The organism is Mesorhizobium sp. C416B, assembly GCF_030323165.1.
Classification (GTDB): Bacteria; Pseudomonadota; Alphaproteobacteria; order Rhizobiales; family Rhizobiaceae; genus Mesorhizobium.
Genome location: NZ_CP100471.1, coordinates 2,381,014 through 2,438,684, shown reverse-complemented (window position 1 = coordinate 2,438,684; position 57,671 = coordinate 2,381,014). Strand labels below are relative to the sequence as shown.

The 57,671-nt window shown below is 60.0% G+C and carries 45 protein-coding genes and 2 pseudogenes (2 of these 47 only partly in view); 32 read left to right on the top strand and 15 right to left on the bottom strand.

Annotated elements, in window-relative coordinates:
* The 5 genes and pseudogenes from NLY43_RS11980 to NLY43_RS32485 all read left to right on the top strand — a co-directional run.
* Positions 1-58: the 3' end of a helix-turn-helix transcriptional regulator gene (locus tag NLY43_RS11980; RefSeq protein ID WP_023672373.1), read on the top strand. The gene continues 212 nt to the left of window position 1, outside the view; only the last 58 of its 270 coding nucleotides appear in the window; its start codon lies off the left edge, out of view; the stop codon is at positions 56-58.
* Complete coding sequence (locus NLY43_RS11975; protein ID WP_023711845.1) at positions 55-603, top strand: S26 family signal peptidase; 549 nt, start codon at positions 55-57, stop codon at positions 601-603. The genes NLY43_RS11980 and NLY43_RS11975 overlap by 4 nt, the downstream gene beginning before the upstream one ends.
* Complete coding sequence (locus NLY43_RS11970; RefSeq protein ID WP_023704126.1) at positions 591-1,277, top strand: lytic transglycosylase domain-containing protein; 687 nt, start codon at positions 591-593, stop codon at positions 1,275-1,277. The genes NLY43_RS11975 and NLY43_RS11970 overlap by 13 nt, the downstream gene beginning before the upstream one ends.
* A 186-nt stretch (positions 1,278-1,463) precedes the next feature.
* On the top strand, positions 1,464-3,431 hold the full coding sequence (rlxS, locus tag NLY43_RS11965) for a relaxase/mobilization nuclease RlxS (RefSeq protein WP_023711844.1): 1,968 nt from the start codon (positions 1,464-1,466) through the stop codon (positions 3,429-3,431).
* 1,289 nt (positions 3,432-4,720) lie between these two features.
* A pseudogene (locus NLY43_RS32485) lies at positions 4,721-5,113 on the top strand (nodulation factor fucose acetyltransferase NolL); the annotation flags it as partial.
* 407 nt (positions 5,114-5,520) lie between these two features.
* Here NLY43_RS32485 and NLY43_RS11955 read toward each other — a convergent pair.
* Together NLY43_RS11955 and NLY43_RS11950 are read right to left on the bottom strand one after the other, a co-directional pair.
* The gene (locus NLY43_RS11955; RefSeq protein WP_023704122.1) at positions 5,521-7,167 is read right to left on the bottom strand and encodes an MFS transporter; all 1,647 of its coding nucleotides are present in this window, start codon (positions 7,165-7,167) and stop codon (positions 5,521-5,523) included.
* Between the two features lie 549 nt (positions 7,168-7,716).
* Positions 7,717-8,796 carry a trans-sulfuration enzyme family protein gene (locus NLY43_RS11950; protein WP_245261060.1) on the bottom strand — a complete coding sequence of 360 codons (1,080 nt, stop codon included), beginning with the start codon at positions 8,794-8,796 and terminating at the stop codon, positions 7,717-7,719.
* Between NLY43_RS11950 and NLY43_RS11945 the strand changes: the two genes are divergently transcribed.
* Both NLY43_RS11945 and NLY43_RS11940 read left to right on the top strand, forming a co-directional pair.
* Entirely contained in the window at positions 8,795-9,595 is an 801-nt protein-coding gene (locus NLY43_RS11945; protein ID WP_245263933.1) for a helix-turn-helix domain-containing protein, read from the top strand. The two genes, NLY43_RS11950 and NLY43_RS11945, sit on opposite strands and share 2 nt — an antisense overlap.
* A 49-nt stretch (positions 9,596-9,644) precedes the next feature.
* Entirely contained in the window at positions 9,645-10,283 is a 639-nt protein-coding gene (locus NLY43_RS11940) for an FMN-binding negative transcriptional regulator (RefSeq protein WP_023672382.1), read from the top strand.
* A 644-nt stretch (positions 10,284-10,927) separates the two neighbouring features.
* Here NLY43_RS11940 and NLY43_RS11935 read toward each other — a convergent pair.
* From NLY43_RS11935 to NLY43_RS11915, 5 genes are all read right to left on the bottom strand, one after another.
* Positions 10,928-12,991, bottom strand: coding sequence for a carbamoyltransferase family protein (locus NLY43_RS11935; RefSeq protein ID WP_023708043.1), 2,064 nt, complete (start codon positions 12,989-12,991; stop codon positions 10,928-10,930).
* 1,148 nt (positions 12,992-14,139) lie between these two features.
* Positions 14,140-16,347, bottom strand: coding sequence for a xanthine dehydrogenase family protein molybdopterin-binding subunit (locus NLY43_RS11930; protein WP_023711842.1), 2,208 nt, complete (start codon positions 16,345-16,347; stop codon positions 14,140-14,142).
* 3 nt (positions 16,348-16,350) lie between these two features.
* Entirely contained in the window at positions 16,351-16,809 is a 459-nt protein-coding gene (locus NLY43_RS11925; protein WP_023711841.1) for a (2Fe-2S)-binding protein, read from the bottom strand.
* 1,149 nt (positions 16,810-17,958) lie between these two features.
* Positions 17,959-18,861, bottom strand: a complete 903-nt coding sequence (locus tag NLY43_RS11920; protein WP_023711840.1) for a dihydrodipicolinate synthase family protein — start codon at positions 18,859-18,861, stop codon at positions 17,959-17,961.
* A gap of 52 nt (positions 18,862-18,913) precedes the next feature.
* On the bottom strand, positions 18,914-20,146 hold the full coding sequence (locus NLY43_RS11915) for a trans-sulfuration enzyme family protein (protein ID WP_023711839.1): 1,233 nt from the start codon (positions 20,144-20,146) through the stop codon (positions 18,914-18,916).
* A gap of 74 nt (positions 20,147-20,220) precedes the next feature.
* On the opposite strand from NLY43_RS11915, the gene pdxR reads away from it, so the two are divergent.
* The 4 genes from pdxR (at position 20,221) to NLY43_RS11895 (ending at position 25,779) form a co-directional block, all read left to right on the top strand.
* Positions 20,221-21,726, top strand: coding sequence for a MocR-like pyridoxine biosynthesis transcription factor PdxR (gene pdxR, locus NLY43_RS11910; protein ID WP_031198324.1), 1,506 nt, complete (start codon positions 20,221-20,223; stop codon positions 21,724-21,726).
* A gap of 156 nt (positions 21,727-21,882) precedes the next feature.
* A complete protein-coding gene (locus tag NLY43_RS11905; protein WP_023711837.1) occupies positions 21,883-22,374 on the top strand; it encodes an MOSC domain-containing protein in 492 nt (163 codons plus the stop codon).
* 6 nt (positions 22,375-22,380) lie between these two features.
* Complete coding sequence (locus tag NLY43_RS11900; RefSeq protein ID WP_023711836.1) at positions 22,381-23,331, top strand: PDR/VanB family oxidoreductase; 951 nt, start codon at positions 22,381-22,383, stop codon at positions 23,329-23,331.
* Positions 23,332-23,382: 51 nt separating this feature from the next.
* A complete protein-coding gene (locus tag NLY43_RS11895) occupies positions 23,383-25,779 on the top strand; it encodes a transketolase (protein ID WP_023711835.1) in 2,397 nt (798 codons plus the stop codon).
* A 186-nt stretch (positions 25,780-25,965) separates the two neighbouring features.
* Here the strand turns inward: NLY43_RS11895 and NLY43_RS11890 are convergent, their stop codons facing one another.
* The 3 genes from NLY43_RS11890 to gmd form a co-directional block, all read right to left on the bottom strand.
* Positions 25,966-27,387, bottom strand: coding sequence for a phosphomannomutase (locus NLY43_RS11890; protein WP_023711834.1), 1,422 nt, complete (start codon positions 27,385-27,387; stop codon positions 25,966-25,968).
* Between the two features lie 350 nt (positions 27,388-27,737).
* Positions 27,738-28,682, bottom strand: coding sequence for a GDP-L-fucose synthase (gene fcl, locus NLY43_RS11885; RefSeq protein WP_023711833.1), 945 nt, complete (start codon positions 28,680-28,682; stop codon positions 27,738-27,740).
* Complete coding sequence (gmd, locus tag NLY43_RS11880) at positions 28,682-29,752, bottom strand: GDP-mannose 4,6-dehydratase (RefSeq protein WP_023672397.1); 1,071 nt, start codon at positions 29,750-29,752, stop codon at positions 28,682-28,684. Before gmd ends, fcl begins: the two co-directional genes overlap by 1 nt.
* 994 nt (positions 29,753-30,746) lie before the next feature.
* Between gmd and NLY43_RS11875 the strand changes: the two genes are divergently transcribed.
* Together NLY43_RS11875 and NLY43_RS11870 are read left to right on the top strand one after the other, a co-directional pair.
* A complete protein-coding gene (locus tag NLY43_RS11875; protein WP_023711832.1) occupies positions 30,747-31,733 on the top strand; it encodes a nodulation protein NodZ in 987 nt (328 codons plus the stop codon).
* Between the two features lie 240 nt (positions 31,734-31,973).
* A complete protein-coding gene (locus tag NLY43_RS11870) occupies positions 31,974-33,389 on the top strand; it encodes a mannose-1-phosphate guanylyltransferase/mannose-6-phosphate isomerase (RefSeq protein WP_023711831.1) in 1,416 nt (471 codons plus the stop codon).
* A gap of 201 nt (positions 33,390-33,590) precedes the next feature.
* Here the strand turns inward: NLY43_RS11870 and NLY43_RS11865 are convergent, their stop codons facing one another.
* Positions 33,591-33,965, bottom strand: a complete 375-nt coding sequence (locus NLY43_RS11865; protein ID WP_245263882.1) for a hypothetical protein — start codon at positions 33,963-33,965, stop codon at positions 33,591-33,593.
* 413 nt (positions 33,966-34,378) lie between these two features.
* Here NLY43_RS11865 and NLY43_RS11860 point away from each other — a divergent pair, with 413 nt between their 5' ends.
* The 4 genes from NLY43_RS11860 (at position 34,379) to NLY43_RS11845 (ending at position 39,575) form a co-directional block, all read left to right on the top strand.
* A complete protein-coding gene (locus NLY43_RS11860) occupies positions 34,379-34,861 on the top strand; it encodes a hypothetical protein (RefSeq protein ID WP_023711829.1) in 483 nt (160 codons plus the stop codon).
* 313 nt (positions 34,862-35,174) lie between these two features.
* Complete coding sequence (locus NLY43_RS11855) at positions 35,175-35,687, top strand: hypothetical protein (RefSeq protein WP_245260670.1); 513 nt, start codon at positions 35,175-35,177, stop codon at positions 35,685-35,687.
* Positions 35,684-37,675 (top strand): hypothetical protein, encoded by a 1,992-nt coding sequence (locus NLY43_RS11850; RefSeq protein WP_023711827.1) that lies wholly within the window; start codon positions 35,684-35,686, stop codon positions 37,673-37,675. The genes NLY43_RS11855 and NLY43_RS11850 overlap by 4 nt, the downstream gene beginning before the upstream one ends.
* Positions 37,676-37,685: 10 nt before the next feature.
* Positions 37,686-39,575 carry a hypothetical protein gene (locus tag NLY43_RS11845; protein WP_023711826.1) on the top strand — a complete coding sequence of 630 codons (1,890 nt, stop codon included), beginning with the start codon at positions 37,686-37,688 and terminating at the stop codon, positions 39,573-39,575.
* A gap of 103 nt (positions 39,576-39,678) precedes the next feature.
* Here the strand turns inward: NLY43_RS11845 and NLY43_RS11840 are convergent, their stop codons facing one another.
* Genes NLY43_RS11840 through NLY43_RS11830 form a run of 3 tightly spaced genes read right to left on the bottom strand, consistent with a single transcriptional unit; the run spans position 39,679 to position 41,731 of the window.
* Positions 39,679-40,335, bottom strand: coding sequence for a hypothetical protein (locus tag NLY43_RS11840; protein WP_023711825.1), 657 nt, complete (start codon positions 40,333-40,335; stop codon positions 39,679-39,681).
* 4 nt (positions 40,336-40,339) lie between these two features.
* The gene (locus tag NLY43_RS11835) at positions 40,340-41,209 is read right to left on the bottom strand and encodes a hypothetical protein (protein WP_023711824.1); all 870 of its coding nucleotides are present in this window, start codon (positions 41,207-41,209) and stop codon (positions 40,340-40,342) included.
* Positions 41,210-41,731, bottom strand: coding sequence for a KwaA family protein (locus NLY43_RS11830; RefSeq protein ID WP_023711823.1), 522 nt, complete (start codon positions 41,729-41,731; stop codon positions 41,210-41,212).
* A 245-nt stretch (positions 41,732-41,976) separates the two neighbouring features.
* Between NLY43_RS11830 and NLY43_RS11825 the strand changes: the two genes are divergently transcribed.
* From NLY43_RS11825 to NLY43_RS11755, 15 genes and pseudogenes are all read left to right on the top strand, one after another.
* Positions 41,977-42,246: a site-specific integrase gene (locus NLY43_RS11825; protein WP_023806689.1), complete on the top strand. Its 270-nt coding sequence runs from the start codon at positions 41,977-41,979 to the stop codon at positions 42,244-42,246.
* Positions 42,247-42,503: 257 nt separating this feature from the next.
* The gene (locus NLY43_RS11820) at positions 42,504-43,505 is read left to right on the top strand and encodes a ParA family protein (RefSeq protein WP_023711822.1); all 1,002 of its coding nucleotides are present in this window, start codon (positions 42,504-42,506) and stop codon (positions 43,503-43,505) included.
* Positions 43,506-43,841: 336 nt separating this feature from the next.
* A pseudogene (locus NLY43_RS11815) lies at positions 43,842-44,860 on the top strand (IS110 family RNA-guided transposase).
* A 438-nt stretch (positions 44,861-45,298) separates the two neighbouring features.
* Complete coding sequence (locus NLY43_RS11810) at positions 45,299-47,329, top strand: conjugal transfer protein TraG (RefSeq protein ID WP_023711821.1); 2,031 nt, start codon at positions 45,299-45,301, stop codon at positions 47,327-47,329.
* A 119-nt stretch (positions 47,330-47,448) separates the two neighbouring features.
* On the top strand, positions 47,449-47,862 hold the full coding sequence (locus tag NLY43_RS11805; RefSeq protein WP_023711820.1) for a hypothetical protein: 414 nt from the start codon (positions 47,449-47,451) through the stop codon (positions 47,860-47,862).
* Positions 47,859-48,827, top strand: coding sequence for a P-type conjugative transfer ATPase TrbB (trbB, locus tag NLY43_RS11800; RefSeq protein ID WP_023711819.1), 969 nt, complete (start codon positions 47,859-47,861; stop codon positions 48,825-48,827). The genes NLY43_RS11805 and trbB overlap by 4 nt, the downstream gene beginning before the upstream one ends.
* A gap of 11 nt (positions 48,828-48,838) precedes the next feature.
* The gene (locus NLY43_RS11795) at positions 48,839-49,147 is read left to right on the top strand and encodes a TrbC/VirB2 family type IV secretion system protein (RefSeq protein ID WP_023711818.1); all 309 of its coding nucleotides are present in this window, start codon (positions 48,839-48,841) and stop codon (positions 49,145-49,147) included.
* Positions 49,147-49,419, top strand: a complete 273-nt coding sequence (locus NLY43_RS11790) for a VirB3 family type IV secretion system protein (protein ID WP_023689361.1) — start codon at positions 49,147-49,149, stop codon at positions 49,417-49,419. Before NLY43_RS11795 ends, NLY43_RS11790 begins: the two co-directional genes overlap by 1 nt.
* A complete protein-coding gene (gene trbE / locus NLY43_RS11785) occupies positions 49,413-51,863 on the top strand; it encodes a conjugal transfer protein TrbE (protein ID WP_023711817.1) in 2,451 nt (816 codons plus the stop codon). Before NLY43_RS11790 ends, trbE begins: the two co-directional genes overlap by 7 nt.
* Entirely contained in the window at positions 51,860-52,585 is a 726-nt protein-coding gene (gene trbJ, locus NLY43_RS11780) for a P-type conjugative transfer protein TrbJ (protein WP_023669263.1), read from the top strand. The genes trbE and trbJ overlap by 4 nt, the downstream gene beginning before the upstream one ends.
* Positions 52,586-52,621: 36 nt before the next feature.
* The gene (gene trbL, locus NLY43_RS11775; protein ID WP_023711816.1) at positions 52,622-53,944 is read left to right on the top strand and encodes a P-type conjugative transfer protein TrbL; all 1,323 of its coding nucleotides are present in this window, start codon (positions 52,622-52,624) and stop codon (positions 53,942-53,944) included.
* Positions 53,945-54,676, top strand: coding sequence for a conjugal transfer protein TrbF (trbF, locus tag NLY43_RS11770; protein ID WP_023711815.1), 732 nt, complete (start codon positions 53,945-53,947; stop codon positions 54,674-54,676). It abuts the gene before it with no gap.
* Positions 54,666-55,694, top strand: a complete 1,029-nt coding sequence (gene trbG, locus NLY43_RS11765; protein ID WP_031198335.1) for a P-type conjugative transfer protein TrbG — start codon at positions 54,666-54,668, stop codon at positions 55,692-55,694. Before trbF ends, trbG begins: the two co-directional genes overlap by 11 nt.
* Positions 55,695-55,704: 10 nt before the next feature.
* The gene (locus tag NLY43_RS11760; RefSeq protein ID WP_023711813.1) at positions 55,705-56,922 is read left to right on the top strand and encodes a TraB/TrbI/VirB10 family type IV secretion system protein; all 1,218 of its coding nucleotides are present in this window, start codon (positions 55,705-55,707) and stop codon (positions 56,920-56,922) included.
* Between the two features lie 13 nt (positions 56,923-56,935).
* Complete coding sequence (locus NLY43_RS11755) at positions 56,936-57,214, top strand: DUF2274 domain-containing protein (protein WP_023692449.1); 279 nt, start codon at positions 56,936-56,938, stop codon at positions 57,212-57,214.
* A gap of 318 nt (positions 57,215-57,532) precedes the next feature.
* Here the strand turns inward: NLY43_RS11755 and NLY43_RS11745 are convergent, their stop codons facing one another.
* A protein-coding gene (locus NLY43_RS11745) for a hypothetical protein (protein WP_155921672.1) crosses the window boundary here: on the bottom strand, positions 57,533-57,671 show its 3' portion. The gene runs 185 nt beyond the window's last position; the window shows 139 of its 324 coding nt (coding positions 186-324); its start codon lies off the right edge, out of view; its stop codon occupies positions 57,533-57,535.

Sequence of the window (57,671 nt, the reverse complement as noted above, 5' to 3'; positions counted from 1 at the left end):
CGGGCCCGAGGACGGCGGGCACGATTCCGGCTCGGCCGGCGAGGGAGGCCGCTCATGAGCCGGCGTCCCACCATCCATCTGATCGGCAGCCATCTGCGGCGCATTCGGGCGCGCAAGACGATCGCCATGGCCACGATGGGCCTTGCCCTGATCGGCTTCGCCGCGTTCGGCAAACCATCGCCCTGGCTGGTCTGGAACGCCTCGGCGAGTGCGCCGGTCGGCCTCTATCGCGTCGCGTCCGGATCGCCGGCTCTTGGTGATCTCGTACTCGTCCGCCCGCCAAAACCGGTCGTCGATCTGGCCGCCGAACGCTTCTATCTGCCCAGCAACGTGCCGCTGGTCAAGCACCTTGCCGCGCTGGCTGGCGAGCACGTCTGCGCCTTCGGCGACGCCATCATCATCGGCGGCGAGATTGTCGCGCGCCGGCTTGCAACCGACACGCAGCACCGTCCGCTGCCTTCGTGGAATGCCTGCCGAAAGCTCGCCGCTGCCGAGGTTTTCCTACTCGGCAGCGACAAAAATCGCTCGTTCGACAGCCGCTATTTCGGGCCGGTGCCGACCGAAAATATCATCGGGAGGCTCGTGCCGCTATGGACCGAGTGACCCTCCTGATGCTGGGCATGGTGTCTCTCGCACCATGCTCCTGTTCCGCGGCGACCAACACGAAGCCGGTCGTCATCTCCCATAGTCCGCAGCTTGCGAGATGGCAGCCCTTCGTAGCCGAAGCAAGCCGGCGTTTCAGCATTCCACAGACTTGGATTTATGCCGTCATGGATGCCGAAAGCCGGGGGCAGACAAGGCTCAATGGACGGCCGGTCACGTCGAGCGCCGGTGCCATTGGCCTGATGCAGGTGATGCCAGGCACCTACGAGGAGTTGCGCGCAGAGCTTGGCCTGGGAGCCGCCCCGCACGACCCTCGCGACAACATTCTGGCAGGCACTGCCTATCTGCGCGCCATGTATGACCGCTTCGGATTTCCAGGCCTGTTTGCAGCCTATAACGCCGGGCCGGAGCGCTACGAACAGCATTTGCAGCGTGGGCGGCCACTGCCCAGCGAGACGGTTTCGTATCTGGAAGAGGTCAAGGCGGCGGGCATTTCGGCCGCCGATATGGACGCGCTCACCGACAAATCCCGTTCCAAAAGCGCGCCGGGAATCCCTTCCGGGCAGTCGCTGTTTTTCCTCCGAAACGGTGTTTCCGTGACCGGCCCGAATGGCCACCTCCTGGTGCCGCTCGGATCGGAGCGAGCAAGGTCAGGCCGGCCGGATCGCAGGTGAGGGCAGCGGCTACCGCGGTTCGGGCGGGGGGCAGGGAGGCAGGTCCGCGGAAGGCAAGATAAAGGCATCGCCTCCTGAGGCGGCGAAGTGTTTGTCTGCACATCGTTTTCCCGGGAGGTTGCCTGCGGGTCCAGGAGGGTCTGGCGCGCAAGCCTCTGATTTTGCTGCTGGTTCATCGGAGGCCGCATGCAGGATGACGAATTCACGCCGAGGCTCGGCAAAATTGGCTCGCGCGGCTCGAAGGCGGGCAAACGCTACGCTGGCCAGGTCCAGGCCGCGGTCAACCGAGCAGGCGGCAGGAGCGGACGCGGCAGCCGCTTCATCGGAAGCCGGGTGGGGCGCGGCGGGGCTGCTGCCGCCGTTCTTAGAGCACGCGACCGCCACGCGGCGTTTCGGCAGCGGCGCGCAGTCGTCAAGGCACGCATCGTCAAGCTGGCCGGCAAGGGAGTCGACGGAGCTCGTGCGCACCTCCGCTACCTCCAGCGCGACGGCGTCACCCGGGAAGGCGAGCGTGGCGAGCTCTACGCTGCCGACAAAGACCACGCGGACGGCAGGGCCTTTCTCGATCGCGCGAACGGTGACCGTCATCAGTTCCGCTTCATCGTCGCCCCTGAAGACGGTATCGAGTATGATGACCTGAAGCTGCTCACCCGGCGCCTCATGGCGCAAATGGAAGAAGACCTCGGCACCAGGCTAGACTGGGTGGCCGTCGACCATTTCAACACCGGCCATCCTCACACCCACATCATCGTGCGCGGCAGGGACGATCACGGCGAAAACCTCGTCATCGCGCGGGACTACATCTCCTCTGGCCTGCGCGAGCGCGCAGCCGAACTGGTTAGCCTCGACCTTGGCCCGCGCACCGACCGCGAGATCGAGCAGCGCTTGCGCCAGGAGATGGAGCAGGAACGCTTCACCAGCATCGACCGGCAGCTGATGCGCATGCGCGACGAGGGGCATGTCTCACCAGCCAGCCGAGACACCTTTCGCCAGACGCTGCACCAGGGCCGCCTGCGCAAGCTCGAGCGGATGGGCCTCGCCGAGGAGATGCCTTCGGGTCGCTGGCGCCTGGAGGATGATCTCGAAGCCACGCTACGCCGCATCGGCGAGCGCGGCGACATTGTCAAGACCATCCATCGCGAGCTGACCGGCAAGGGGCTCGTCCGCAGTGCCGCCGACTATCTTATCCACGATCGATCCGACGGGTCGGCCCAAACCGTGGTCGGACGTGTCGTCGGGCGCGGGCTGGCCGACGAAATCACTGACCGCCATTACCTCGTCGTCGACGGCGTGGACGGCAAAAGCCACTATTTTGATATCGGCAAAGGCGAGGCCACCCAACCGACACCAGAAGGCTGCATAGTGCGGATCAGGCCGAGGGACACCGGGCCAAGAAAAGTCGACCGCACAATTGCCGGCATCGCCACGGTCAACGACGGGCGCTACAGCATCGATATCCATCTCAAGCATGACCCCTCGGCCACCGAACGCTTTGCCGAAACGCACGTGCGGCGACTGGAGGCGATCCGCCGTGCGACCGGTGGCGTCGAGCGCGAGCCGGACGGCACATGGACAGTCGCGCCCGACCATCTCAACCGCGTCGCGGATTACGAGCGTCAACGAGCGAGGGCCCAGCCTGTTGTCGTCGACAAGCTCTCATCAATGCCGCTGGAGAGCCAAGTAGGCTTTGACGGCGCCACCTGGATCGACCAGGAGCTGGTATCAGCCCACCCTGAGTCCTTGCGCGACTCTGGCTTCGGTCGAGAAGTACGTCAGGTCCAGGCCCGCCGACAGCAGTGGCTGATCGCGCAAGGTCTTGCCCATGATGCGCAGGATCGGGTCATCTATCGCGCCAACATGCTTTCAATGCTGCGCCAACGAGAGCTGAACCGTGTTGCCAGTCAGCTCTCGGACGAACTCGGGCTCTCGTATTCTGAAGCGCAGCATGGCAATCGAATAGACGGTACGCTGCGCCGCTGCGTCGAGCTCGCCGGCGGAAAATACGCTGTCATCGAGAAATCGCGCGAGTTCACGCTGGTGCCCTGGCGGCCGGTGCTTGAGCATCATATCGGCAAGGAGGTGTCTGGCGTGGTGCGCGCCGAGGGGATTTCCTGGACGATCGGACGGCAGAGGAGCGGGCCTGGCGTTTCGTGAACTGGCTACAATTTATTTGTTCACGTTGAAACAGGTACTCAGCCCAGACGGAGTTCCTCCGCCTGCTGCTTGCTCGCAGCATTCATTTGGCGGAGAGTCAGTGTTCTGCATTTTGTAGTTCGCTCTGTCAAAAAGCGCTGGGAATATGCATCATGTTCTGCGTTGACACGGAAGCCGGGCCGACAGGTGCCGCCCTGTGGTTGCGGATCGGCTCCCGATGGCTGCCAGCTAGAAAGGTGGGCTGACTCGTGATAGCGCAAGGGGCTATGGCGGCCGCGGTACGGCGAAGCGAGCTCTGGCATCGAGGATGAAGCCGCACTTCCCGATCTTATTCTACTCGCAGGACCGGCAGACGCGGCGGCCGCCCCTGCGGGTGCTGTTGGCCCTGGCGTGAACTGGCAGTCCGTCCCGCGGGGACTTTGTAACGGAGAAAAGTCGCTGCGATGGCCCGGGTGACGATGCGGTCAGCGACCATGCCAGACGAGATCGGCAGCTTTCTGCCGCGGCACGGCGCCGGAGCCATCAGGCCGCCGCGACATCGGGTCTGGCGCACCTTCGGATGTTGGCTGGCCGCGGTTTACTTCGAGCAGCGCCGGGTGGGTCATGCGGTGCCGCTACTGGGCACCGAGGCAGCTTTGGGCATGAGACCCGTTCAATCGCGCCGGCCACGTCGGTCATCGCGACATCTGGAGTCGAGGCCAGGTCAGACCGGGAAAAAAACCTGCTCGTCGCGCGGGAGCCCCGGGTTGCGCCGTCGATCCTTCCGCCCAACTCAGCGCCGCGCGACCAGCAATAGCCCCTTGCCCCGAAACTGACGCCAAGCCGACGGACCCGCTCTGCGCATACCGATGCCGTCCGCGCCGTCGTCGGCGGAAACCAGCGAGCCGTGGACCTCACACAATCTGAGCCGCTGGTGACGATGTGCATCGCCTACTTCCATCCGCACTCCTATCGACGAACTCGCCCGCTGCCCGCGGTGATGCGAACCCGTGGATGAATATTTCGCCGAAGCCGCAGTGGGGGCTCAGCCTCGACGATTTTTTTGCCTTGCCCCGGCGGGCGGCGCAACCGAGCATCGAGACAAAAAACGGGAAAGGGAGGGCACCAGCCCGTTAGAGCCGTGGCCATGATGATGTGGGGACGATCTCCTGGAAGAAATGTGGAGATCGACGCTCTCCTGACGCGCTCATCGAAGATTTTAGGCCGCGCCGACGTGGCTGCTTGAGCGATAACACTCACTCCGGAGGCCCCAGTGCGGCTCCTTGGCCAAGCTGCTCGGCACGCCGTGAGTGTGCTTTCTTGTTTGGGGAAGGGACTTACGTCTACAACAATCTCGTTTCGATCTACGATGGAGAGTCGGCGAGACAAGTGTTGCTGATGTTCATTGGCTCCGTAGCAACTTCTGCAGTCACAATGCAGCTTATGTTCCTATGCTGGAGAGTTGGCCATTCAACTCGCGTAGCTCGCTTTGTTGCGGTGGAGCTTGGTCAGAGCACACTGCTGCTTTACCTGCTTCAGGGCGCCGTGTTTCGCTTCATGGATCTAATAGGGTTCGGAGAGCTTTGGGATCTCCCGAGCAGAATCGGGTTCGCCACTTTGCTTGGTGCCGCGATCGTTGTCTCCGCTTGACAATTCGCAGGATTGCGCGTGACCACGGATGGTTGTCGCGCGGCTACGCTTAATATGTGACGACGCTTGCGCCTTGTAGGCAATTGTTGCGGCCGCCCACGGCCGACATGAACGTGCTTAGCCGCACGTTTTCTAAGTGAGGCGGAAAGAGGCGCGCGACCCCTCTCCCCAGCAACCCGCCTTGCGGATTCCTCCTCTGCCCGCTTCGCAGACGGGGATACCCTCCGCCCCCTTGCTATTCGTTGCCCGCCGCTATGCAAAGGACGGGCGACCTGAATCCGTGCTCAAGCCGATCTGGCGGCAGAGGGGGGCGGGCTGAACATGGGACCCGTGATTGACATAATTGCCGCGCGAATTCTCATGCTCGCCTAACCGGCCGGAACGATTTGCAATCCGGGCAGGCTCGACAAATCAAGGAGTAGCTCGTTCCGTGTCCAAGCCCAGACAAGTCTTGGTTATCTCACGGGCGCGATACAAAAGGCACAGGCTGGACTTGGCTGCCGGGGGCGGGGCTTGTCGACCGCTCGATTGAAAGTGAGATGCGAGGCGGAGAATCACCCATGTGCAGAGCGGCAAGGCGCTCGCCTACCTCCCTGTCATTCACCGTCAGCCGATGGTTTAGACGAAGATAGTCCGTCCATGTCGGCGTGCGGAATGTCTCGGTCCAAAGCGTCGACTTCTGAAGGTCGCGCTGGAGGGTCCAGTCCCGCGCACCGGCGCGGCTCTGAACGCGCCGCCTTTCGCGCATGCAGCTCAGAAATTCATCGATACTCTCCTCGGGTATCGAGTACTCCACCTTGATCACGATCGGACCGCTCCTGGGCTTCAAAGGGAGGGCCAGTTCTGGTGGCCTGAAGTCGACGGCCGCTTGATCCGATTCCTCCCATAGCCGCACTGGCAATAGCTTTCCCACAGCCGCGACCAGCAACAGTGCCGCTGCAGCACCTTCCAAAGCCCACGTCAGCGAATAGTACTGCGCGACAGCACCCCAGATCCAGCTGCCCGCTGCCATGCCGCCGTAGGTCAGGGCGTAATAGATGGACAGGGTCCGACCAACGACCCACCTTGGGCTTGCCAACTGCACACACACGTCGGTTCCGGTCCAGGTGACAACCCAGCCAGCGCCACCGATTGCAAGCGCGATCGCCGCCACAGCCACCGACGATGTGAGGGCCATCAAAAGGCAACACGTTGCGCAAGCAACGGATGCGAGCGTGATCAATCGGTTCTGGGACGTAATGCGTCTCAAGTAGCTGCTGCCAATGCCGGCTATGAAGGCGCCTGTGCCGAAGCCAGCCAATAGCACCCCGTAAACAATTGGCCCTCCCGCCAGCTGGTCGCGAACCAGGAGGGGGAGCAGAGCAAGGATCGAGATGCTTGACAGCCCGAATAGGGTTGCACGCACAATCGCCACTCTGATCTCTGAGGATATTGCCGTGAATCGCATGCCATCATGAATGGCCGTAGTCATCCGCTCGCGCGGAAGAGGCGAAAAGCGAACTTGCCACTTTGAGCGCAGAACAGCGCTCAACGGGACCAAGTCACTCAGCGCAGCGAGGGCGAAAGCCGTAAGGGGGCCTAGCAAAGCTAAGATTACACCGCCCAGCGCCGGTCCTATGCTCCGAACCACGTTGTAGCCCACCGACATCAGCGTCACTGCGGCGGGTATGTCGCGCTTTTCCAGGATATCGCCTACCGACGCGTGCCATGCTGGATCGTTCAAGGCAAAGCCGCATCCGGCCAAGAAACTCAGTCCCAGGATCAGCCATGGACTAACAAAGCCCAGTCCCACAGCGAGTGCCAGCGCCGTGGATGCCAGTGCGATAAGGCAGTGTCCGGCAAGCATCACGCCGCGGCGGCTGAAGCTGTCTGCAATGGCTCCAGCAAGGATCGACAAGAAGAACGCGGGCAGTGTCGATGCAGCCTGTACGAGCGCAACCATTAGATCGGAGGCTGAAATCGTCGCCATGAGCCAGCTTATAGCCACGCTCTGCACCAGCCAGCCAAGGCTGGATATCTGCGTGGCTGTCCAGATAGAACGAAAGACCGGGTTGTGAAGAGGGATCAGTGTGTTTGCCGCAAAGCGCGGAGGATCTTGACGCCGCATCACTTCTCTCCTCCACTGGGTGTCGTTCGTCCGCTCATTTGCTTACAGCGGTGCGCTCTGTGCACAGACTGCGTCACAACGAAGTTCCGAAATCGCGCTCGCAACAAGGACAATGTGACATCCATGGTGCCGATGCGCCTTGAGGTACCAACCTGGCTGTTAGCTGATGGGTCCCGCAGCCCGCTGGGTGCGGTCAGTTCTGCCCTGCGACTCTTGGCTTTGGACGGTGCTAGCGCCCCGATGGCCGGCTTGTCAAACTGCCGTAGTGCCAGCACATCCATCCCATCTGTTGACCGCGATCTCCGACGAGGTCGAGCAAGCAGTAGGTCAACGGCAAATCTGGGTATTTCCGCTATCCGGTCGAGCGCGTGGCCATCGTCCGGAAACCCGAAGACGTTCATCACCCAGGCGACCACCACGCCCGAGACAATGCGGCACGGCGGTAGCGGTTCACCAGAGGACGTGCGTTCTACTCAGCAGGAACATTGTTCTGCCGATCGTCGGCTGCGCCAGCCGTCACGTAAAGCGGCGCCAGAGTTCTTGCACCCGTCATTGGACTCCCGCTTTGCAGGTTTCGCCTAGGGCCTGCATCAGGTCATCTATAATGTCCTGAGGATGTTCAAGCCCTACAGAAATTCGCAGCAATCCGCCTGGCGCTTTGGACTTCGCACCTTCAACGGATGCGCGATGCTCTATGAGAGAATGCGTCCCGCCAAGGCTTGTCGCCCGGACAACAATCTTCAGGCGGCCGGCCACGGCCATTGCAGCATCGGCTCCGCCCTCGACGATAAAGGATAGCATCGCTCCGTAATGGCTCATTTGCCGCGTAGCAAGATCGTGTCCCGGATCAGTTTGCAAACCAGGAAAGAGCACTTTTTCGACGCGCGGATGAGACGCCAGGGCCTCGGCCACTTTCTGGGCGCCTTCGCAATGGGCGCGCATGCGGACCGGCAATGTCTGCAGGCCCCGCAACGCCAGCCAACAGTCGAAGGGCGCTGCGACGCTGCCCTTGTGTTTCTGGACCATCCGCAATGGGCGACCGAGGGGTGACGCGTTTGGGACAATGACGACACCGGCCATCAAATCCGAGTGGCCGCCAATGTACTTTGTCGCCGAGTGCATCACCGCGTCTGCCCCGATTTCGAGTGGCAGTTGAAGCACTGGGGTGGCCCACGTATTGTCCACCACCGCCAACGCGTCTGCCTCGTGCGCGATTGCGCAGATGGCCGCAATGTCGACAACGCGGATCATCGGGTTTGACGGCGTCTCGACCCAGACGAGGCCAGTCCGCTTCGATGTCACCGCGGCGCGCAAAGCGTCCAAATCGCGCATGTCGACGGGGGCAAAGTCGAAGCGAGACCCAATGTCGGTCTCTTCGATCAGCGAACGAATGCCGAAATACATGTCATCCGGCAGAACGATCCGACCCGCCGACGGATGGCTCTCGAAAACTGCAGCGATTGCGGCCATGCCCGAAGCGAAGGCGATGCCGTCTCCCCCTCCCTCAAGCGTCGCCATGGCCGCCTCGAACGCATTGCGTGTCGGATTTCCATCCCTTGTGTATTCGAAGCCGGACGGAAATGACCCGTTGGCGCCTCGTTCGAACGTCGTGCTGGTGTGCAGCGGCATGGATACGGCCCCCGTGGACGCGTCGACACCTCGGCCGCAGTGGATCGCCTTCGTCTCAAAACGCATCGGTTATTCCTTCCTAACGGGCAGTTGCAATTTCGTGCCGGTCATTATACTGACCGCAATACGTGAGCCGAGGACCCAAGTCAATATAATGACCAATGTTACGGAAGCGTTTGATGCCGAGCAAGCGCTTGGGCAAGCGATAGCAGCCCGGATCCGAGACTTGAGGCGTGACCAAAGCCTGACCCTGGATCGCCTGGCTAAACTAAGTGGCCTATCGAAGGGAACCGTGGTCGCGATGGAGCAGGGTAGGGCGAACCCCAGTATCGGCATACTGTGTCGGCTGGCGGCGGCGTTTTCGCTCTCGGTGGCCGATTTGTTGAACGAGCACCCTTCCACGGTGCGCCTTCCCATCGAGCGGACAGAGACCAGGAGGCTTTGGACGAGCGCCAAGGGAAGCTCTGCGCAACTGCATTCGTCGACCTCGGGACGCACGATGTTCGAACTGTGGAGCTGGGTCATGATGCCGGGCGATGTGTTTTCCGCGGACGCTCATAGTCCGGATACGCGCGAGCTGATCTCGGTCAGTCAGGGTGCCCTGAGCGTTGTGGTAGGTACCCACGTGGAAATTTTAAGCGAAGGCGAGAGTGCGCGGCTTGTCACTGACCAACCTCACTCATATGCGGCGGCATCTGATGTGCCCGCCCACTTCACGATGGCGGTGCTTGAGCGTGGTGGACACCGAAATCCGGGGCACTCGTCGACGGCAGCGAAGATTCAGGGGCACGTTCCGTAAGGCCCCGCCGATTACCAAAAACCCGACATTCGCGACAGGAGATAAACCGTTGTACGTTCCGCCTCATTTTGCCGTCCCTGATCAGAACGCCCTGTTTGACCTTATCGAGAGACACCCGCTGGGTATCCTCGTCACCCAAAGCAAAGGCACGCTGGACGCGAACCACCTCCCTTTCGAGCTTGACCGCTCGAAGGGAGACAAGGGCGTTCTCAATTGCCATGTCGCTCGCAAGAACCCAGTCTGGGAGGAAGTCGCCAATGGCGATGAGGTTCTCGTAATCTTCCGTGAGGCCGACGCTTACATCTCGCCGAACTGGTATCCGAGCAAGCATGAATTCCACAAGCAGGTGCCGACCTGGAACTATCTCGTCGTCCATGCCCACGGACGCATCACTGTCCGGGATGATGAGCGGTATGTGCGCCGCAACGTGGCGAAGCTCACTCACATGCAAGAAGCCTCGCAGCCGGTCCCATGGAAGATGGGCGACGCGCCGAAGGACTTCATCGACACGATGGTCAGGGCAATCGTCGCCTTGGAGATCGAGATCACCGGCCTGGTTGGAAAATCAAAACTCAGCCAGAACAAAGAGTTGCGCGACATTCAGAACCCTGGCGAAATGCTGCGTGCCCAAGGGGCCATTGCGATGGGAGAAGCGATGCTCGCGGCTGCGGCGGTCAAATCCCAATAGCATGTGTCTTGTCCCGACAAAGCCGCTGGTGCCGGCTTCCCGACGGGTCACCTAGTCCGCCTTGACGCACGGCAATAGCGTTTGACGGCCTGAAGCGACGCTGTGGTCACCCTTGTGATGCTTTTCCACGCGCCTGGTCAGGCGACAGGATTGCTCCGTCGTGAGGACAGGCGGGAGTTTGCAGGTTGCGGTGGGCGGGTTCGTTTCCGGCGCCTGCGCCCCGTCGTATGTCGCGAGTTGAGGAATGCGATCGAGGGCGATGTGCAGGATGCGCTGCGGGAACGTCGTCGGCTGGCACAGACGGACTTCCGATTTCACCTCGACCACCCGCGCAGCGGTTTTGAATGAGGCGCAAACGCACGCGTGTCGAATTGGGCGATTTCCCTTGGGCGCCGAGCTCGACCATGCGCGATGATGCGCTCGACGCAGCTCCAGCTGGCGGCGCCTTCAACGAACTCCTTGAACCTGCAGACCTTGCCCGAAAGCACTTGCTCTTACGGGAGATGATTGGCTTTGTCGCCGAAGCGACTGATGGAGATGTTGGTGGGCGCCGCCGCGTAGGCGACGACCCCGTAATCACAGCGGGAGCTCGCAGGCGGGGTCGACAAACACCCTTGATTGGCCGAGCTTGAGGTGCATCTCTATCAGGCTGATTGCTTATTGGGCTGGTCCAGCGTTTGATCGGACCCATGATCCATCCGACCAGCTTGTGAGGGATGCAACCGAACCAGGCGCTGCTCCCACAGTCTTCGCAGGCCCTCCATTAGAGCTGCATGCCTGGCCTGATCCGGCTCAATCATATTGAGGTGATCTCGCAACACGGCTTCGCCCTCGATCCGCATCAGTAGATTAAACAAGTCGTTTGAAATTCGCACACTGTCAATGCTGGAGTGGTTCGGAATAATCTCGCAGACAGTCTCCTGATGATCTCGCGCTGTGTAAGCACGGGTTTGATGGAGGGAGACTGAGGGAGGCAATGAAATCGCAAGCGCAGTCCAATCCTGCAGCGTTGCAGCCCGTTTTTTTACCAGGAAGGGCCCGACCACAAGTCCATCCAGCTCTGTCGTCAAAAATGTGGCAATCGCGTCTGCAACCGTATCCACGATCGGTTCAGCATTGTTGTTAAAGGACGTATTGAGCAGAATTGGAGTGCCTGTCCGCTTCTTGAAGGCATTGATGACCTCCCAGTAAGCTGGGTTGGCATCGCGCGATACTGTTTGCAGCCGAGCCGTACCGTCGACGTGCGTAATGGCACCCAACAAGGCGCGCTTTGAGTCACGCACGCGAACGACGAAATTCATGAATGGAAATTCGTGCTTACCGTCCGGGAGGTCGAAAAATTCGCTCGCATCCTCTTCCAGCACAGATGGTGCGAAAGGCCTATAGCCTTCGCGCTTCTTGACCATGGCATTGATCCGGTCCTTGTTTGCAGCGGGCCGAGGGTCGGCAAGAATGCTGCGGTTGCCCAGCGCACGTGGCCCAAACTCCGAACGACCCTGCACCCAGCCGATCACGGCGCCGTTGGTGATCCAGTGGGCTGCACTGCTCGCTACGTCATAAGAGCGTTCAACCTCGAGATGTCCGGACCATGCATTCAGTTCCTGTTCCACGGCGCGGTCGCTCCCGAGATCAGGACCCCAATAGACCTCCTGCAGTCGCTCACGCGGCGCGGGGCGGCCCATCTCGTTAGAGACTATCAGCGCAGCTCCCAATGCGCAGCCAGCGTCGTGAGACGCGGGTTGCACGAAGATGTCTTCGAAAAGCCCTGAATACAGCAGCTTGCCGTTCATCGTGCAGTTGTGGGCTACCCCTCCCGCCAGACACAACCGCTTCATGCCGGTGGCCTCACGGTGGTGCCGGAGAATGTGGAACACGATCCGCTCAAGCGCTTCCTGCAGTGACGCACTCACATCTCGATGCTGCTGGGTGAAAGGCATTCCCTTTCGCCTGATCTCGATGTTGCGGAGCAACGCCGGACCGATGCGGTCGAGGTGAACACGGTAGCCACCGTTGGCGGAGAGCTCGTACAACTGCTCGAAGAGCTCGCGATAGGGAGCGGGGTCGCCATAGGGCGCGAGTCCCATTACCTTATACTCGTCGAACATGCCGTAGCCGAGACAGCGGATCGTCTCGAGATAAAACAGCCCAAGAGAATTGTCCTCCGGGAAAGCCTCGATTTGCGTAATTTCTGTGCCAGACCCTACCGCCACAAGGCCCGACAGGAAATCACCACAGCCATCAATCGCTAGAATGAGACTTTGTTCGAAGCCCGACATTGCAAAGGCGCTCACGGCGTGCGCCTGATGATGACCTACGAATGAAATACGCGAACTGTCCAACTTAGTGCCGAACTCACGCGCTAACAGGTTCTGCACCAACATTTTAGCATCCAACGGAGTGGAGAGAATGTCCGGTTGGGAAGCGGACATACCTTCAAGCATGGCGTTGGCATAGGGCTCGCTGGCGTAGACCGCGACACGATCAATGTCGCTGAGCTGAACCCCGGCCGTCGAGAGACAGTATTGAATCGAACCACTTGGCAGCTTGTTCGAGTGCTTGATTCGATTGAGGCGTTCCTCTTCTACGGCGGCTATCACCTTTCCGTCTCGGACGAGCACCGCGGCGCCATCGTGCATAAAGGCGTTCGGACGCTCGAATCGGTTTTCATGGACTTGGTCAAGTCCGCCGCTGATTCCTAGGCACAGCATTTCTTTCTCCAAATAGTAACGGGAAGCCAAATTGGCTTACCTCGACTGTTTCCAATTAAATAGGCGTGTTGTCGCCTGCAGCTGCGACCGCCCGTCAGGCATCAGCGGCATCGAAGAAAGCCTCATAAACGATCAATGAGATGCTTCGACTGTGACGCCTACAGTGCCATCACGCCGAGAGCTTGGCTGGATCATCCAATCCTGAGCGGCTGCTGACATGTATCCGGCGATGTCGTTTTCATCGGCAGAACCAACTTGCGATGCCGCCTGTTCTTGGGAAGGGCGGCCGTCGACGAATAACAGTACCGCCCCCGTGAACTGGCCCGATTTCATTCTCCGAAGCGACCATGGTCGCACCGCCCGACATTGTCGGCCAGTTGCAACTCACTTTCTCGGCACGACCTCCACTGCACGTCAGGGCGCATCGAAGATTTTCTCCTTTGGATTATACCTAAGGCAGCTTTCGTCACGCGTTAGAGCAGCGTGTGATTGGTGCGTGAGGCTCTTTTTTGTCCATGCACGATTCCGGAAGAGTGATGAAATCGATTGTTTTGATCAAAGTCATCCACGCTATGAATAACAGCCGCAGCACATGCGTTTTCAAAGCGCTTCAGGCTTCCCGGATGGCTCCTCCGATGTGAAGCGCATGGCATTCCAAGCGCTCTGTCAACCAAACGATGAGTATCGGCGTCGACCCTCATTGCCTTCGTCTTCGCGACTCCGTGACAGCGGCTGGCATTGTGTTTGTAGGGCATCGGGCGAAGATCATGTCGATCGGCCATCTCGCCTGCCTATTGACAAACCCTTGAACAATGATCCACGCACCAGCGCGATTGTGATCACGAGCGCCTCTGAGCTCGGGAGGTTCGGTTTTCAGAGGGCCTGGGTCTCCGAAGCGATGGAGAGCGATGGAGGTAGCTAGCCTTCCTGGTGCTATACGGTTGTGCTCTTCATGGAGTGGACGCATTTGCGTCTCGAAAGCGGTTCTTCAGTGGAACCGGCGCCAAGGCCCGTCTGTGGTCGTTCAGAACACGGGGTGCCGTCTCCAAACCGGATATTGGAGCGGGCAGCCGCCGGAATTTGGCCCATGGAGATGAGCGCCTGTCAGGAGGCGTTTCGAAAACGGCGCGATCTTCATCGCGGCTGTTTCATGGTGTCATTCCTGACATGTTCTTTATAATCGGCAGCTTGCGGATAGTCTTGCCCGTCGCCGCCCGTAGCGCGTTGGCGACGGCCGGGCCGATAGGCGGCACACCTGGCTCACCAACTCCCGTGGGCGGCTCCTCGGACGGCACAATGTGCACCTCGACTCGCGGCATCTGCTCGATCCTGAGCGGTGTATAGGTATCGTAGTTCTCTTGGTCTACGACACCGCCCTTCAGGGTCAGCTCCTCCTGGAGGATCGCACCTAGCCCGAATCCGATACCGCCCTCCATCTGAGCGCGAATCTGGTCAGGATTTATCGCGGTGCCGCAATCTACCGCGCAGACGACGCGGTCGACCTTGAAACCATTTTCATCGTTGAGGGTGATCTCCACCACATCGGCGACAAAGGTCGAGAGGCTTTCATGCAGGGCCACGCCGCGGAAACGGCCTTCCGGCAGAGGCTTGTCCCAGCCTGCCTTCTCAGCAGCCACTTTAAGCACGGCGGCATGCCGTGGATGGTGACCGAGCATTGACAAGCGGAAGTCGACCGGATCACGGTTCGCAGCGGCGGCGAGCTCATCGATCAGGGTTTCCACCGCGTAAGCGGTGTGGGTGGAGCCTACCGAACGCCACCACAGCACCGGGATGTTCACGTCCGTGGTGGTCAGCTCGACCTTCAGGTTCGGGATCGCATAGGGCAGGTTGGTGGCGCCCTCTACGGAGGTTGGATCGATGCCGTTCTTGATCATCGCCGCAGAGGTCGAACCGCCCAAGACCGATTGGCCCACGATGTGGTCATGGAGAGCGACGACATTGCCTTTCTTGTCGAGCCCCGCCTTGACTGCATGCACATAGGCCGGCCGGTACCGCCCACCCCGCATGTCATTCTCGCGGGTCCACTGCACCTTCACTGGCTTGCCGCGTCCCAGTGCACGCGCTGTGGAAACAGCTTCGATAATGACATCTGCATCAAAGACCGCGCGGCGGCCGAAACTGCCGCCGGTCTTCATCACGTGCAGCCTCACCTTGTCCGGCGTGGTGCCGCCTACCTGAGCGGCAGCCGCCTGATAAAGGTCGGGCATCTGGTGTCCGCCCCAGACGTCGATGGTGCCGTCTTCGTTGATGCGGGCGGCCGCGTTGAGTGGCTCGATTGAAGCATGGACAAGATAGGGGAATTCGTAGTGCCCCTCGATGATTTTCTCAGCACTGGCGAACGCTGCGGGAGTGTTACCGTCGTCGCGCGCGGTGGCCGCGCCCAGATCGTCTGCTGCCTTGTTGTATTCGGCCATGATCTCGGCCGTGCCGCGCCCTTCGGCCTTCTCCTCGTTCCAGGTCACCTCCACGAGTTCGCGGCCCTTGAGCGCCGTCCAGGTGTCCCTGCCAACCACGGCAATGCCTCGCGGCGTCTGGACGACATCGACAATGCCGTCGAGTGCCTTCGCCTTGGTTGCGTCGAAGCTCTCGATCTCGGCGCCGAACTTCGGCGGATGGATCATAACGGCCGTCTGGAGTCCCTCCATCATGAGGTCGATCGTGTAGGTCTGCGCGCCGTTGGTCTTGCCGGCGGAATCGTAGCGCTTGAGGCTGTCCGATCCGATCTGGGCCCACTTGTCGCGCGGCTTTAGCGGCACGTCGTCCACCGGCATTCCCGCTGCGGCTTCAGCCAGGTCACCGTAGCGCGCCTGCATCCCTGAGGCGTGCGACACGACCCCGGAAGCGACTTTGATCTCGCCGGCTGGCACATCCCACCGCTGCGCCGCGGCCGCCACCAGCAAGGCCCGTGCGGCAGCACCCGCCTTGCGGTAGCGTTCCCACGACGAACTCATCGACGTGGAGCCACCGGTTGCCTGTGCGGCCCCGCCCCAGGCGAGATTGCCGTAGAGCGCGGTATTGCCATATCCGCCGACCACGTCCACCTGCGCCCAGTCGCCGTCGAGCTCTTCCATAACCAGGGTGGCGATGCCGAAATAGGAGCCTTGTCCCATCTCGAACTGCGAGGAGTAGATGATGATTCGGTTCTCCTTTGTGATCTCGACATAGGTCTGGAAGGGGTTCGCCTGAACCTTTGCAGTAGTCGTTTGTGCGATGTCGGACGCCGCCAGCACTAGCCGGTAGCCTACGGCGAGGCCAGCGGTGGTGACGCCCGCGCCGACGAGGAACCGGCGGCGCGTGGGCCGCACGGAGTTATGCTTCGAGAGAAACTGCGACATGCCTCAAGTCTCCAGCCGGTTGGCGGTCTCGTGGATGGCCGCGCGGATGCGATGATAGGTGGCGCAGCGGCAGAGATTGCCGCTCATCGCCGAATCAATATCATCGTCCGACGGCTTCGGCGTTTCTGTAAGGAGGGCCACGGCCGACATGATCTGGCCAGACTGGCAATAGCCGCATTGAGGTACGTCGAACTCGGCCCACACGGCCTGGACCGTTTCGCCTATCTTGCCCGACACACCCTCAATGGTGGTGATCGAGGCTCCTTGGATGTCGCCGACTGCGGTCTGGCACGAGCGCGTCGGCATGCCGTTAACGTGAACCGTGCAAGCGCCGCACTGGGCAAGCCCGCAACCGAATTTTGTTCCCGTGAGTCCGATGACGTCACGGACCGCCCAGAGCAGCGGCATCTCTGGATCGACGTCAAGTGTTCGCGCCTCGCCATTGAGGGTAAAAGCGACCATTGCTTGCTCTCCTTGTCCTGAGCTGGCTATCTCGTTGAGCCTCCGCCCGCCTGGCAACCGAGCTCTTGTTGCTGAGGCCTAGCGACCACACCGTAGGAACGCGCAGCTCAAGCAACAAGCCGCTAGGTTGGCGAGTTACGAGATCGTGAAGTGGGTCGTGTCGAAAGGCTGGAGGCAACTGAATGTCATTTTTTGGGCGGACAGGCCGCTTTAGGCTGGGTTACACGAGACTGGACATTCGGGTCGTCGCGAACATCGACCGCTGGTCGGCCGCGTCCGGCAGGGCCCTGATTGGCTACACGAAATGAAATGGGACTACTATCGATGGGGGCCTACCTCGACCCGCAACCTCCACGACTGGACCCTCAGGTTTCCGGCTATCGTTCCGGGCGGTGGCCGAGCTCGGCGCCTCGGACGCGATAGTAGACGGTGAGGCGTTCGTCGTTGACCAGAAGGCTTGTCGCGCATTCCCAGTCTTCAGCGGGTCTTGGCCGCGGCGGGAGACGTCAGGACCATGCTTGCCGGCTTCGACCTGCTCAAGATCGTCTTGCGATCGGCCACTCGTCGATCGGCGCAAAGCGCTAGTTAACCTGCTGAGACGCCGCCAAACGGCATCGTTCTGAGCGACGAGATCAGCGGCGGCAGCGACATTCTCGCGCAAGTCTCCCAGTTCGGCCTCGAGGGCATCGTCTCCAAGCTGCGTGTCAGTCCATATCGATCCGGCCGGCGCCAAGAATGGGTGAGACAAAATGCGTGCTGAGTGATGAGTTCATCGTCATCGGCTGCGAACCCGGCAACAGTTACGGCGGTCGGGAAGCGTGCTCTGGCGAATGTCGAGGACGGAAATATGGTGTTCGCCGGCGGCATTGGCACTGGCTTCAATGCGCGCACCGGGCCGGAAGTAAAGCGCCGGCTCGATGCCATTCCAATGGATAAACCACCGATTCCTAGTTTGAAGGCGAACGGTGCGGCATGGGCGGAGTGCCTGCGCAGTCTGTACCTCCGCAGTCGATTGTCGAGTTCGAAGGGGGTGTGATTGGCGTCGAGACCGCTCCAGCCATGGCTATCAGCACGCCGAGTGCGTTGTTTTCGATCAGTTCTCGAAATGAGCGGGTAAATACCTTTCACTTGCCGAACGGGGTTTGCTGTTCACCGGCTGGCATCCGATGGCAAACCTTTCAACGCGGCGGCGATCTGGCGCTTCGCTGCTGGGGGCAGAGGCAGGATGGGACGCGGGGGTTCGGCACTGCAAACGTCGAGCAATTCAGCGAGTGCATAGACGACGCGAAGGCTCGAGAACTCCTTGAAGAGGCTCCAGATCGGGACCAGCGCGGCATTGATCCGTCGCGCTTCGGCCGCATCGCCCTGTTGCGCCGCTGTGACGATCGTCATGCAGACCTCGGGCAGGATGCCCGCGAGGACGCTGTACCATGTGTCGGCGCCGGCGATCATGGCCTCGGCGGCGTTCCAGTCGCCGCTGTAACCAATCGAGAACCCTTCCGGCAGTGTACGCCTCTGGGCGGTCAGGTGGTTCTTGATCGCATCGCTTTTGTCTGTCGGATTCTTGATGGCGACAATCCCAGCCACCTTTGCCAGGCGGCTGACAAGGGGTGGACTGAAATGGAAATGCGTCGTTCCTGGATTGTCGTAGACGACGATCGGCAGGCCACTTTCGCGCGCCACAGTGGAGAAATGTTCTAACACCTCGTCATCAGTAAGCGGGGTGTAGGAGGCGGCGGCAAGCAAACCCGCAGCTGCTCCAAGGGCCTTGGCGTCTTGCGCGAGCCCCACGGCTTCATCGGTGCGCAGCGCGCCCACACCCACCACGACCGGCATTTGCCCCGCCGTTTGGTCCAAGGTCTCGGAGAGCGCCCGCCGCCGTTGCTCGCGCGACAGATAGATGTATGTGCCGGTGCTGCCGAGAAGACCGATGGAATCGACCTGAGCAATGCCAAGCCGAGCAATCAGCCTGCGCAGGGCAACGCTATCGACGCGGCCGTCACGATTGGTTGGGGTGATGGGGAACGCGGAAAGACCGCTCAGGAATGCCATGGCAAGGCTCCAGATCTATGTGTGAGCGCAGAGGTGACCGCACGCCAGGTCATTACAAGACGTCCAAAGCCCGCCGCAGATCGGCGATCAGATCATCAGCGTCTTCAAGCCCCACCGAAAGACGCATGAGGTCCTCGCCCACTCCATCGGCCAAATGGGCATCCTTGCGGATCGGCTGCCGAGCACGGGTGAGGCTTGCTGGATGATAGATGAGGCTGTCGGCATCGCCGAGGCTGACGGCGCGAATGATCAGGTTGAGCCGGTCCATCATCCGGCGCGCTCCTTCGTATCCAGCGTGGAGGCCAAAGGCCAACATGCCCGATCCGTTGGACATCTGTTTTCGCGCCGTCACCTGATCAGGGTGCGAGTCCAGGAACGGATAACTCACAAATGCCACCGCCGGGTGCGCTTCCAGCGCCCGAGCCACCGCAAGGGCCGTGGCGCTGTGCCGTTCCATACGCAGCGTCAGCGTCTTGAGACCGCGCAGGATCAGGAAAGCTGACATCGGCGAGAGCGCTGCGCCGGTGATGTAGCGCAGGCCCGTTTCATGCAGCGTACGGAGCGTTTGGGCGTCGCCGAGAAGCGCCCCGCCAAGGGCATCGCCATGACCATTGATGTACTTGGTCAGCGAATGGAGCACGATGTCCGCCCCGTGCTCAAGCGGTCGCTGGAGCGCGGGCGAGGCGAAGGTGCTGTCGACTGCAACCCTTACACCGCGCGCGTGAGCGCGCTCGGCAATTGCCGCTATGTCGAGGATGCGGCTCAGCGGATTCACCGGCGTCTCGAAGAAAACCAGTCGCGTCCGCTCGGTGATCGCAGCGTCGAGATTTTGGGGATTTGACAGATCGACCGCGACGACCTTGATGCCGAAGCGGGGGACCGCCTGTTCGACCATGGCAAGCGTGTTCGCATAAAGCGTCTTGTGGACGATGAGTTCATCGCCCTGGGACAGGAGCGACAGGATCAGAGTGCCGAAGGCCGCCATCCCCGAGGCAACAACCAGCCCCGCCTCGGCTCCTTCCAGAATCGCGAGCCGCTGCTCGAGGATCTCGGTCGTGGGATTGTATTCGCGCGCATAGAGCCGTCCACCAAGGGCGGCGGCGGCATCGTTTGCTGCCACGCTTTCGAACCCATAGGTTGACGTCAGGAACACTGGCGGCTGGACGGCATTGGAAAAGCCGGCCGGATCGTAGCCATGATGGATCGCCCGGGTGGCAAATCCGGGGCTGGTGCGGTTGAGCGACCCCGTGGGAGTATCGGTTTCGGATTGATGGGAGCTGGTCATTCGGCCTCTGCGATCTTTCTTGGGGTTCCGAAAGATTGACGGCAACCTGGCCAATGTGAAATATCCAGTTGGCGATGAAAGAGATGGTCCAGTCTTCAAGTGCCGGGTCTGCAGCGCGCTTGCATGCGATGGGTGCACGCCAGATATACGAAGCCCTTCGCGAGCAAATCCTCGGCGGCGTCTACGAAACCGGCAGTCAGTTGCCATCCTCCCGGGCCCTGGCAAATGACCTCGGCGTTTCGCGAACCACGGTGACGGTCGCCTATGAGCAACTGGCTGCGGAGGGTTTCATCGAAGCCCGTCAAGGCGCGCGACCTCGCGTTGCGTCTTCGTTGATCGGCCATGAGACGGGCCGCACTCACGCGAAACGGGTCGGCCCAATCCACCTGTCCGCATATGGCGAGCGGCTGCGCGCGACGTCACCCTGGTCAGATTATCTGCCGACTGGGCTGAAGGTCGAGTTCCGCTATGGGGACCTGGCACCGTCGGATTTCCCATCATTGGTCTGGAAACGCGCGATGAACGAGGCGATGGGGCAGCGCCCGCTGCGTCTTGCCTATGACGATCCTCGCGGCTCGCGCCGGCTCCGCCAGGCGCTTCAGGGATATCTCTGGCGCGCCCGGACCCTGAGCTGCGACCTCGACCAGATCGTCATCGTCAGCGGTTCGCAGCAGGGCCTTGATCTGTGCGCGCGCCTGCTTCTCGATCCCGCCGACCGCTTCGTCATCGAGGATCCGTGCTACAGGATGGCGCGTCAGGTCTTTGCCAGTACGGGTGCTTCACCCATCCCGGTCATCGTCGACGAAGACGGGATGAGGACCGAGTTGCTGGCGGGGATCGGAGCACGACTGGCTTATGTGACGCCATCGCATCAGTTTCCGCTGGGCGGCGTCATGCCGATCGCGCGCCGCCATCAGCTTCTGGAATGGGCGCGGCACAACAACGCCTATGTGATCGAGGACGACTACGATAGCGAATATCGCTACGACATCAATCCGGTCCCTCCGCTGCACAGTCTCGAGGACCACGGGGCTGTCATCTATCTCGGCACGATCTCCAAAACGCTCTCGCCGATGCTGCGCATCGGCTACCTCGTCCTCCCGCCCGAATTGCAGGACGTCTTCGCAACCGCCAAACAATTCGCAGACCGGCATTCGCCGGTCGCTGAACAGGAAGCGCTGGCATCGTTGATCGAGAGCGGCGGCTACGAAAGCCATGTGCGCCGTGTGCGCAGGCTGAACGGCGAGCGTCGGGAAACGTTGTTGGGTGCCTTGCAGCACAGCTTCGGGGATCGCATCACTGTCCAGGGAGCTGATGCGGGACTGCACGTCGCGGTTTGGTTCAATGACCTGCCACGATCGCGGGAAACGGCCTTGGTCGAATCCGCCCGCGACGCTGGCCTGGGGCTACACTTGATCTCGCCGCTCTACGTACGGCCATCGGACGAAGGCCGCACCGATCGCGTCGGACTTGTCATGGGCTATGCCGCCTTGAGCATTCGGCAGATCGGGAAGGGCGTTGAGGTCCTGCGAGAGGTTGTCAAGCAGGTGCAAGACGCGATGCCGGCGCGGAACAACTGAGACGGGGCGACGTCGAAAGCTGGCGCTGAAAACGGTCCGAGACCCCTCGTATTTCTTTCCAGACAGCCAACTGGACCGGTAAAATGCCATGCAACTGGCGCTGTTGATCAGGCCAGTTTTGCAGCAGGTTCCACGAGACGAATTCCGAGAGCGATGATGACCTGGCGAGGAAAGCTGCTTCACGTCCATATCGCGCCCGCTGCCTCCTATGAAATGGAGGAGCTGGCGCAGGCGCAGCTTATTGCCGGCCAAGGCATTGTCGGAGACCGCTACTACTTGGGGACGGGGACCTATTCCGCGCGTCCTGACGTTCGCGAAGTGACGCTGATCGAAGCTGAAGTCTTGGACGCCATCGCGCAGGGCGAACCCAGAATTCCGGGCTTCAAGGCCAAGCTCGCACCCGAAGATCACCGGCGCAATCTGACGACACGAGGCGTTCCGCTTAGCCATCTTGTCGGCAAACGCTTCCGGGTCGGGGAAACGATTCTCAGGGCCGCCCGGATGAATGTGCCGTGCAAGTATATCGAGGAGTTGCTCGGGCTTTCGGGTCTTTACGAGGGGCTTCTGAACCGCTCCGGCCTGAACTGCACAATCGACGTCGGGGGCGTGATCCGCCCTGGTGATCTGATCTTGCCCATCGACGAGTGAAACGCCATGGCCTCGCCGCGTATTATCATGAAGCTGACCGTGACCGCCGTCCGCAAGGAGCCGGGCGACGTGCTGGTCATCGACCTGAAACACCCACGTAAACCTGTGCTGCCGGCGTTCGAAGCGGGTTCTCACGTCGACGTCCATCTGCCTGAAGGGAAGGTGCGTCAGTATTCACTTTGCGGCGACCCGACCGAGCTTGGCCGCTACACCATCGCGGTGAAGCGCGAGAATGACGGCCGTGGCGGCTCGGCGTGGATCCACGAAACCATTGCCGTCGGCTCCGCACTGCCTGTCTCCGCGCCACGCAACCATTTTGCGCTCAAGTCAGGCGAGGGGCCGACTTTGCTGCTGGCAGGGGGAATCGGGATCACCCCGATTCTGGCCATGGCGCGCGCGCTCACCCGGCAGGCCAAGCCCTTCGAGTTGCACTATTTCACCCGCAGCCGGGCGCTCACGCCACTCTTGGCGGCGATTGGGCGCGATCTTCCTGGCGGCAATGTGCGGATCCATTTCGACGACGAGCCTCAGACCCGGCAGGACATCGCCGCGCTGCTGGCGAACCGTTCGGCCGAGGCTCAGGTTTACTATTGCGGGCCGCCTGGCTTCATGGCGGTTGTGGGGCGCGCGGCCGAACACTGGCCCGAGGGTACTGTTCATTTCGAAACTTTCCAGCCTCCCGAGTTTGATGGCGGGCCACCGGAACCATTCGTCATAGAACTGGGTGAGGGCAGGATGGTCGAGGTTTCGGCGCAGACCACGGCGCTCGCGGCCCTGCGCGCGGCCGGTGTGCCGTTGATGGCCTCGTGTGAGAATGGGGTGTGCGGGACCTGCGAATGCGCAATGCTGGCGGGACAGCCGATCCATCGGGATGCCGTCCTGTCCAAGGAGGCACGCGGCCACCGCTTCATCCCCTGCGTGTCGCGCGCGACAGGTTTGTTGAAACTCGATCTTTGACCATTTGGGCGGGGGTCCTGTGAGACCGGCAGCTTATTTGCGGGAAACTGAATGACGAGGAAACTGGAATATCTGAACGAGATCGAGCGCTGCGTCTCCTGGCTCGCAGCCTGGACGATCCACCACGCCAACCACGTCCGCGAGGGCGATGAGATCAAGGTCGGGGGGCATCAGGCCTCGTCCGCGTCGCTGAGCACCATCATGACCGCGCTCTACGGTTCGGTCCTACGCCCGCAGGATCGGGTGGCGGTCAAACCCCATGCGGCGCCGATCTTCCACGCACTTCAGTATCTGGCGGGCAACCAGACTCACGAAAAGCTCATGAACTTCCGCGGCTACAAGGGCGCGCAGAGCTACCCTTCGCGGACGAAGGATGTCGACGATGTCGACTTCTCGACCGGGTCGGTGGGTCTCGGCGTTGCTCAGACGCTGTTCTCGTCGCTGGTGCAGGACTACGTCTCGGGTCACGGCTGGATGAAGGAGCGTGCCGAGGGCCGAATGGTCAGCCTGATCGGCGACGCCGAGATGGATGAGGGCAACATCTACGAGGCCCTGATCGAAGGCTGGAAGCACGGGCTCAGGAACTGCTGGTGGGTGGTCGACTACAATCGCCAGTCGCTCGACGCCGTGATCCGGGAGGGCCTCTGGCAGCGGTTCGAGCAGATTTTTCGCAACTTCGGCTGGGACGTGATGGTCCTGCGCCACGGCGCTCTGCAAGAGGCTGCCTTTGCCGAGCCGGGGGGCGAGAAGCTGCTCGAGTGGATAGAGCGCTGTCCGAACCAGCTCTATTCGGCGCTGACCTTCCAAGGGGGTGCTGCCTGGCGCAAGCGGCTGCTCGACGAGATCGGAGACCAAGGGCGGGTAACCACTCTGATCGAACGCCGCTCCGACGACGAGTTGCAGGCGTTGATGACGAACCTTGGCGGGCATGACATGCCGAGCCTCCTCGAAGCCTTCGAGGCGGCGTCCAAGCATGACCGTCCCGTCTGCTTCATCTGTTACACCATCAAGGGCTACGGTCTGCCGCTTGCCGGACACAAGGACAACCACGCGGGGCAGATGACGCCCACGCAGATGGAAGACTACCGCCTGCAGATGGGCGTAAAGCGGGGTGAGGAGTGGGACAAATGGGCGGCCGCCAACTTGCCGGAAGCGGAACTTGACGCCTTCTTCGCAAAGGCGCCGTTCTTCAGTGAGGGCCGTAGGAGGCTGTCTGCGCCGTCGGTGCCGGTGCCCGAAACCCTTCCGTCACCGGGGCAGCCCGGCAAGCCGCTCTCGACCCAGATGGGCTTCGGCCAGATCCTGAACGACATCGCACGAGAGCGCAGTCTGCTTGCCGACCGCATTGTCACCACCTCGCCCGATGTGACGGTCTCGACCAATCTCGGTGGCTGGGTCAACCGGCGCGGCCTTTTCGCCCGGGAGACCATGGCGGACACCTTCAAGGCCGAACGCATTCCGTCGACCTTTACCTGGGAATTTGGGCCGAAGGGGCAGCACCTCGAGCTCGGGATCGCCGAGTCGAACCTGATGATCATGCTCGGGGCGCTCGGTCTCTCGCACTCGATTAATGGCGTGCGCCTACTGCCGATCGGGACAGTCTATGATCCCTTCATCTACCGATCGGCCGACCAGCTAAACTACGCCTGCTATCAGGATGCGCGCTTCATGCTGGTCGCAACGCCCTCGGGCGTGACGCTGGCGCCCGAGGGCGGGGCACACCAGTCGATCGGCACCCCATTGATCGGCATGGCGCAGGATGGGCTTTGCGCCTTCGAACCGGCCTTCGTCGACGAACTGTCCGTGATCATGCGCTTTGCCTTCGATTACATGCAACGTAATGGCGAGGGAAATCCGGATGAAACGACGTGGCTGCGTGATCAGACCGGAGGATCGGTCTATCTTCGCCTGTCAACCCGGCCGCTCGAGCAGCCGCTGCGCGACATGAAACCGGCGCTCGCGCGGGACATCGTCAATGGCGCCTATTGGCTGCGTCCGCCCGGGCCGAACGCGAGTGTCGTCATTGCTTACCAAGGCGTTGTCGCGCCGGAGGCGATTGCCGCGACGGGTCTTCTGGCGGAGGACCGGCGCGATGTCGGGCTGCTCGCGATCACCTCCGCGGACCGGCTTAATGCGGGCTGGCAGGCGGCGGAACGAGCCCGGCAGCGTGGCGCGATTGGCGCCCTGAGTCATATCGAGCGGCTGCTCGCGCCGCTATCGCGTGACTGCGGCATCGTCACCGTGATCGACGGCCACCCGGCGACGCTCGCGTGGCTCGGTGGGGTTAACGGGCATCGCGTGAAGGCGCTCGGGGTCGAGCATTTCGGCCAGACGGGGACTATTGCGGACCTCTACCGTCACCACGGCCTGGACACCAACGCCATCGTACATGCGGCACAGGCGGTGAGTGCGGGACCGGCTGTTCGCTACCGGAAGGCGCTGCCTTGACCATGAGCTACCGGACGCTTCGGGCCGGTACGGATCGGCTCACGTCCACCGCCCCGCCATTTCCACGGGCGTTCCGGTTCGCTTCAAAGCGACAGCTGCCAGGGACACTGTGGACGTTCTGATCGCGCTAGAGTAGCTCGTGCGACCCCCAGGGTCACCTGGAATACGCAGGGAGGCGGCTTTTATTTAGCCTTGCGTCCAATTACGAATTCGATCCAGTCCAGTCCGGAGCAAAAGCTCCGCGTCCTCCCGATTTTCGGCTTCGACGTAGCACCGCATTTCCGGGGCATTTCCGGATGGACGCAAATGCAAGACACGCTTATCCGCGAGAGTGATACGAAGCCCGTCAACATCGCTAACCTTGCTTACCACTCCAATCGACCCGACGAAGGCGGCGATGTTAGTTTCCGCTGTACGAAGGTATGTCATGAGGCGAGTGCTGCTTTCGACGGAAAAATTTTCCAAGCGATCCGCCACCGCCGCTGGCAATTGAAAGGAACTGCCAATCTCCGACAGTGGCTGCCCACTTGTATTAACAAGGGAAAGTGCCGCAAGGATGGGGAGAAAACTGTCGCGTGTGGGTAGCGCTGGCAGTTTAGTTCCGTTCGGGTCAAAGTCCGTGCCGGTCAAAAAACCACCGTTTGCTTCGAAACCAACCACGCGCTCGTGACCCAACGCAACCAAATCGAGCATGGCAGCAATAACAAATGGCGATCCAACCTTAGTACGTACAACTTTGAAAGAACCTGCGGTCTCGATACCAGAGTTTGATGTGACCGGCGTGACGACCGTCTTCGCTTGCAGGAAGTTCGCCGTAACCAGGCCTAACAAATCACCACGAAGGGGGTCTCCGTGGTCGTCAACTACCAGTGGGCGGTCACCATCGCCATCTGCCGAGACGATCGCATCAAGTCGATGCTCTTTGGCCCAGAGCTTGAACTGTTGAGCAGTCTCGACAGGGACCGCTTCAGTGTCGACAGGAATGAAACCTTCCGAACGTCCCAGGGTTACGACCGTCGCACAGTGACATGAGAGAATGTCAACCAAGAGATCGCGCGCGACTGTGCTGTGCTGATATACGCCCACCGTTAAGCCCTTTAGAGCATTATTCTCCATAAGCTTTCGATTGCGCGCCATGAAAAAGGCCTTGCATTCGGCCTCCCGGTGCTGCCGACGTGCAACAGCACCTTCAAGGACGTATCCGTGCTTCTCCAACTGCAAGGCGATGCGCGTTATCTCCCGCTCATCACCTTTGTCGATCTCACCGTCGGGTCGATAGAATTTTATTCCATTACGGTCGGCCGGAATGTGCGAGCCTGTGATCATCAAACAACCACTCTTACGCGCCTGAGCATACAGTGCCAGGGCAGGGGTGGGGACTGCGCCGCAATCGATTACGATGAAGCCGAGCGCCGACAGTGCCGCCGCACAGACGGCGGCGATGGCCGGACTCGAGGCGCGAAAGTCGCGCCCTATGAGTATCTCGTCGCCAATTCTGGCCAGGCCGGATTCCAGCAGGAATGTCGCGAATGCCGTTGCATATAGGGCAGAGGCGGCTCCTGCCAATTCTGTCGCTAGGCCCCGTAATCCACTTGTTCCGAATTTCATACCAAATCCGACGTTGCTAACTGGTTTTTAAAGGTGACATGCTCAAACCTTGGCTCGTCCGGAATGCCCATCGACAGATCCCTCGGACGAGAACAAGAAGTACATTCCGTTAGCGTAGACGCGTTCGGTTCTGTACGGTTACCCTTGTGAGGATTGGCGCGGTCGGCGTCGTCGTGGGCAGCGCACCGTGACCTTCATGGCGACGAGGTTGGAGCGGATGGGGTTGAGATCCGGCAGGGCTCCTCGCGGCTGGCTCACATGAGCGCTCGCCATCGAGTGATTGTCTCAGTCCACATTAGCTCTGGGTCCCGAAAGCGCGTACAGGCCTGAGACGCAGCAAATCCTTTTATTTATCGCCGTTCGGTGTAGCTCCCGTTCAGAAATGCATGATAGGCACTCTCGATGCCTTCCATGAGAGTGATCTTTGCTGCCCATCCCAAAGTGCGCAGCTTGTCGACGCTCATCAGCTTTCGCGGTGTACCGTCAGGTCTAGAGTAATCATGCGCAATCTCCCCAGTAAATCCGACTACACGGCAGATCATTCTTGTCAGCTCTAGGATCGTGATGTCCTGTCCGCAGCCGAGATTGACGTGATCATGGTCAGAGTAGTTCTTCAGAAGGAAGACTAATGCGTCGGCGCAGTCATCGACGTGCATGAATTCCCGACGTGGTGTGCCCGTGCCCCAGATGGTGATTTGCTTATCACTTATGAGCTTAGCTTCATGCGCTTTCCGGATCAGCGCTGGGACGACGTGGCCTGACTGCAAGTCATAATTGTCGCCTGGCCCGTAGAGATTCGTCGGCATAGCGGAGATGTAATCGCGGCCATATTGCTTGCGATAGGCTTGAGCCATTTTGATGCCGGTGATCTTGGCGACGGCGTAGCATTCGTTGGTGCGCTCTAGTGGGCCGGTCAAAAGCGCGCTTTCAGGAATGGGCTGTGGTGCCATCTTCGGATAGATGCAAGACGAGCCGAGGAAGAGGACGCGGTCGACATTGTTTTCGTGGGCTGCCGCGAAGATATTGGCCTCGATCATCAGATTGTCGTAAAGAAAGTCGACCGGATAGGTGGCGTTCGCGAGAATGCCGCCTACCTTTGCCGCCGCCATAATGATAGCGTCCGGTTTCATCACTGCCACGAAGTTTTCAACCTCGGTCTGTCGCTTGAGATCTAGCTCTCCCCGAGGGGCGGCCACAACTTTGCAGTCTTCAGACGCGAGTCGGCGTACAACAGCGCTGCCCACCATACCTTTGTGGCCAGCGACCCACACGGTTTTTCCGTTCAGATCATACATTACGCTTCCTTCATGACTACAGATGTCTGCATGACCTTCAGGTCTTCGCGGACCATTTCCGCAGCAAGGTCGCGCACGGATATCTCATGCACCCAGCCGAGCTTCTCCTTCGCCTTGGTAGCGTCACCCAGGAGAAGATCGACTTCCGTGGGGCGGAAGTAGCGTGGGTCCACTTGGACTAGGCATCTGCCGCTCGCTAGATCATAGCCTTTTTCGTCGACACCCTTGCCACGCCATTCGATCTCGACGCCGACATCTTCGAAAGCCCACTCGACGAATTGGCGGACAGGAGTCGTTTTGCCCGTAGCCAGCACGTAATCATCCGGTTGATCCTGCTGCATCATCATCCACATACCTCGCACGTACTCACGCGCATGGCCCCAATCGCGTTGAGCATCGAGATTGCCGAGATAAAGCTTGTCCTGCTTGCCCAGGTAAATAGCAGCGGCAGCGCGGGTGATCTTGCGCGTCACAAAAGTTTCGCCACGAAGGGGGCTTTCGTGATTAAAAAGAATGCCGTTGGAAGCGTGCATACCATAGCCCTCGCGATAATTGACGACCATCCAGTAGGCGTAGAGCTTGGCGGCGGCGTAAGGGCTGCGCGGATAAAAGGGCGTCGTTTCGTTCTGCGGTACGGACTGCACGAGGCCGTATAGCTCTGACGTCGAGGCTTGATAGAAGCGGGTCTTGTCCGTCAGACCGAGGAGGCGAATCGCCTCAAGAAGTCGCAATGTACCGATACCGTCCGCGTTTGCTGTGTACTCAGGTGTTTCGAACGACACCTGGACATGGCTCTGAGCAGCCAAGTTGTAAATTTCGTCTGGCTGAGATTCCTGAACCACGCGGATGAGGTTAGTCGAATCAGTGAGATCACCGTAATGCAAGATTAAGCGCGGATCGGATTCGTGCGGGTCTTGGTAGAGGTCTTCGATACGACCGGTGTTGAAGGAAGAGGAACGTCGCTTAATCCCATGAACGATGTAGTCTTTTTTGAGAAGAAGACGGGCAAGATAGGCACCATCCTGTCCAGTTATGCCCGTAATAAGAGCAACTTTCCTGCTATCACCCATTCTATTCCTGCTCAATTAGAGTTTAAACTTTCGGCTCCGGCTCGCCACGCCGACACAATGTGCGGCCCGCCCCGTGCCCTATGGAGCACTTCGACAGATGCGGCGCGAAGATCGTCATTGACGATCCGCCAGCCGAGCACACCTGCTCTGCTTAGAGTCACGAGCAAAAATAGAATCGCGCCGCTAACCTGTCGGACTCATACATGCGGTCTGAGTGCCGCTCAGCTCACGCCCTGAGCGACATGTACTCCCAGCACCTTGCAGCTGATTTGCTCTTCTATCAGCGAGTGAGGACGCCTTTCTTTCTTGCTTCAGCGTCTTCTAATGGGAATTGTTTGGATCCGTGAAATCGATTGTTTGGATAAAGTGCATCCACAGAATGGATGGTCTGAGCGAGCAGCGGGGGCGCATCGCCGGCCCGGAGTCGTAGCGCGAGCTTCCGTTCGGGGCGAGGACAAAGTTCGTGGCCGCGAGCGTCACCACAGCATCCGGCACAGGTCGTGCAGAACTTTGGGAGCCGACTGCGGATTGTGTCGATCAGCTGGTTCCAGGCGCGTCGAGCCATCGACCTCATCTCGCCCGGTACCGGTTGCTGTATGCAGCCTTGCACCCTTGGCGTACGGCGTCGACGGAATGATTTGCTTCGGCAGGCAGTGTCGTAGCGTTTCCGGCTGTTTCGGCTCTATTGACCGGGCCCGCGTCAGCCGAGCCCCTTCATCATGGCATCCAACACATGGATGGCCGGCATCCACTCAATAGATTTTACATATGCGGCGGAGGCCCAGTAGAGAAGGCTGAACCGGAAGCGAGGGCAACCCCAAGCGAGGGCATCGGCTTCAAGCTTTGCGAGCGTCACGGGATTAGTGGGCAGTGCTGAGTTGCTCTTCTGCCCTATGGCCCGGCCTCTGCCAAGGGCCCGGCGTCAGGGTCTACTAGTGTCGACTAAGGATTCCAAACCGGATGCAACCTCCTCTCCGAAACGAGATTTCCGAAAATGCATGTTAGTGGATTGGAAAAGCGCCGGTTCGTCGTCTCTCGGAGGCGTACGGGGTTCGGTGATTGTCTGTGGTCATTGGCGGCCGCTTGGCGCTACGCGCAGCGGTCGGGACGAACTCTAGTCATCGACTGGCGGGGGGCCTGCTACCTCGACCAACCCTTCACAAATGCGTTTCCGGTGTTCTTCCAGCCGATCAATGACATCGCTGGCGTGCCGGCTATTTCCGACGACCGGATCAACGACGTTTCCTTCCCTGGTCCATTCTTCCCGGAGTGGTGGAACAGGCCGGCGATCGAGTGCCTTTACCGGCCAGATGAGCAGATTTTCCAAGAGCGCGACGAGTTGGGCGAGCTCTTTCAGGCCGAACACGATGTCGAAGCGAACACAGTAGTGTGTGACGCTTGTCTGATGTGGCGGTGCGATGAGGATGCAGAGCGGCAGGTGTTCCAGAGTGTCCAGCCTCGGCCAGAAATTCAAGCCCGCATAGATGCCATTTATCAGGAATGTTTTGAGGGGCACAGCATCATCGGGATTCATGTTCGGCACGGTAACGGTGAAGACATCATGGAGCATGCGCCCTACTGGGCCGATCCGGAGCTCGCCGTTCGGCAAGTGTGCGCTGCAATTGACAAGGCTAAGGCGTTACCGCACCCCAGGCCTGTGCGGCTGTTCTTATGCACGGACAGCGCGCGGATACTGGATCTTCTGTCGGCCAGGTTTCCCGATCTGCTCACTGTCCCGAAGCACTTCGGATCCAATCAAGGTGGCCCCTTACACACTGCAGCACTCGGGATTGACGGCGGAATTTCCGCCCTCGTTGAGATGTATCTTCTCGGGCGCTGCGATACCGTAATTCGGTTTCCCCCGACGAGCGCCTTTACACGATATGCACGCCTTTTCGCACCACGGGTAATTGAATTCGATCTGAAAGAGCCAAGTCGTTTGACTTTGATAGAAGGCAGCCAAGTCTCTGATCTCAGTTAAGACCCGCCACCTGCGCAATTCGGCAGACGCAACCAACAGGCATAGTTGAATGCGCATTTCTCACCGACGCCAGTGGAGGCGTCGTACATTACCGATACCGTCGTCATCTGACGCCGCCTGCAACGCGCCAGAACTTCGCTGTTACGCGGGGGCCGCAGACAAGCCAGAGCGACGGCGATCGTGACGCTGACGCTCGAAAGAACGCGGGCGATCACTCCAGAGACGAAATTGAGGTTGGTTATGAAAGTCATTCCCGTGATCATCAGCGGCGGAGCCGGATCGCGGCTATGGCCCGCCTCAAGGCAATCGCACCCCAAACCTTTCCTCAAAGTGGCGGATGGATATTCTCTCATTCAGCAGACTGTGCTGCGCGCCGCTTCGATAGAAGGTGTCGTGGAACTCGTCGCTGTGACATCCGGGGACCACCTCTTCCTGACCAAGGACGAATTTGACGAACTGGATTCCGTGGTCCTGCCACGCACCTTTCTGCTCGAGCCCGAAGCTCGGGATACGGCCGCCGCCGTGGCTGCAGCCGCGATCCATGCGAGGGCAACGCAAGGCCCTGACGCGATCCTGTGCGTCTTCCCGGCCGATCACCTGATTAGCAACCTGCCTGCGTTTCTAGACGTCATGGGCCTGGCCATGGAACATGCGAAGCTCGGGCGGATCGCCACATTGGGCGTCACCCCAACCAGACCGGACACCGCATTCGGCTACATCGAAGCAGATGGTGAGAACGTCGTCCGTTTCGTTGAAAAACCGAATCTGGAGACAGCCAAAGCCTATGTCGCGTCTCAACGCTTCTTCTGGAACGCCGGCATCTTCTGCTTCAGTGCGCAAACCATGCTCGACGAGATGGTTTTGCATTGTCCCGAGGTGCTCCAGGCCGTCGCCGACAGCTATGAGAACGGCCGCGCCAGTCAATGCCAAGGCTTTGCCAAAATCGAACTCGCGCCTGAGCATTTCGGTTCCGCGCCGCGAATCTCGCTCGACCACGCTGTCATGGAGAAGACTAACAGACTTGCCGTGATTCCCTGCGACATGGATTGGAACGACATCGGATCTTGGAACGCAATGGCCGATTTGATCGCCCCCGACGAAAGCGGGAACAGGATACGCGGCGATGTGCACATGGTCGACACGACCGGCACATATGTGAGCTCCGACAAGCGCGTCATCGGCACGGTGGGCGTAAGCGATCTGGTGATCGTGGATTCCCCGGACGCTTTGCTTGTCACATCCCGCGACCGCGTTCAGGACGTTAAGAAGCTCTTCGAGGGCCTCAAGGCTTCGGGACATGAAGCTCATCTGGTCCATAGCACGGTACACCGGCCCTGGGGTACCTATACGGTTCTGGAGGAAGGCGAGCGCTTCAAGATCAAACGCATCGAGGTGAAGCCCGGTCGCCAGTTGAGCCTGCAGATGCACTATCATCGTTCGGAGCACTGGGTCGTGGTCAGCGGCTCCGCCAAAATCGTCAATGGCGAGCAGGAGTTGTTCCTGGGGACAAACGAATCTACTTACATCCCCTGCGGCCATAAGCATCGGCTCGAGAACCCAGGCAGAATTGACCTGGTTATCATTGAAGTGCAGAGCGGCGATTATCTCGCCGAGGATGATATCGTTCGCTTCGACGACGAATATGGTCGAACGTAGATAACAGTACAAAAAACGTTAAACGGCGAGCCGTCGCTCAAGGATCTCTGTCGTGGGTTCTGGGCCTAACATTGACAAAGCAGCGGGCCGAGCGTGTCATAGTATCCGCCCCGCACTCTCATCAGGCACTCGATCCTGGTCGAAAACATCGGTGAGCGCTTGACAGCGCGCCGTCCGCGGTAACGAAGACTTCAGATCTTTTTAGGCGGACCCGTTGCTCAGCTGTTCAACGGCACAGCCGTATTTCAGCCTGTAGGCGGCAACGAAATCCTCATCGCTGCAGATGCAGCGGCCGCTGGAATCTTTGGCTTTCGGATCATGGAGGTAAGAACCAAGGGGGCGCAGTAGATTCACGCGAGTGCTGGTCGTCGGACTCATCGGAAAACCCGCACTATGCTTGACCAGGTCTGCGGCAAGCATGATCCCGGCAAGCGCTGATTGAAAGGCCATCGGAACCACGGTTCGAACGAGACGACTTCCATCGCTAAGCTGGAACCCGCCGCAGATAGCCTGCTGATAAAAGGAACGGAGGGGCTGGCCAACAAACGCGGCGAGCGGCCCAAACGGCACAGCCATCGCCGTAGCCACCCGAGCTACGAAGGAATTGACGGGGGCCCGCACAAGCGGTGGAGCATCAAGGGCGGTGGACCGAAGGGCGTTGGTTGCAAGGGCCGCCTTAGAGAGGCCGACCTCCGCCTGACCTGCCAACACGTAGCGCTGCAGGTTTGAGAGTTCGATAGCTTCGTGGCCGGCGATCTATCAGTTGCGGCATTGTCCCGGCAGCCGCCTGAGGTTCGCCTGTGTCGTGTCACCTGCAAATTCGAACAAAGTCAGGACAACGACTTTGACAAATCTTAGAATCGGCGGATGATGCCCACTCAACTTACCAGTGATTCACGTCTAGTTTGGATGCTGTGGCCCTACGAACGGATTGACGGCCGTTTAGGCTTTACCAGCTTCACCATTCAACAATTGATGGGATAGAAGTCATGGCCAAAGACTCTGCGCTTCTGTCTGAGCTGCATAAACTCATCGGGCAACGGATGGAGGCTGGCCAGATCGCGCAGCCAAGCGAGATCGTTGAGGAGATATTCAAAAGTAAACCTCTGACAGGCCCGCATGCCGACTTCTACAGAGCATTTGCCAAGAAAGAACTTGTGGGTGTCGTTACACGTATGTTGAAGCGCGTGGGCATGAGCGACGATCCTGCGTCCCCTCAGATGGTCCTTCCTGGCCATACTCGCTTAGTCAAATCGTATCCTGTGCTTCGGAACGGCGAACGGTCTCTGGTTCCAATAGGCCTCTGCACAACGGAAGAACTTTCTGACCACGTCTCGCTTCTTCGAAAGCAGGCAAAGGGCTGCGAAAACCACGCTGCAGAATTGGTTGAGTACCTTGCCACCAAAACCACCCGGGCGAAAATTGAAGCGCAAATCGAGAGGTCTGAAAGAACCGTAGCCGAACCGGCATGATAGCCGATGTCGCTATTTCCACCATTTCCTCACCTACTTCAGAATACGCCGAAGTAGTGCCTGACCAGATTAGCGGAATTAAACCGTTTGAGATATCGTGGTCCCTGCGTTGGGGGGCACTTCTGATATGGATGTTTACGTCGAAGGAAAGGGGCCAGAGGGTGAAGCTGGGACGCCTTTCCGAATATCGCTTGAGCCGAGCTATAGACATCGCGACGCGCTCAGGCTGCTTTTCATCTTGGTTGCGGGAAGTGAAGATGTCGACAGGCCTACAGAGGAGGTCGTGAGCGTTTTTCGAGCTGAGAAGCGCTTGATGGCAATGGACTTCCTCGTCCGTTATCCTGACTATTTGGGTGACGCCCTGCTGGATCTCTATGAGGAGACCCGCGAACCCGAACTGCTAGAGGCAGTTCAGCGCATCTTCATCAACGACGAGCCTTCCATCAGACTGGTGCGGATGGTCCGCTGGCGGCACGGCGCCTATCAGAACGTCGAGGACGCCCTTGCAATGCTGAGCTACTACGGCTTAGCGAGACCGATGCAACTCGCCGGTGACGACGGCAAAATTCGTCGGTACGAGTACCTTATATTACCAAAGGCGATCTCGTTTCTGGAAAAGTGCGTTCAGGATTACCCGGAGTTGGCGTGGTATCGCGACCGATTAGCGTTGGTAATGCGAGTCGCCAGCGGCAAGAGCGGCTCCGCCCTAAAGGAATGGCAGTATGAGCACCCGCAATATGGAAGCACCATCCAGGGCGACGTGATACCGACTATCCAAGAGCAGGTCGAACAGCGTCTGACCAAATTCGCCGGATTGGAACCATGAGCAAGGAACGGATCATCGAGTCGACCGAGTACGGCTGGATAAGAGCCATAGCCGAGGATAGCACCAGTCCGGAGTCGGATGTTCGAAGCGCGTTGCTCAAGTATGGCATTCGCGCGCAGACTACTCCGCCGCGCGCCAAGAGCCTTCGCTTCGACGGCATCAAGTTGACGGGTGTTCGAGCCGAATCCGAGCGCGACGGACCGTTTCATCTGTCCTGGTCAGACCTAGGGATCGGCATCTGGGCCGTGATGTCCGAGCGCAATCTGCGAGGAAAGTCATCCATCCTGCACCTACTCAACGCAGCTATCCGCGGCGACTTTCCCGGTCGGGTGAAGCCCGACGTTTGGAAGTGGCTGGAAACCATCGAAGTCCGGTATTGTGTCGATGAAGTCCTGCATCGCATGGAGCTGCGCAAGCCTGCCGGCGAGGAGAAGGCGGCGGAGGGCAAGGCCACGCTGAGCCGGAGTGTCAGCGACGGTCAGTGGATCACGCTCTATGAAGGTGACGCTGGAGACGGGCTGAAGTCTCAGACCGAGCACCTGATGATGGAAGAACTAGATTTCCCGGTGATTTATGCCCACAACAAGAACACCGGCGGTCATCCCCATGGCTGGCCTCTGATAGCTTCGACGTTCTTCCTGTCGAGTTCTACTGAGCCGAAGGCACTGTTCGGCGATCTGCCCATAGACGGGCTCCCGCTTCGCCTGCTCCAACTGTTCATAGGGTTGCCGTGGGTCTCTACCTATAGTGCTGCGTTAACCGCGCAGAAGCAGCTCGAGCAGGCACTGGCCGATAGGCCGAACCATTCTGGCGTGAGCGTAGTGCTCGATAGCAGGCTTATCGAGGTTGAGGGCCAACTCGCCAAAGCGAAGGAGGCTCGTGGCACCGATGACCGCAGCGCAAAAAGGCTGGAACTGGCGCGCCTCGATGAGGAGACCGTGACCGATAGGAAGGTGGTCGAGACCGCTCGAATAGCCTTAGAGACGGACACGGCGACCGTCGCGGCCGTCACAGTCAGCTACGACGACGCGCGGCGAAGGCTCAAGCAGCTCGAGGACGAGCGGTCGGCAGGATACTCGTTCCGTCAGCTCAACCCGACTTGCTGCCCTGCCTGCGAGGCAGCGTTCGAGGAGGCCGCGCCTGCGGTTCAGCACGCAGACCACAACACCTGCGCCTTGTGCAAGAACGACTTGCCGGTCCACGAAAACGATCTGGATAGCGATCGCATCCAGTACGCGCAGATCCTGGTTGAGGAACTGGCTTCGTCGCTCCAGATCGCCAAAGCCAAGTTCAAAGCCAGCGAGAAGACAGCAAGGGAGGCGACCGAACGCCTCCGCACCGGAATGAACAGGATGCGAAACCTTCAGGACGCCATCTCAACGTTGCCGACCGACCCCGAACTCATCGTTGTGCAGTTGGAGGCCCGGGCCGAGCAGCTTCGGGAACTGGTCGCCTCACTGCAATCGCCTGCCAACGACGACACCGAGACGCAGAGCGAACTCAAGATCCTTCGTGCCGCTACTGACGCCAGTAAGACGCTGATGACCTCTATGCAGTCGGACGTTCTGACAGAGATCGCTGATTCGGTGATGTCCCTCACGAAGAAGTTCGGTGTTTCCCACATCACCAGCATGCACCTCGACGGCGGTGGGAGGCTGAAGGTCCACCAAGGCGGCGCCGATATCTATTTCAGCAACCTTACGATGGGCGAGAAATTGCGCATTAAGATCGCGACCTCGCTGGCGGCTGTGGAGGTGGCCAAGCGTCGCGGGCATGGCCGGCATCCAGGCTTGCTGATTATCGACTCGCCTGCGTCGGAAGAGGTCGTGAACGAGGACTTCGAGCAGATGCTGGACAGCGTTGCCTCTGCTGCGAAGGACATCGGAGGCGTTCAGATCATTCTCGGCACCATTGCTCGCAGCGCGGTGGAGGCGGTTGTGTCTATTGATCATCGGCTACACGCTAAGGGGGATAAGTACCTCTTCTGAGTGGTCGGCGATGGAAGACAGATTCGAGCTCCTGACGACGGAAGGCACGCCCATCCTAGACCCGGGAACGGCTCAAGAGAACGAATTGCTGGCCGCGATTGAGGCCCTGTCTTCCGAAACTGCGCGCGCAGACGCGTTCTGCTGGATGACCCGCTGGGTGACCGCGGCCGCCGTTCAGCGCGCGCTGCTGCGGATACTCGAGCGAGAGGATGACGCCACCTCTGTTGCGGAAATGGTCGACTGCCTCGACGAACTGCCCACAATACCGCAGGCTCTCGGGCGCAGTGCGTGGGAAATCTTCCGCCGCCGTTTCGAGCCCCGGTCTGAACATAGCTGGATGCGATCGCAGGCGTTGCGCGGCGCGCTTGTCGTAGTGCAGGGCGACCACAGTTTGGTCAGGCGCCTGCAGTCGTATCTTCTGGACGTCACGACAGACGACGACGGGGCCTATCTGCGTCACGTCGCCAAGGTCACGGGCACCATTCTGCGTCGATACCCCGATGACGACTTCCGAGACCTTCTCTCCAACCTGGCGCATGTGGGCGAGGCAGCAGACGAAGCTACCCTTGAGCTCGGACTTGATCGCTTGCAAGACGGGTTGCTGGCCAGAACGCAGGACGCGCTCATGTCAGCCTTGACGGCGGCGCAGGGTTGGTTTCGCCGTTCCCTGGCGGCGAGCGAAGGACGTTCGGATGCTGCGCTGTATGATATCTGTACGTCTGTTCTGATCGATGTGCAGAACAGAGGACTGCACTCCGATCTTGCGTTGGATTTGCCTAAACTTCGTAGGGCAGCCATCGAGTACTCAGCCTTTGCCGTCGATCGCCACTCCGCCCAGTCATGGCTCGGGGCGCCATCGCGCGAGCGTTTTCACTGGCTGTCGATGGCCACGAAGTTAGCCATGGCTGCTCACACGTTCACAAAGGACACCTGGCTGCAAGCGGCCATTGTGATCGAGGACGAGTTGCTATCGATCTTTTTTGCGAGTGAGAGCGTGTTCTCTCGATCCGATGGCCACGGCGCCGATATTCTCGGACGAAAGGCACTCGTCCAATCGCTGCAGAAGCGGCGATACTATCTGCAGACCTTAAATCAATGGCTCGCCGAGAACGTTGATAGCGATCTCGCTCCGAATGTCGGACAACTACGCGACACGGTGCAACATTCACTGGCCGGAGCTATCCATCGCAGCCCTTTTGACGAATCGACTGAAGGCTGGCTGGTCGATGTCCTCAAGAAAGCCGGCCTCGACGCAGCTACAGCCGCCATGACCGCAGCGCAGTTCGACGTGGGGATGGATCGCAATCGGCAAGTGGCAGAGCTGTGGGCCGCCGTTATTGAGAAGCTCTCGGACAATCCCGATTACCAGCGCGACCATCCCCGAGCGCTGCTGGAACACATGTGTACGCTCATTGTGCGTTTTCTCGATTTTCGCGCCAACGTTGGCAGAAGTACCGACCCGTCTGCTGAGTACGTGTTTCGGCGCGGCGCCGATCTGCCGGTCGAACACGACCTTCAACTAGATTTCCTGAAGTTCCTCACGATGTCGGACGCACCGTCGTTCCGAGCCGAAGCCCGTGACTCCGGTGGCGGTCGCGCTGACATCGCTCTCGAATATCGTGGCGTCAAGTCGATCGTGGAGGTGAAGAGGGACGACAACGTGCTCAACAATGCGGAACTTGCGGAGCGGTATGCCGGCCAGGCGACGGGCTATCTGACGACCGGTGTCTGTTTCGGTTTCCTCCTGGTGCTAGATCTCACGGATCGGAAAGGCCATCAACCGCACATTTCCGAACAGATCAGTGTGGAGCAAAAGGTGCCGGATGGATCTAAGGTAAAATACCATATTGTGGTGGCCAGAATTCAAGCCAATCGCAAGACGCCGCATGAACTGCGGTAATGTTAGCTTTCCTTTGACGCATACCGATACCAGTGAAGGCGCACAACTCAGAGATCGGTGTTTGCGAGATCGAATCTATACGCTTCCGGAGCGGCAATTTGGCTTAGTCAAGCAGATGGTCGAGGCCACTCCTTCGATGAGCAACTTTCTCGAGGTAGGCTGACTGTTCGGTCGTGAGGCACGGCTTAACGAGCGCCATTTCCCAGTCCTTCAGGGACAAAAGTTGCGCTTTTTCCCGGCCTCGGCGGATCGTGAGCTTGAAGTCTTGAGGGCTGTGCACGACGCCTTTCTTTCTTAACCTCCAGAGAACGGTCGCCAGTTGTTTGGGGGTGAATGCACCCCGCGTCTGCAAATAGTCTATAAAGGAATGAACATCGAAATTGGGTTCAACGTTCGCCAGCGCCACAAGCGCGCTTACTAATCGCCTGCGGCGCGCGTCCTCGACAAGTTGTCGCCGATCTCGATCGACCTTCTTACGAGTGGCGAGCGCGTCTAAGGTGCGGCCTTCTTCGTCGGTCGCAGCTATACCAAAGCGATGAATGCATTCAGATCCGATCAGCAGCCTTGCGGCCGTATGCAAATTGCGGATTTCGAATTGGTAGCGGATGTCGGGATGATCACAGAGTTCACAGTTAGCGGAGGGCGCTTCGAGGTCATGGTAGTCACCAGTGTAGCGCCACTCGCGAAGAGCTTGCGAAAGGCTGCCCTTGTCCCAACTGAGCGGGAGCAGGTTATTCGCAGCCCTCGTTTCCCAACTCATTGGGCTAGGCCAGAGGTCGGTTTGAATTGGTTATGAAGAGCTGTTGGTCGATAGGCCCGAGATAGACCTTATTCAGTAGGAAACTGAATAGAGCCTTTGCGCCTTTTCGATCGGCTGGTATCTCGATACGGCCTGCATTTACGGCGATTGGAAATCCTATAGCCACTGCCTGCGCCTGAATATTTGCGACCGGGTGATTTCCAAGAACGTTGGTCTTCGTGATTGCAAGAACGTGCTTTCGGATACCTTCATCAGCTCCGGCTACGAACGCCGCAGCATCCCCGATGGCGAGGCTAGCGTGGCCGCAAAATGCAGCTAGCTCAGGATCGGTTGCGTCTCGGAAGACAGGGGACATATCGAGGACGCGCCGTAACATGGAGTAACTCTTGAACCGGACCAGTCCTATCGCGTCGACGGTTGCTACCAATTTATTATCCAGTGAGAATGCCGGTTCGACGAGCCGTCGAAAAACATCGCCCTCATATAAAAACGCGAAACGATTAGATAGCACCTGTTGCGGGCCAAAGTTCTGGATCAAGAGCCGCCGATTTGGGCCATTGCCGAGGACGGCGAATAGGCCCTTGACGGATTGATCTTGAAAATTGGCGACATCGAGTACGGGAAGTGCGACCGCGTTCTGGTCCGCTGCAGCTAGCAGCGCTTGTGCCTCTGGCAGGCTTTGGATGAAGAGCACATCCTCGCTGTCTGGAATCCAATCGCCCGTGAATGCAATTTCGTTGGCGATGCCGGCCATGAATTGAGCTTCTTGGTTTTCGAACACCCCGTTTAGTTGGGCCTGCAGCGGATTGGCCAATTGAATGTGTCTGACTTCGGCTATCTCGGCCGGACGGCATACGGCGTAGAGTTGAGTCATTTATTTTCCCCCCAGATCGAGCAGAATGTATTCTGTGAGCTGGCCTACCTGCAATTCCGTGGCGGCAGTGCGAAGATGTTTCTTCGTTATCAGCACGAAAGTCACCCCTTCAGCAGATTGGACTTTGTAGAAGTGCCACCCAAGCAAGCCAAGCAAGGGGTTGAAATGGTAGTTGTACCCAGTGGCGGTTATCACGCCAAATATTGCGACAGTTGGCACCCAGAATTTCCAATCTAGTGTGTTGAATTGCGACGTGAATAGCGGCATTACATAGAGGAGGAGAAACGCGGTGTTCTCATGGTCCGCAGCCTCGATTGACGCTGCTTTGAATTTAGACGCGGGCAGTGAGCGTTTAGCGCTCCAGAGAATCCCGACGCATAGGACACAAAGGATTAGGCAGCCTGTCAGGATGAATTTTGCCGTCTGGGGCGCACATTCAACCCACGCAACCCAAGCATAGGTCAATCCGACCGGGGCGAGGGCCGTGCTTGTGAAGACTAGTCTGGCAAAAACATTGAACATTTGGCTCTTCTATCACGTTGCAGCATTCGGCGGCGATACGACTACAGAAGTCCACAGCGTTTTTAGGCGAAGAGATCGCTTCGTCCTGATAAGGCCCTCTATCGGGCCCGCCCTGTTCCGATCTTAGGTCCCATGGCAGCTTTTATCGGCATCTGCTCTCGAAGCTGCCATTCAGGTTTACGGCCCCTGAGCGGTAGTGTCGTGCGACGTTCTCTCTCGGCCAATCAAGGCCGAGGAGAACTCACATGGGCCATTCTCAATTCGATGATGCCAGTCGCGAGCGCGCAGCTTGGAATGCCGGAAAGAGGGTCGTCACCAAGCGTCCGTTCAACCAGAAGCAGATCTGGGCAATTCGCTTTTTCCTCGATCGCAAGAGACGCGTTCGGGACCGTGCGCTATTCGATCTAGCAATCGACAGCAAGCTTCGCGGTTGTGACCTGGTCAAGATCAGGATTCGCGATGTGGTCGCCCGACCGGAGATAGGGACTCGCGCTGACACGTGGAATACCGGGTAGCTTCGACAATTGTGGGGTGGGAAGCGGACGGACAGCTCTTGAGCTGGGCATGCGACGTTTCAGCCGTTTAAGCACATCGAGGAGAACCGTAAAATTCAACGAATTGCTGGCATTCCCAATGCACGACCTTGACTGCTCTTATGCGGAGGCCTGAGGACATTCCACATTTGTACCGCAATTCGAGGAAGATTAATTTCATATCTGTGGCGAACCGACCGTGGGCCGCTTATGGTCATCACGAACAAAAGGAATTTCAAATGACCAAGAGCATTGCGATTTTCAATAACAAAGGCGGTGTCGGAAAAACGACCTACATGTATCATGTTGGGCATCTTCTCGCCGCGCGCGGGCTCACCGTCCTGATGGTCGATTGCGACAGTCAATGTAACCTGAGTGCATATTGCTTGAGCGACACTGCTATTCGACAATCGTGGGGCACGGAGGGAAACAGTATCTACCGAGCCATTGAGCGTGTCGCACGAGGCATCGGCGACATTCGCCAGAGACAGCCTAGTCCGGTTCCACACGCTCAGGGCAAGCTGTATCTCGTGCCGGGGGATCTTCGACTCAGCGATTTTGAAGACACATTGGGCGACACCTGGAGTGCTGCACGAGGTGGCAACGAGCCTGCGGTGCGAGCTCAATCTGCAATCCATCGCTACATTCAATGGGCTAGCGAGAAAGTCCGCGCAGACTTGGTGCTGTTGGATCTCGGTCCCAACCTGGGCGCGCTGAACCGAGCTGTTCTAGCCTCGGCGGATTACTTCATCACGCCTCTGGCTCCCGACCTGTTTTCCATTCAAGGAACGGAAAACCTCGGCAACAAGCTGGTCGGATGGCGGAAAGAGTGGGATCAAACTAATACCGCATGGAAGGACCCCACTCTCTCTATCCCCAAGGGGAGACCGAGCTACCTTGGCTACGTCGTTCAACAGCATAACGTACGTTCAAATGCTGTTGGGATGACGGAAGGTTGGCAAATTTACGGGAACGAACTCGAGCCTGCGATTCGCGCAAACATTATCGAAAAGCTTACTCCTCTGAATCAAGTACAGGTTTGGCACGATGATGATTATAAACTGGGATTGATCCCAAATCTTCACAGCCTTGTTCCATATTCTATGGACGCCAAGAAGCCGATCTTCTACTGTAATTCTAGCGATGGCGTTCGCGGTGCTCATCTTGCGAAGGCTAGGGATTCAGCCGATCATTTTGCAGAGATAGTTGACACCCTCAACTCAGTTTCCGCTTGGCCTTAGAGATTGCTTGATTGACCTCATACTTCTGCATTGAATTGGGGGATGGGTATTGCTTTGGGCCGCTGCAAGAGTCGAAATATACTCCCAACAGCCGATACGATTCTCGGCCGAGATCGGTCTCGAAGTGCTCCTAACTCAGTCCACTATTGGAATCGAACGAACGGCAAGTTTCGGGCGACGACATGATCAAACCGAAGGGCTGACTTGGGGTCGGGTGCCGAACGGCGGCTTTCTGAGTTTCTCGGCCAGAACCGGACAGTCGGCAGATGATGCGGTGGACGGCTCTCCTCCCGCCCTGCGGTATGATCGTGGGCCAGAAGCTGGAGGAGATCTATGATAGGCAACGTTACGACGATTGGTCTGGATATTGCGAAGTCAGTGTTTCAAATCCACGGGGTGGATGCGGCGAGTGAGGTTGTCGCTCGCAGGAAGCTGACGCGTGGGCGCGTGATGGCATTCTTCGAGAGCCTGCCACGTTGCCTGGTCGGTATCGAAGCCTGCAGCTCGTCGCATTATTGGGCTCGCGAGCTAATCGCACGTGGTCACGATGTGAGGTTACTGCCGGCACAATATGTGAAGCCTTATCTGAAGCGGCAGAAGAATGATGCCCCAGATGCAGAGGCGATCTGCGAGGCGGTCACTCGGCCGACCATGCGCTTCGTGCCTGCGAAATCACCCGAGCAGCAAAGTGTGATGATGGCTGCACCGGGTCCGGTTGATGCTCAACCGCCAGCGCACGCAGATATCGAACGCGTTGCGGGCACACCTATCCGAGTTCGGGATCGTAGCGCCGATCGGGCGGAATGGGATTGAGCAACTGCTCGTGGTCGTCAACGACGAGAACGAGACCAGGATACCAGCTGACTCGCGGCTATGCCTCGCTTGAGGCGCAGCTCAGGGTCGTGAAGAAACAGATCCTCGAAAACGATCGTAGGGTTCGGGCGAATGCGCGTGAGACCGAGCTTGGTCGCAGGTTGATGGAAATCCCAGGCGTCGGCCCGCTGCTGGCAAGTGCATTCGTGGCTACGGTCGCCGATGCGCATGCGTTCAAGTCGGGGCGCTGTCTATCGGCATGGATCGGACTCGTGCCGAAGCAGCACTCGAGCGGGGGGAAGGAGAGGCTCGGCAGTATCTCCAAGACCGGCAATCGCTACTTGCGGCAGTTGCTCGTGGTGGGTGCGATGGCGGTCATCCGCTATGCCGAGCGCAACGGTACCAGGAGGCCATGGCTCGTGCAGTTGATGGCGCGGCGAACAGCCAAGGTTGCGGCGGTTGCGTTGGCCAACAAGACCGCCCGGATGGTCTGGGCACTGATGACGAACGGCGAGCGCTACAGGGAGCCGGTCATCGCATAGAACAAGATAAGGCGAGCGATCGCTGACGAGGTTGGAAAGGGCGGACAGGAGCTAATGCACAAAGCCGGTTGATACCGCCGGATCAGGAAAACCCACTGGGGCCGTGCACCTTGAGTGCGAGCTTACGATCGGGACCTGAGACGCGCGAATGGCATTATGGCCAGCGGCACATGATAGGCCGCACCTACAGGTCGGATACATGGCCGCACCAACCAGCAACGGCAACGCTCAAAGAATCCCTTGCCAACGGAGAGCCGTCCATACACGGCCCCATACAAGTCATTCGCTCGTGCCTTCGCGATGACATTTCTTGGCGCCCCCAATCTTCTAAGCCTGCAACGTTCACTGCATCGCACGGGCGCGTATATTGGGTATCTTCAATATTCTGAAACGTCACGCCATCCTGCTTCCGTTTAACAAAACTCGGAGGCTGCGCCCATGACACCGACGAAGCTCCTTGTCGGTCAGATAGTCGTTGTGTTCGCCATCGTCATTCTCGGCGTATGGACAGCGACTCAATGGTGCGCCCAAACTTTAGATTATCAGCCGCAACTCGGACCCCCATGGTTTGTCGCAGCCGGATGGCCGATCTACAAGCCGTGGCAACTGTTCGAGTGGTGGTTCCATTTCGACGCATACGCGCCCGAGGTCTTCGACACGGCCGGGATGCTTGCGGCCACCACAGGCTTCATGGGCTGCGCGGCCGCCATCGCTGGCTCCCTCTGGCGTGCGCGGCAGCGCGGCCTAGTCACCACTTATGGCTCGTCGCGATGGGCCGTGTCTTGCGAGATCGAGAAGGCAGGGCTGTTTCGACCAGCCGGTGTTTTCCTTGGCAAGCTGAAGGATCACTATCTGCGCCATGACGGGCCGGAACACGTCATGGCCTTTGCGCCGACACGTTCGGGCAAGGGCGTCGGATTGGTCGTTCCAACTCTTCTTTCCTGGACCGGCTCGGCCGTCATTCACGACATCAAGGGCGAGAACTGGCAGCTGACCTCCGGCTGGCGGTCGATGTTCTCGTACTCCCTTTTGTTCAACCCGACTGATCCAAGGTCGGCGCGGTACAACCCGCTGCTGGAAGTGCGCAGGGGCTCAGATGAGGTCCGCGACGTTCAGAACATCGCCGACATTCTCGTCGATCCGGAAGGCGCGCTGGAGCGGCGGAATCATTGGGAGAAGACTAGTCATTCACTCTTGGTCGGGGCCATCTTGCACGTGCTCTACGCCGAAGAAGAAAAGACGCTCGCCCGCGTCGCCACTTTCCTGTCGGATCCGCAACGCTCGTTTGCCACGACACTGCTGCGGATGATGACCACCAACCACCTCGGCACGGCGGACAAACCTCGGGTCCATCCCGTCGTGGCCTCGGCGGCTCGCGAGGTGCTTAACAAATCAGAGAACGAGCGCTCAGGCGTTCTCTCGACCGCCATGTCGTTTCTCGGTCTCTATCGTGATCCGACCGTGGCCGCGGCAACATCGGCCTGCGACTGGCGCATTGCGGACCTGATGGATGCCGAGCGGCCGATGTCGCTCTATCTGGTCGTGCCGCCGTCGGACATCTCGCGCACCAAGCCGCTGGTGAGACTGGTGCTCAATCAAATCGGCCGCAGGCTGACTGAGCGCCTGGAGGGTGACCCGAAGAAGAGCCGCAGGCATCAACTCCTCATGATGCTCGACGAATTCCCGGCGCTCGGACGCCTCGATTTCTTCGAGACCGCGCTTGCCTTCATGGCAGGCTACGGCATCCGCGCCTATCTGATCGCTCAATCCTTGAACCAGATCTCCAAGGCCTATGGCGAGAACAACGCCATTCTCGACAATTGCCATGTGCGGATTGCCTTTTCTTCCAATGACGAGCGCACGGCCAAACGCATCTCGGACGCGCTCGGTACAGCGACGGAACTCAGATCCATGCGCAACTATGCCGGCCATCGGCTGGCACCCTGGCTTTCGCACGTCATGGTGAGCCGCCAGGAAACTGCGCGACCGCTGTTGACACCAGGCGAGGTGATGCAATTGCCGCCTTCGGACGAGCTGGTGCTGATATCAGGATTGCCGCCGATCCGTGCGAACAAGCTCCGCTACTACGAGGACCAGAATTTCACCGAACGGGTGCTGCCGGCGCCGGTGTTGCGCGACGGTCTGTACGCGGACTGTCCTGCGTCGCGCCCCGACGATTGGAGCGGACTAGTCCGCAGTGTTGACCGCCGTCTCGCTGCAGATGACGAAAACGCCGGCGCGGCAATCGAAGAAGACGGCGGCGTGCAACAGCAGCGTCATCCCGGCCTGCCTGAAGACCACGTCGTCGTCTCTCAGGAGCCTGATCAAGACGACCTCTTCAATCTGGCCGACGATGACGCCGAGGCACTCGCAGACAAGCGCGTCATGGACCGGGTTTCCACCGCAGCCAGCGCCTACGGTATCAACGAGGGAAGGGGCGACGACAAGGACATCATCCCCGGCTTCTAAGCGCTTTCGCAGCTCAGGCGTATCTCAGCGTAGATAACGCCCATAAGCGATTTTTCAGATATCGGCGATGTTCGTTGCCGCCGCCGGCGCATCAGCGCCGGCCAGTCGGAACGAGCCCCATGAAGCCCCATCGCATTCGCCACCAGTTTCTGCTCGAACCCGCGTTAAGCGAGAAGCTGGAAACGCTGAGCCGCAACCCGTCGACCACAAAATCGGCGATCGTTGCGAAAGCAGTCGAGGCCTTCATCGAGCGGCGTGGCGAGAACGAACTCGACAATCGTTATGGCAGGCGTCTCGACCGTCTTTCTCGCGACCTCGACCATATCCGAACCGATGTCGAGGTGATCCTGGAGAGCCTCGCACTCTTCATACGCTTTTCGATTACGCTTCATTCCCACACGCCGGTCCCGGATCGGGCGACACAGGCGATTGCCCAAGAGCGCTTTGACAAATTCGTCGAGCAGGTCGGTCGCCAGATCGCCTCCGGGAAGCGCTCGCTTGGCAACGGCAATGGCAATGGAGGCGAAGGATGAGCTCTCATCCCGCAGCCGACCACCGCCGCCGCGCCATGCTGCGCACAGCCATGGGCCACGCGATCACCGAGGCCCTTGCCGATCCGACCGTCATCGAGGTGATGGTCAACCCCGACGGCGCGCTGCGGCTCGACCGGTTGGGAGAAGGCCGGGTCGATACCGGCGTGCATATGCATCCTTCCGAGGCCGAACGCATCGTCCGCCTCGTTGCCTCTCACGTGCGCGCCGAGGCGCATGCGGACAACCCAATCGTCAGTGCCGAACTACCCTCAGGCGAGCGTTTCGAGGGTCTGCTACCGCCGGTCGTGCTGGCGCCATGCTTCGCCATCCGCAAACCGGCGGCAAAACTCTACACGCTGGCCAACTACGTCGCCGATCGCGTCATGCTCCCGCTGCAGGCTGATGCCCTGAGGAAGGCAGTGCGCGAGCGGCGCAACATCCTGGTCGCCGGCGGCACATCGTCGGGCAAAACGACACTTACCAATGCTCTACTGGCAGAAGTCGCCGAATGCGATGAGCGGGTGATCCTGATTGAGGACACCCGCGAGCTGCAATGCGCGGCCAAGGACTGCGTTGCCATGAGGACGAGGCGGGGCTCCATCACACTCGCCGATCTCGTACGCTCGACCTTACGGCTGAGGCCCGACCGCATCATCGTCGGCGAAGTCAGAGGCGCGGAAGCGCTCGATTTGCTGAAGGCATGGAACACCGGACATCCCGGCGGCATTGCCACCGTTCACGCCAATTCGGCACGCTCCGCACTCTATCGTATTGAGCAGCTCGCTCAGGAAGCCGTTGTCACCGTTCCCCGCCGGCTGATCGCCGATGCCGTCGACTTGGTCATCTTTATTGCCGGAAGAGGACCCGCGCGCCGCGTTGACGCGATCGCCGAGGTCACGGGTCTCGACGGCAGTGGCGACTACGCCGTTGGCCAGCTCACTCTTCCGCAACTCCAGCAGCTTTGAAAGGTCATCTCATGCGCAAGAAAATTTGCTTTCTTTCGTCCGCCGCCGTCGCGCTTCTTCTCACGGCCCAGGCTCACGCTGCCGGCTCCGGCATGCCGTGGGAACAGCCGCTTCAGCAGATCCTGGAATCGGTGCAGGGGCCGGTGGCCAAGATCGTTGCCGTGATCATCATCATAACCACTGGCCTTACCCTTGCGTTCGGCGACACGGCGGGCGGTTTCCGCCGGCTGATCCAGATCGTCTTCGGCCTGTCGATCGCCTTCGCGGCCTCGAGCTTCTTTCTTTCCTTCTTCTCCTTTGGCGGCGGGGCAGTCGTCTGATGAGCACCGGAGAGCAGCATATCGAAGGCTTCGAGGTTCTGGTCCATCGGGCGCTCACCGAGCCGATCCTGCTCGGCGGCGCGCCGCGGGCGGTGGCGATCCTCAATGGCACGGTGGCCGCCGCCATCGGCCTAGGCCTGCAGCAGTGGATTGCCGGTCTGATCCTCTGGATCGCCGGCCACACGCTCGCGGTCTTTGCCGCACGGCGTGATCCGGATTTTGCCAGCGTGCTTGTCCGTCATCTTCGTCAAAAGGGCTGGCTTGCATGCTGAAGCTTTCCGAATACCGCGGCAAAGCCGACCGGCTTGCCGACCATCTGCCCTGGGCAGCACTCGTCGCGCCCGGCATCGTGCTCAACAAGGATGGCAGCTTCCAACGGACATTGCGGTTTCGTGGCCCCGACCTTGAAAGCGCGACGGAGGCCGAACTCATCGGCATATGCGCGCGGGCAAACAATGCGCTGAGAAGGCTCGGCTCTGGCTGGGCATTATTCTTCGAGGCCGAGCGCATCGAAGCGCTGGGCTATGCGAGCTCGGCCCTTCCCGATGCTGCCTCATGGCTGATCGATGAGGAACGGCGCGCGGCCTTCGAGGGCAAGGTCGCGCATTTCGAGAGCATCTATCATCTGACCTTGGTCTTCATGCCCGGGCCCGATGGCCAAGCGCGCGCGGAAAGTGCTCTCGTCGACTCGCATGACTTGGGAGGGGAAAGAGACTGGCGCCAGGAGCTTGCCCGGTTCCGAGACGAGACTGACCGCGTTCTCGATCTTCTTTCGGGCTTCGTGCCCGAGGTGCGCGCGCTCGACGATGCCGAGACCCTGACTTACCTGCACGGCACGATCTCGACACGCCGTCATCCGGTCGCCGTGCCGGAAACGCCAATGTATCTCGACGGCGTCCTGGTTGACGCGCCGCTGACCGGCGGCCTAGAGCCGATGCTGGGCGAGCAGCATCTGCGCACGCTCACAGTTCTCGGCTTTCCGAACGTCACCCGGCCAGGAATCCTTGATGCGCTCAATAACCAGGATTTCGCCTATCGCTGGGTGACGCGCTTCATTCCACTCGACAAGGCGGAAGCCACGAAGACGCTGACTCGGCTCCGCCGGCAGTGGTTTGCCAAGCGCAAATCGATCGCGGCTATTCTGCGCGAGGTGGTGACCAACGAACCGGTGCCTCTCGTCGACAGCGACGCCGACAACAAGGCGCTCGATGCCGATGCAGCACTGCAGGCATTGGGCGGCGATCATGTCGGCTTCGGCTATCTCACCACAACGGTGACGGTGTGGGATCAGAACCGTAAAGCCGCCGCGGAAAAGCTTCGCGCCGTCGAGCGGATCGTCAACGGGCTCGGCTTCACCACCATTCGCGAAAGCATCAATGCCGTCGAAGCGTGGCTTGGTTCATTGCCGGGTCATGTCTACGCCAACGTTCGCCAGCCGCTCGTTCACACGCTTAACCTTGCCCATCTCGTGCCGCTGTCGTCCGTGTGGGCAGGTCCAGCGGAGAACGAGCACCTTGCCGAGGTCACCGGCGATCACGCTCCGCCGCTTCTTTTCGCCGAAACCAGCGGCTCGACGCCGTTTCGGCTTTCGACCCATATCGGCGATGTCGGCCACATGCTGATTGTCGGGCCGACCGGTGCCGGCAAGTCGGTTCTGCTTGCCCTGATCGCTTTGCAGTTCCGGCGCTACGCTGGCGCGCAAATCTATGTCTTCGACAAAGGCAATTCGGCCCGCGCCGCCGCGCTTGCCATGGGCGGCGACCACCATGCGTTGGGTGCGAATGGTGCGCTTGCTTTCCAGCCGCTGCGCCACATCGACGACCCGGCCACACAGAGCTGGGCGGCCGAATGGATCGCCGGCCTCATTGCCCACGAGAATGTCACCGTCACCCCGGAGGTGAAGGAGGCAATCTGGTCGGCGCTCACCAGCCTCGCCACCGCGCCGGCGCAGGAACGCACGCTGACTGGCCTGTCGGTCCTGCTTCAGTCCAATGCGCTCAAATCGGCATTGATGCCCTACACGCTCGACGGACCATTCGGCCGACTGCTCGATGCCGATGACGACCGGCTGGCCATCTCGGATGTGCAGTGTTTCGAAACCCAGGAGCTGATGCACAGCCAAGGCGCTGTGCTGCCTGTGCTCACCTATCTGTTCCATCGTCTTGAGGACCGGTTTGACGGGCGGCCGACGCTGCTCATGCTCGACGAGGCCTGGGTCTATCTCGACAACCCGCTCTTTGCCGCCCGCATCCGCGAATGGCTTAAGGTGCTGCGTAAGAAAAACGTCTCCGTCATCTTCGCGACGCAGTCGCTTGCCGACATCGCCGGCTCTTCTATCGCACCCGCAATCATCGAGAGCTGCCCGCAGCGCATTTTTCTCCCCAATGATCGTGCGGTGGAGCCGCAGGCACGGGCAGCCTATGAGCGCTTCGGTCTTAATGAGCGACAGATCGAATTGGTCGCCCGCGCCACGCCGAAGCGCCACTACTATCTGCAGTCGCGCCGCGGCAATCGCCTCTTCGAGCTCGGGCTAGGCCCGATCGCTCTTGCGCTTTGCGGCGCCTCCGACCCGGCCGCGCAGACCCTGATCGACAATATTCTTTCCGAAGAAGGGCAGGGCAGCTTTGCCGCCCGTTTCTTCAGTGCGCGCGGCCTGGATTGGGCTGCCGAGCTTCTCCAGCAATTTCCTCAACCTAACAAGGAGCAATCGTCATGATCGGACGCCGCCTTTTTACTAGCCTGGTCACCGTTTCCCTGATTGCCAAACCGATGGCTGACTACGTCCAGCCGGCCTATGCGCTCATCGTGTTTGACCCGTCCAACTATACGCAGAATGTGCTGTCGGCAGCACGCGCATTGGAGCAGATCAACAACCAAATCCAGTCGCTTCAGAACCAGGCGACCATGCTGCAGAACATGGCGCGCAACCTTCAGCGCCTGGATTTCTCTTCCGTGGGCCAGCTTACCGGCTCGCTCCAACGGATTGACGGTCTGATGACCCAGGCGAGCGGCCTGAGCTTCGATCTCGACAAGCTGCAGGACCAGTGGCGCCAGCAATATCCGGAAAGCTACGACGCCACCATCAAGGTCAGCGATGTGGCGAGCGCCGCGCGCGAGCGCTGGCAGAGCGCCATGCAGGCGTTCCGCCAGACCATGAGCGCGCAGTCGCAGATCGTCGAGAACGTGCAGGCCGATGGCGACCTGCTTACCGATCTCGTCAATCGCAGTCAGGGCGCGGCAGGTGCCCTCGAGGCAAGCCAGGCTACCAATCAGCTGATCGCGCTTTCGACCAAGCAGCAGATGCAGATCCAGACGCTGCTTGCGACCCAGTTCCGGGCCGAGGCCGAGGATGCGGCGCGCAAGGCGCAGTCTGAGGAAGCCGCTCGCGAGACGACGAAGCGTTTCCTGGGCACCGGCACGGCTTATCCCGGCAACTGAGCGGCAGTTCTTCAAGACAACGAGGAAGGCGGCGACATGAACGACCTCGGAGTCATCGATCGCTTCATGGAGACCTTTACCCGCTACATTGACAGTGGGTTCGGTCTGCTTTCGGGCGACGTCGCCTTTCTCACCACCATTCTGATCGGCATTGACATCACGCTCGCGGGCTTGGTCTGGGCGTTCGGCGGCGAGCCCAACATTCTCGGCCGGCTTGTTCGCAAAGTGCTCTATGTCGGCGCCTTCGCCTTCGTCCTGAACAATTTCAAGAACCTCGCCGACATAATTTACCGCTCCTTTGCCGGTCTCGGCATCAACGCATCGGCCGGCAACCTGTCCGCCGACAGTCTCCTGCGGCCAGGCCGCATTGCCGCGGCCGGCTTCGAGGGCGCCTGGCCGCTCCTCAATCAAGCGAACCAGCTAGTAGGCTTCCCCGAGATCTTCGGTAACGCGCTCACCATCTTCGTGCTGCTTCTGGCCTGGTTCCTGGTCCTCATCGCCTTCTTCATTCTTTCCATCCAGCTCTTCATCACCATCCTCGAGTTCAAGCTCACCACGCTGGCCGGCTTCGTCCTGGTGCCCTTCGCGCTCTGGAACCGTTCGGCGTTTCTGGCCGAGCGCGTGCTCGGCAATGTGATTTCGTCGGGCATCAAGGTGATGGTGCTTGCCGTCATCGTCGGCATCGGCTCCACGCTCTTTGGCGAGTTCGCTTCCGCCCTGCAGGGCCAGGAGCCGGACCTGGCGGCGGCCATGTCTCAGGTGCTGGGTGCGCTGGCGCTGCTTGGGCTCGGCATTTTCGGCCCCGGGATTGCCTCGGGTCTCGTTTCCGGCGCGCCGCAGCTTGGCGCCGGCGCGGCACTTGGAACAACGGCGGCCGCAGCTGGATCAACGCTCGTTGCCGGAGGCGCTGCGTTTGCCGGCGCGCGCATGGCAACAGGCGGCGGCCTCGCCGCAGTCCGTGCCGGCGCCGCCATGGGGTCCGCTGCCACCGTCGCCTGGCAAACGGGGCGCGCGACATCGCCCGAGTCCGGGCTGTCCGGGGTAGCTGCTGGGCTGCAGGGGGTTGCGAGTGCCGCTGGCGGCGCCGCGATGCAGGGAATGCGATCTGCTTCAGAGCCTTTCCGACGCAGCGCCGACGCCGGCCGCGATGCCGGCTGGACAGCGACCGGTGGCACGCCGTTCAGCTCGATGAGCGGAAGTTCGCCCGCTGCGGATCCAACCCCGGCGCCTCCATGGGCAAGGCGTGTGCGCTCCGAACAGGCCGCGCGCGCCCATCGCCATGCTGCCACGCAGGTGGTGCGCGATGGCGATCGGGGCGGAAGCGGCGCCAACCCCTCTCTCAACGACAAGGAAGATTAGATGCTCTTCAAGCGACCCGTTCAGCGTTACGGAAAGACGTCCGAGCCTGAAACACCTTATCAAAAGGCCGGTCAGCTCTGGGACGAACGCATCGGCACAGCGCGCGTGCAGGCGAGGAACTGGCGCCTTATGGCCTTTGGCTGCCTGGCCTTGGCCGCGGGGCTTTCCGGCGGGCTTCTATGGCAGTCGGCGCAGGGCCGCTTTGTGCCTTACGTCGTTGAGGTCGACCGTTTTGGTGAGGCGCGCGCCGTCGCGCCGGCAATTCAGGACTACCAGCCTGACGATGCCCAGATCGCCTGGCATCTCGGCCGCTTCATCCAGAATGTCCGCTCCATCTCCACCGATCCGGTGCTGGTGCGGCAGAACTGGCTGTCGGCCTATGATTTCGCCACCGACCGCGCGGCGCTTTTCCTCAACGAGCATGCCAAGGCGAACGACCCGTTCAGTCAGATCGGCACGCGCAGCGTGTCGGTGCAGGTGACCAGCGTCGTCAGGGCTTCCGACAGTTCATTCCAGGTCAAATGGACCGAGCAGATTTTTGAGCGTGGTAGCCTTTCGAGCACGACGCGCTGGACAGGTATCCTCACCATAGTGATCCGCTCGCCGACGAACACTGACCAGCTGCGCAAGAACCCTCTCGGCGTCTTCATCAACGCCATCGACTGGTCGCGCGAGCTCGACAGCGCCGCGCCAACCCCCTTTTCCCCTAAGGAGCCCGCCAATGACAAATAGAGCCCCATTGCTTCGTGCTGCCTTGATCCTGTCGGCGTCTGCTGCGGTTCTTTCCGCCTGTGCCTCGAAGCCAGTGCCGCCGCCTCAGATTTCCTATGACCACGAGGACTTCGAACCAGCCGCGATCGAGAAGGCGCCGGAGAAGCCGATCAAGGTCGTGGAAGTGCCGAAACCGTTACCGTTGCCTGGTCAGTTGATGCCCGCACCCGGCAAGCCCGGCCCAGATAAGCGCTCGCCGGAAGAACAGGTCGCCGATGCCAACAAGGCGGCGACGCAACAACCCACCAAGTTTGGCTATGTCAATGCGGTGCAGGTTTACCCCTTTGCCGACGGCGCGCTCTACCAGCTCTACGCCGCGCCGGAGCGCGTCACCGATATCTCATTGCAGCGGGGCGAGAAGCTGACCTCGGTCTCAGCCGGCGATACGGTCCGTTGGGTGATCGGCGACACCGTTAGTGGCTCAGGCGATGACCAGCGCACTCATGTGCTGGTGAAGCCATTCGCGCCCGGGCTTGCCACCAATCTGGTCATCACGACGGACAGGCGATCCTATCACCTGCAGCTTCAAAGCACTGAGAAAACTGCCATGGCGGCGCTCTCCTGGATTTACAGCGAAGACCAACTCGTGGCGCTTCGGCGGCGCAACGCCCAGGCCGAGGCTGAAATGCCCGCGGCCTCGAACGTAGCACTCGAAAACATCCGCTTCCGGTATTCGATCGCCGGCGACACGCCACCGTGGAGACCGACGCGCGCCTTTGATGATGGCAGCAGGGTCTATATCGAATTCCCGCGCCGTATAGACCAAGGTGAGGCGCCGCCGCTCTTCATCGTCGGAGCCGACGGGGACAACCACCTCGTCAACTATCGCATGCGCGGCAACTACTACATCGTCGATCGCCTCTTTGCTGCGGCCGAGCTGCGGCTTGGCACCAAGCAACAGCAGGTGGTGCGCATTACGAGAACCGACGGTCGGCAACCGCCGCGGCGGGTTTGGCTTTTTTCGCGTTTTGGCAGGTAAGGGGAGGCTCATGAACGATACTTCCCATCCGAATGCTCTGCCGAAGCTCAATCCCGAACAGCTGCAGCTGCGAGGCTCGCCCCGCCGAGCGGTGCGGTTCAGGCGCGGCATAATCGTCGCGATCGCTGCTGTTGGTTCCGGCGCTGTTTTTGGCATCACGATGATGGCGCTGCGGGGACCCGCATTGCGCCTGAAACAGCAGGCCGAAGAGCTCTACAGCACGGACCGCAAGCCGACCGCCGAGGGACTTGAAACGCTGCCCAAGGACTATTCCGGGAGCAAGCCGAAGGCTCCGGTGCTTGGACCGCCGCTGCCTGGGGATCTCGGCCGTCCTATTCTCGAGCACCAGCGCCAGCTTGGCATCGCACCAGGGCAAGACGTTTCCGCCGAGGCCCAGCGGCTTGCACAACAAGCGATTGAGGCGCGCGAGTCGCAAGTCCTCTTCCGCATCGAAAACCGGCCCCAGCAGGCGGAAGCTTTTGGCAATGGGCAGGGCGGACGTTCGCCTTTCGAGACGGCGTCTCCGCAGCCAGATGCCGAAGGCCAGCGAGCTTCCGTCGCGCCGGCCGAGGGCGACCCGAACAATCAACAGCGCAAGCTCGATTTCATCGATCAACGGAACACCGGCGGGATCTACAACCCGCATACACTGCAGACGCCGGCTTCGCCCTATCAGATCATGGCCGGTAGCGTGATCGCTGCAAGCCTGATCACCGGCATCAATTCCGATCTGCCCGGCCTTGTCGTCGCCCAGATCACCGAGAATGTGCACGACAGCGTCACCGGCAGCATCCTGCTCATCCCGCAGGGCTCACGGCTGATCGGCACCTACGACAGCGTTGTAGCCTTTGGGCAAAGGCGCGCTCTGTTGGTGTGGCAACGCATCGTGATGCCGGACGGCTCATCTATCGAAATCGACAATCTGCCCGTGACCGACGCGGCCGGCTATGCCGGGCTCGAGGACAAAGTGGATTTCCATACTTGGCAGCTGATCAAGGGAGTCGCGGTGGCCACATTGCTGGGGGTTGGTACCGAGTTGAGCTTTGGGGAAAATGAAAGCGACTTGGTCAAGGCAATTCGTGAATCCGCCCAGCAGAACGTCAGTCAAGCCGGCCAACGGATCACGGAAAAGAACCTGAACGTCCAACCCACGATCACCGTCCGCCCTGGTTGGCCGTTGCGCGTCGTCGTGCACAAGGACCTCGTGTTGCGGCCATATACGGGGTGAACAGGAGGACTTAATGGCTAATTTGAAACTCGGAAAACTTCCGGACCGGACACCTTCGAAGATCACCATCACCGTTGGCGCCGACTTGAGCCAAGCACTTAATGACTATGCCGCACTTTACCGTCAGACCTATGGCGAGTCCGAAACCGTGGCTGAACTGATCCCCTTTATGCTGGTCGGATTTCTGGAAGGTGACCGGGCATTTGCCAAGGCCAGAAAGGAAGGTTTACTGGGCGCTGGCGCCTCGGAGAAACCACGAAGGCAATCATCTTCCACGCTGGACAACGGGTAGCGCTTGGTGTCGTTTGGTCGCACGCTAGGTTCTTGATCCTGACCGCGTTGCGGCCGGTCCCGGCGAGCGCTTCGCAAAATTGAGATCAGGCTTTCGCTTTACGCGTTGAGGTAGGTTTTCTTGGCCGGAGCAGCCTTCCTTCCCAAACCTAACGATTTTGCCAGCGCTTATCAGGCGGCCGAATAGTTCAGGGCGACCACGGGATAGTCCTTCGCCAGTCCCCACCTCACCTGGTATGTATCGGGGCCGTGCATGCGTGCGATCTACCGGTGGGGAGTTTTTCTCGAGCCTTTCGGCCGCGTCCGCCAGTTCCTTCGATCATTTCTTGAGCAGCGAATTCGCTTCCTCCCGGAAATATTGCCCAAGATGGTCAAGCAAAGCATGGATCGAACGCGGATCCTTGGGGTCTGCGAGGTGAGCGGGGTCGCCACGCCGAATTAGGGCATGTAGCCAAGCC

Coding starts and splice junctions, on each gene's coding strand:
- NLY43_RS11975 (WP_023711845.1), top strand. CDS start 55: ATGAGCCGGCGTCCCACCATCCATCTGATCGGCAGCCATCTGCGGCGC.
- NLY43_RS11970 (WP_023704126.1), top strand. CDS start 591: ATGGACCGAGTGACCCTCCTGATGCTGGGCATGGTGTCTCTCGCACCA.
- rlxS (WP_023711844.1), top strand. CDS start 1,464: ATGCAGGATGACGAATTCACGCCGAGGCTCGGCAAAATTGGCTCGCGC.
- NLY43_RS11955 (WP_023704122.1), bottom strand. CDS start 7,167: ATGCGGCGTCAAGATCCTCCGCGCTTTGCGGCAAACACACTGATCCCT.
- NLY43_RS11945 (WP_245263933.1), top strand. CDS start 8,795: ATGGATACGGCCCCCGTGGACGCGTCGACACCTCGGCCGCAGTGGATC.
- NLY43_RS11950 (WP_245261060.1), bottom strand. CDS start 8,796: ATGCCGCTGCACACCAGCACGACGTTCGAACGAGGCGCCAACGGGTCA.
- NLY43_RS11935 (WP_023708043.1), bottom strand. CDS start 12,991: ATGCTGTGCCTAGGAATCAGCGGCGGACTTGACCAAGTCCATGAAAAC.
- NLY43_RS11930 (WP_023711842.1), bottom strand. CDS start 16,347: ATGTCGCAGTTTCTCTCGAAGCATAACTCCGTGCGGCCCACGCGCCGC.
- NLY43_RS11925 (WP_023711841.1), bottom strand. CDS start 16,809: ATGGTCGCTTTTACCCTCAATGGCGAGGCGCGAACACTTGACGTCGAT.
- NLY43_RS11920 (WP_023711840.1), bottom strand. CDS start 18,861: ATGGCATTCCTGAGCGGTCTTTCCGCGTTCCCCATCACCCCAACCAAT.
- NLY43_RS11915 (WP_023711839.1), bottom strand. CDS start 20,146: ATGACCAGCTCCCATCAATCCGAAACCGATACTCCCACGGGGTCGCTC.
- pdxR (WP_031198324.1), top strand. CDS start 20,221: ATGAAAGAGATGGTCCAGTCTTCAAGTGCCGGGTCTGCAGCGCGCTTG.
- NLY43_RS11905 (WP_023711837.1), top strand. CDS start 21,883: ATGACCTGGCGAGGAAAGCTGCTTCACGTCCATATCGCGCCCGCTGCC.
- NLY43_RS11900 (WP_023711836.1), top strand. CDS start 22,381: ATGGCCTCGCCGCGTATTATCATGAAGCTGACCGTGACCGCCGTCCGC.
- NLY43_RS11895 (WP_023711835.1), top strand. CDS start 23,383: ATGACGAGGAAACTGGAATATCTGAACGAGATCGAGCGCTGCGTCTCC.
- NLY43_RS11890 (WP_023711834.1), bottom strand. CDS start 27,387: ATGAAATTCGGAACAAGTGGATTACGGGGCCTAGCGACAGAATTGGCA.
- fcl (WP_023711833.1), bottom strand. CDS start 28,682: ATGTATGATCTGAACGGAAAAACCGTGTGGGTCGCTGGCCACAAAGGT.
- gmd (WP_023672397.1), bottom strand. CDS start 29,752: ATGGGTGATAGCAGGAAAGTTGCTCTTATTACGGGCATAACTGGACAG.
- NLY43_RS11875 (WP_023711832.1), top strand. CDS start 30,747: ATGCATGTTAGTGGATTGGAAAAGCGCCGGTTCGTCGTCTCTCGGAGG.
- NLY43_RS11870 (WP_023711831.1), top strand. CDS start 31,974: ATGAAAGTCATTCCCGTGATCATCAGCGGCGGAGCCGGATCGCGGCTA.
- NLY43_RS11865 (WP_245263882.1), bottom strand. CDS start 33,965: ATGGCTGTGCCGTTTGGGCCGCTCGCCGCGTTTGTTGGCCAGCCCCTC.
- NLY43_RS11860 (WP_023711829.1), top strand. CDS start 34,379: ATGGCCAAAGACTCTGCGCTTCTGTCTGAGCTGCATAAACTCATCGGG.
- NLY43_RS11855 (WP_245260670.1), top strand. CDS start 35,175: ATGGCAATGGACTTCCTCGTCCGTTATCCTGACTATTTGGGTGACGCC.
- NLY43_RS11850 (WP_023711827.1), top strand. CDS start 35,684: ATGAGCAAGGAACGGATCATCGAGTCGACCGAGTACGGCTGGATAAGA.
- NLY43_RS11845 (WP_023711826.1), top strand. CDS start 37,686: ATGGAAGACAGATTCGAGCTCCTGACGACGGAAGGCACGCCCATCCTA.
- NLY43_RS11840 (WP_023711825.1), bottom strand. CDS start 40,335: ATGAGTTGGGAAACGAGGGCTGCGAATAACCTGCTCCCGCTCAGTTGG.
- NLY43_RS11835 (WP_023711824.1), bottom strand. CDS start 41,209: ATGACTCAACTCTACGCCGTATGCCGTCCGGCCGAGATAGCCGAAGTC.
- NLY43_RS11830 (WP_023711823.1), bottom strand. CDS start 41,731: ATGTTCAATGTTTTTGCCAGACTAGTCTTCACAAGCACGGCCCTCGCC.
- NLY43_RS11825 (WP_023806689.1), top strand. CDS start 41,977: ATGGGCCATTCTCAATTCGATGATGCCAGTCGCGAGCGCGCAGCTTGG.
- NLY43_RS11820 (WP_023711822.1), top strand. CDS start 42,504: ATGACCAAGAGCATTGCGATTTTCAATAACAAAGGCGGTGTCGGAAAA.
- NLY43_RS11810 (WP_023711821.1), top strand. CDS start 45,299: ATGACACCGACGAAGCTCCTTGTCGGTCAGATAGTCGTTGTGTTCGCC.
- NLY43_RS11805 (WP_023711820.1), top strand. CDS start 47,449: ATGAAGCCCCATCGCATTCGCCACCAGTTTCTGCTCGAACCCGCGTTA.
- trbB (WP_023711819.1), top strand. CDS start 47,859: ATGAGCTCTCATCCCGCAGCCGACCACCGCCGCCGCGCCATGCTGCGC.
- NLY43_RS11795 (WP_023711818.1), top strand. CDS start 48,839: ATGCGCAAGAAAATTTGCTTTCTTTCGTCCGCCGCCGTCGCGCTTCTT.
- NLY43_RS11790 (WP_023689361.1), top strand. CDS start 49,147: ATGAGCACCGGAGAGCAGCATATCGAAGGCTTCGAGGTTCTGGTCCAT.
- trbE (WP_023711817.1), top strand. CDS start 49,413: ATGCTGAAGCTTTCCGAATACCGCGGCAAAGCCGACCGGCTTGCCGAC.
- trbJ (WP_023669263.1), top strand. CDS start 51,860: ATGATCGGACGCCGCCTTTTTACTAGCCTGGTCACCGTTTCCCTGATT.
- trbL (WP_023711816.1), top strand. CDS start 52,622: ATGAACGACCTCGGAGTCATCGATCGCTTCATGGAGACCTTTACCCGC.
- trbF (WP_023711815.1), top strand. CDS start 53,945: ATGCTCTTCAAGCGACCCGTTCAGCGTTACGGAAAGACGTCCGAGCCT.
- trbG (WP_031198335.1), top strand. CDS start 54,666: ATGACAAATAGAGCCCCATTGCTTCGTGCTGCCTTGATCCTGTCGGCG.
- NLY43_RS11760 (WP_023711813.1), top strand. CDS start 55,705: ATGAACGATACTTCCCATCCGAATGCTCTGCCGAAGCTCAATCCCGAA.
- NLY43_RS11755 (WP_023692449.1), top strand. CDS start 56,936: ATGGCTAATTTGAAACTCGGAAAACTTCCGGACCGGACACCTTCGAAG.